Annotated in this window: 56 protein-coding genes and 1 pseudogene (1 of these 57 cut by a window edge); 26 read left to right on the forward strand and 31 right to left on the reverse strand. The window is 72.0% G+C overall.

The genetic code is table 11. From position 1 onward, the window contains the following. Positions 1-162: 162 nt before the first annotated feature. Positions 163-3300, reverse strand: coding sequence for a BTAD domain-containing putative transcriptional regulator (locus tag ACIPWY_RS12975; RefSeq protein ID WP_393699545.1), 3138 nt, complete (start codon positions 3298-3300; stop codon positions 163-165). Between the two features lie 282 nt (positions 3301-3582). On the opposite strand from ACIPWY_RS12975, the gene ACIPWY_RS12980 reads away from it, so the two are divergent. Then, positions 3583-4479, forward strand: coding sequence for a LysR family transcriptional regulator (locus ACIPWY_RS12980; RefSeq protein ID WP_362901101.1), 897 nt, complete (start codon positions 3583-3585; stop codon positions 4477-4479). Between the two features lie 137 nt (positions 4480-4616). Here ACIPWY_RS12980 and ACIPWY_RS12985 read toward each other — a convergent pair whose 3' ends face one another. Further along, on the reverse strand, positions 4617-5405 hold the full coding sequence (locus tag ACIPWY_RS12985; protein ID WP_393699542.1) for an SDR family oxidoreductase: 789 nt from the start codon (positions 5403-5405) through the stop codon (positions 4617-4619). A gap of 408 nt (positions 5406-5813) precedes the next feature. Here ACIPWY_RS12985 and ACIPWY_RS12990 point away from each other — a divergent pair, with 408 nt between their 5' ends. From ACIPWY_RS12990 to ACIPWY_RS13005, 4 genes are all read left to right on the forward strand, one after another. Continuing rightward, positions 5814-6146 (forward strand): hypothetical protein, encoded by a 333-nt coding sequence (locus tag ACIPWY_RS12990; protein ID WP_362901104.1) that lies wholly within the window; start codon positions 5814-5816, stop codon positions 6144-6146. A gap of 158 nt (positions 6147-6304) precedes the next feature. Further along, positions 6305-6772: an ArsR/SmtB family transcription factor gene (locus ACIPWY_RS12995; RefSeq protein WP_393699539.1), complete on the forward strand. Its 468-nt coding sequence runs from the start codon at positions 6305-6307 to the stop codon at positions 6770-6772. Beyond that, positions 6769-7920: an ACR3 family arsenite efflux transporter gene (gene arsB, locus ACIPWY_RS13000; protein ID WP_393699537.1), complete on the forward strand. Its 1152-nt coding sequence runs from the start codon at positions 6769-6771 to the stop codon at positions 7918-7920. The genes ACIPWY_RS12995 and arsB overlap by 4 nt, the downstream gene beginning before the upstream one ends. Beyond that, positions 7913-8320: an arsenate reductase ArsC gene (locus tag ACIPWY_RS13005; protein WP_362901110.1), complete on the forward strand. Its 408-nt coding sequence runs from the start codon at positions 7913-7915 to the stop codon at positions 8318-8320. Before arsB ends, ACIPWY_RS13005 begins: the two co-directional genes overlap by 8 nt. 23 nt (positions 8321-8343) lie before the next feature. Here the strand turns inward: ACIPWY_RS13005 and ACIPWY_RS13010 are convergent, their stop codons facing one another. Next, complete coding sequence (locus ACIPWY_RS13010; protein WP_362901470.1) at positions 8344-8760, reverse strand: hypothetical protein; 417 nt, start codon at positions 8758-8760, stop codon at positions 8344-8346. 271 nt (positions 8761-9031) lie between these two features. On the opposite strand from ACIPWY_RS13010, the gene ACIPWY_RS13015 reads away from it, so the two are divergent. Next, positions 9032-9307: a hypothetical protein gene (locus ACIPWY_RS13015; protein WP_362901112.1), complete on the forward strand. Its 276-nt coding sequence runs from the start codon at positions 9032-9034 to the stop codon at positions 9305-9307. 102 nt (positions 9308-9409) lie between these two features. Here ACIPWY_RS13015 and ACIPWY_RS13020 read toward each other — a convergent pair whose 3' ends face one another. Beyond that, a complete protein-coding gene (locus tag ACIPWY_RS13020; protein WP_362901113.1) occupies positions 9410-9817 on the reverse strand; it encodes a rodlin in 408 nt (135 codons plus the stop codon). A 109-nt stretch (positions 9818-9926) separates the two neighbouring features. After that, positions 9927-10868, reverse strand: coding sequence for an LCP family protein (locus ACIPWY_RS13025; protein WP_362901115.1), 942 nt, complete (start codon positions 10866-10868; stop codon positions 9927-9929). A 336-nt stretch (positions 10869-11204) separates the two neighbouring features. Between ACIPWY_RS13025 and ACIPWY_RS13030 the strand changes: the two genes are divergently transcribed. Then, on the forward strand, positions 11205-11444 hold the full coding sequence (locus ACIPWY_RS13030) for a hypothetical protein (RefSeq protein ID WP_362901117.1): 240 nt from the start codon (positions 11205-11207) through the stop codon (positions 11442-11444). A gap of 9 nt (positions 11445-11453) precedes the next feature. Here the strand turns inward: ACIPWY_RS13030 and ACIPWY_RS13035 are convergent, their stop codons facing one another. Then, positions 11454-11864, reverse strand: a complete 411-nt coding sequence (locus ACIPWY_RS13035; protein ID WP_362901119.1) for a rodlin — start codon at positions 11862-11864, stop codon at positions 11454-11456. Between the two features lie 235 nt (positions 11865-12099). On the opposite strand from ACIPWY_RS13035, the gene ACIPWY_RS13040 reads away from it, so the two are divergent. From ACIPWY_RS13040 to ACIPWY_RS13050, 3 genes are all read left to right on the forward strand, one after another. Then, positions 12100-12513 carry a rodlin gene (locus ACIPWY_RS13040; protein WP_362901121.1) on the forward strand — a complete coding sequence of 138 codons (414 nt, stop codon included), beginning with the start codon at positions 12100-12102 and terminating at the stop codon, positions 12511-12513. Between the two features lie 166 nt (positions 12514-12679). Continuing rightward, positions 12680-12943 carry a chaplin gene (locus tag ACIPWY_RS13045; protein WP_390017197.1) on the forward strand — a complete coding sequence of 88 codons (264 nt, stop codon included), beginning with the start codon at positions 12680-12682 and terminating at the stop codon, positions 12941-12943. A gap of 96 nt (positions 12944-13039) precedes the next feature. Then, positions 13040-13795, forward strand: coding sequence for a chaplin (locus ACIPWY_RS13050; RefSeq protein WP_393699531.1), 756 nt, complete (start codon positions 13040-13042; stop codon positions 13793-13795). Positions 13796-14062: 267 nt separating this feature from the next. On the opposite strand, the gene ACIPWY_RS13055 is transcribed toward ACIPWY_RS13050, so the two are convergent. Then, the gene (locus ACIPWY_RS13055; protein WP_393699529.1) at positions 14063-15340 is read right to left on the reverse strand and encodes an NAD(P)-binding domain-containing protein; all 1278 of its coding nucleotides are present in this window, start codon (positions 15338-15340) and stop codon (positions 14063-14065) included. Continuing rightward, the gene (locus ACIPWY_RS13060) at positions 15340-16632 is read right to left on the reverse strand and encodes an ATP-grasp domain-containing protein (protein ID WP_401533131.1); all 1293 of its coding nucleotides are present in this window, start codon (positions 16630-16632) and stop codon (positions 15340-15342) included. Before ACIPWY_RS13060 ends, ACIPWY_RS13055 begins: the two co-directional genes overlap by 1 nt. Positions 16633-16766: 134 nt before the next feature. Here ACIPWY_RS13060 and ACIPWY_RS13065 point away from each other — a divergent pair, with 134 nt between their 5' ends. After that, complete coding sequence (locus tag ACIPWY_RS13065) at positions 16767-18194, forward strand: glycoside hydrolase family 26 protein (RefSeq protein ID WP_401533133.1); 1428 nt, start codon at positions 16767-16769, stop codon at positions 18192-18194. 34 nt (positions 18195-18228) lie between these two features. On the opposite strand, the gene ACIPWY_RS13070 is transcribed toward ACIPWY_RS13065, so the two are convergent. The 9 genes from ACIPWY_RS13070 to ACIPWY_RS13110 form a co-directional block, all read right to left on the reverse strand. Beyond that, complete coding sequence (locus tag ACIPWY_RS13070) at positions 18229-19356, reverse strand: GNAT family N-acetyltransferase (RefSeq protein WP_401533135.1); 1128 nt, start codon at positions 19354-19356, stop codon at positions 18229-18231. Further along, the gene (locus ACIPWY_RS13075) at positions 19356-20018 is read right to left on the reverse strand and encodes a lipopolysaccharide biosynthesis protein (RefSeq protein ID WP_401533137.1); all 663 of its coding nucleotides are present in this window, start codon (positions 20016-20018) and stop codon (positions 19356-19358) included. Before ACIPWY_RS13075 ends, ACIPWY_RS13070 begins: the two co-directional genes overlap by 1 nt. Positions 20019-20101: 83 nt before the next feature. After that, positions 20102-21241, reverse strand: a complete 1140-nt coding sequence (locus ACIPWY_RS13080; protein WP_362901134.1) for a glycosyltransferase — start codon at positions 21239-21241, stop codon at positions 20102-20104. Beyond that, positions 21238-21939: a polysaccharide deacetylase family protein gene (locus ACIPWY_RS13085; protein WP_393699773.1), complete on the reverse strand. Its 702-nt coding sequence runs from the start codon at positions 21937-21939 to the stop codon at positions 21238-21240. The genes ACIPWY_RS13080 and ACIPWY_RS13085 overlap by 4 nt, the downstream gene beginning before the upstream one ends. 100 nt (positions 21940-22039) lie before the next feature. After that, positions 22040-23767 (reverse strand): lipid II flippase MurJ, encoded by a 1728-nt coding sequence (gene murJ, locus ACIPWY_RS13090; RefSeq protein ID WP_362901136.1) that lies wholly within the window; start codon positions 23765-23767, stop codon positions 22040-22042. Continuing rightward, on the reverse strand, positions 23764-25143 hold the full coding sequence (locus tag ACIPWY_RS13095) for an O-antigen ligase family protein (protein WP_401533139.1): 1380 nt from the start codon (positions 25141-25143) through the stop codon (positions 23764-23766). Before ACIPWY_RS13095 ends, murJ begins: the two co-directional genes overlap by 4 nt. A 4-nt stretch (positions 25144-25147) precedes the next feature. Further along, positions 25148-26752 carry a sugar transferase gene (locus tag ACIPWY_RS13100; RefSeq protein WP_401533141.1) on the reverse strand — a complete coding sequence of 535 codons (1605 nt, stop codon included), beginning with the start codon at positions 26750-26752 and terminating at the stop codon, positions 25148-25150. After that, complete coding sequence (locus ACIPWY_RS13105; RefSeq protein ID WP_362901140.1) at positions 26749-27882, reverse strand: glycosyltransferase; 1134 nt, start codon at positions 27880-27882, stop codon at positions 26749-26751. The genes ACIPWY_RS13100 and ACIPWY_RS13105 overlap by 4 nt, the downstream gene beginning before the upstream one ends. 35 nt (positions 27883-27917) lie before the next feature. Beyond that, the gene (locus ACIPWY_RS13110; RefSeq protein WP_401533144.1) at positions 27918-29060 is read right to left on the reverse strand and encodes a DUF3344 domain-containing protein; all 1143 of its coding nucleotides are present in this window, start codon (positions 29058-29060) and stop codon (positions 27918-27920) included. A 298-nt stretch (positions 29061-29358) separates the two neighbouring features. Between ACIPWY_RS13110 and ACIPWY_RS13115 the strand changes: the two genes are divergently transcribed. From ACIPWY_RS13115 to ACIPWY_RS13155, 9 genes are all read left to right on the forward strand, one after another. Further along, positions 29359-29598 (forward strand): chaplin, encoded by a 240-nt coding sequence (locus ACIPWY_RS13115; RefSeq protein ID WP_362901144.1) that lies wholly within the window; start codon positions 29359-29361, stop codon positions 29596-29598. Positions 29599-29831: 233 nt separating this feature from the next. Beyond that, positions 29832-30500, forward strand: coding sequence for a hypothetical protein (locus tag ACIPWY_RS13120; protein ID WP_362901146.1), 669 nt, complete (start codon positions 29832-29834; stop codon positions 30498-30500). 267 nt (positions 30501-30767) lie between these two features. Next, a complete protein-coding gene (locus ACIPWY_RS13125; RefSeq protein WP_362901478.1) occupies positions 30768-31052 on the forward strand; it encodes a hypothetical protein in 285 nt (94 codons plus the stop codon). Between the two features lie 102 nt (positions 31053-31154). Continuing rightward, on the forward strand, positions 31155-31403 hold the full coding sequence (locus ACIPWY_RS13130; RefSeq protein ID WP_362901148.1) for a chaplin: 249 nt from the start codon (positions 31155-31157) through the stop codon (positions 31401-31403). Positions 31404-31597: 194 nt separating this feature from the next. Beyond that, on the forward strand, positions 31598-32098 hold the full coding sequence (locus ACIPWY_RS13135; protein WP_362901150.1) for a DUF5949 family protein: 501 nt from the start codon (positions 31598-31600) through the stop codon (positions 32096-32098). 53 nt (positions 32099-32151) lie between these two features. After that, positions 32152-32790 (forward strand): vitamin K epoxide reductase family protein, encoded by a 639-nt coding sequence (locus tag ACIPWY_RS13140; RefSeq protein WP_401533476.1) that lies wholly within the window; start codon positions 32152-32154, stop codon positions 32788-32790. Positions 32791-32906: 116 nt separating this feature from the next. Next, positions 32907-33413, forward strand: coding sequence for a hypothetical protein (locus ACIPWY_RS13145; protein WP_362901152.1), 507 nt, complete (start codon positions 32907-32909; stop codon positions 33411-33413). Positions 33414-33494: 81 nt separating this feature from the next. Continuing rightward, positions 33495-33905: a tyrosinase family oxidase copper chaperone gene (locus tag ACIPWY_RS13150; protein WP_401533148.1), complete on the forward strand. Its 411-nt coding sequence runs from the start codon at positions 33495-33497 to the stop codon at positions 33903-33905. Positions 33906-33944: 39 nt separating this feature from the next. Beyond that, a complete protein-coding gene (locus ACIPWY_RS13155; protein WP_362901156.1) occupies positions 33945-34802 on the forward strand; it encodes a tyrosinase family protein in 858 nt (285 codons plus the stop codon). 89 nt (positions 34803-34891) lie between these two features. On the opposite strand, the gene ACIPWY_RS13160 is transcribed toward ACIPWY_RS13155, so the two are convergent. From ACIPWY_RS13160 to ACIPWY_RS13175, 4 genes and pseudogenes are all read right to left on the reverse strand, one after another. Beyond that, the gene (locus ACIPWY_RS13160; RefSeq protein WP_362901158.1) at positions 34892-35170 is read right to left on the reverse strand and encodes a chaplin; all 279 of its coding nucleotides are present in this window, start codon (positions 35168-35170) and stop codon (positions 34892-34894) included. Between the two features lie 344 nt (positions 35171-35514). Next, positions 35515-35739 (reverse strand): annotated as a pseudogene (locus ACIPWY_RS13165) (SpoIIE family protein phosphatase); the annotation flags it as partial. Between the two features lie 102 nt (positions 35740-35841). Then, complete coding sequence (locus ACIPWY_RS13170) at positions 35842-36450, reverse strand: phosphatase PAP2 family protein (RefSeq protein WP_362901160.1); 609 nt, start codon at positions 36448-36450, stop codon at positions 35842-35844. Further along, on the reverse strand, positions 36447-37124 hold the full coding sequence (locus ACIPWY_RS13175) for a DedA family protein (protein ID WP_362901162.1): 678 nt from the start codon (positions 37122-37124) through the stop codon (positions 36447-36449). The genes ACIPWY_RS13170 and ACIPWY_RS13175 overlap by 4 nt, the downstream gene beginning before the upstream one ends. Before the next feature lie 155 nt (positions 37125-37279). On the opposite strand from ACIPWY_RS13175, the gene ACIPWY_RS13180 reads away from it, so the two are divergent. Continuing rightward, positions 37280-37747: a BlaI/MecI/CopY family transcriptional regulator gene (locus ACIPWY_RS13180; RefSeq protein ID WP_362901164.1), complete on the forward strand. Its 468-nt coding sequence runs from the start codon at positions 37280-37282 to the stop codon at positions 37745-37747. Continuing rightward, positions 37744-38682 (forward strand): M56 family metallopeptidase, encoded by a 939-nt coding sequence (locus ACIPWY_RS13185; RefSeq protein WP_401533152.1) that lies wholly within the window; start codon positions 37744-37746, stop codon positions 38680-38682. Before ACIPWY_RS13180 ends, ACIPWY_RS13185 begins: the two co-directional genes overlap by 4 nt. 40 nt (positions 38683-38722) lie before the next feature. On the opposite strand, the gene ACIPWY_RS13190 is transcribed toward ACIPWY_RS13185, so the two are convergent. After that, complete coding sequence (locus ACIPWY_RS13190; RefSeq protein ID WP_401533154.1) at positions 38723-40078, reverse strand: M64 family metallopeptidase; 1356 nt, start codon at positions 40076-40078, stop codon at positions 38723-38725. Positions 40079-40256: 178 nt separating this feature from the next. On the opposite strand from ACIPWY_RS13190, the gene ACIPWY_RS13195 reads away from it, so the two are divergent. The 3 genes from ACIPWY_RS13195 (at position 40257) to ACIPWY_RS13205 (ending at position 44621) form a co-directional block, all read left to right on the forward strand. Continuing rightward, positions 40257-41705, forward strand: coding sequence for a helix-turn-helix domain-containing protein (locus ACIPWY_RS13195; RefSeq protein ID WP_401533156.1), 1449 nt, complete (start codon positions 40257-40259; stop codon positions 41703-41705). A 120-nt stretch (positions 41706-41825) separates the two neighbouring features. After that, on the forward strand, positions 41826-43640 hold the full coding sequence (locus ACIPWY_RS13200; protein ID WP_393699504.1) for a prolyl oligopeptidase family serine peptidase: 1815 nt from the start codon (positions 41826-41828) through the stop codon (positions 43638-43640). A gap of 108 nt (positions 43641-43748) precedes the next feature. Beyond that, positions 43749-44621, forward strand: a complete 873-nt coding sequence (locus ACIPWY_RS13205) for an SURF1 family protein (protein WP_393699502.1) — start codon at positions 43749-43751, stop codon at positions 44619-44621. A gap of 97 nt (positions 44622-44718) precedes the next feature. Here ACIPWY_RS13205 and ACIPWY_RS13210 read toward each other — a convergent pair whose 3' ends face one another. The 7 genes from ACIPWY_RS13210 to ACIPWY_RS13240 all read right to left on the reverse strand — a co-directional run bounded on the left by ACIPWY_RS13210 (position 44719) and on the right by ACIPWY_RS13240 (position 51173). Next, positions 44719-45834 (reverse strand): hypothetical protein, encoded by a 1116-nt coding sequence (locus tag ACIPWY_RS13210; RefSeq protein ID WP_393699500.1) that lies wholly within the window; start codon positions 45832-45834, stop codon positions 44719-44721. Positions 45835-45899: 65 nt separating this feature from the next. Further along, positions 45900-46568 carry a SigE family RNA polymerase sigma factor gene (locus tag ACIPWY_RS13215; protein ID WP_362901178.1) on the reverse strand — a complete coding sequence of 223 codons (669 nt, stop codon included), beginning with the start codon at positions 46566-46568 and terminating at the stop codon, positions 45900-45902. A gap of 357 nt (positions 46569-46925) precedes the next feature. Further along, positions 46926-47993, reverse strand: coding sequence for an aspartate-semialdehyde dehydrogenase (locus ACIPWY_RS13220; RefSeq protein WP_393699497.1), 1068 nt, complete (start codon positions 47991-47993; stop codon positions 46926-46928). Continuing rightward, on the reverse strand, positions 47993-49273 hold the full coding sequence (locus ACIPWY_RS13225; RefSeq protein ID WP_362901182.1) for an aspartate kinase: 1281 nt from the start codon (positions 49271-49273) through the stop codon (positions 47993-47995). The genes ACIPWY_RS13220 and ACIPWY_RS13225 overlap by 1 nt, the downstream gene beginning before the upstream one ends. A 216-nt stretch (positions 49274-49489) precedes the next feature. Next, positions 49490-50149: a DUF5063 domain-containing protein gene (locus tag ACIPWY_RS13230; RefSeq protein WP_362901184.1), complete on the reverse strand. Its 660-nt coding sequence runs from the start codon at positions 50147-50149 to the stop codon at positions 49490-49492. Further along, the gene (gene recR, locus ACIPWY_RS13235; RefSeq protein WP_116511760.1) at positions 50142-50741 is read right to left on the reverse strand and encodes a recombination mediator RecR; all 600 of its coding nucleotides are present in this window, start codon (positions 50739-50741) and stop codon (positions 50142-50144) included. Before recR ends, ACIPWY_RS13230 begins: the two co-directional genes overlap by 8 nt. Positions 50742-50831: 90 nt before the next feature. Beyond that, positions 50832-51173, reverse strand: a complete 342-nt coding sequence (locus tag ACIPWY_RS13240) for a YbaB/EbfC family nucleoid-associated protein (RefSeq protein WP_362901186.1) — start codon at positions 51171-51173, stop codon at positions 50832-50834. Positions 51174-51601: 428 nt separating this feature from the next. On the opposite strand from ACIPWY_RS13240, the gene ACIPWY_RS13245 reads away from it, so the two are divergent. Beyond that, positions 51602-52363 carry an SLATT domain-containing protein gene (locus ACIPWY_RS13245; RefSeq protein WP_362901188.1) on the forward strand — a complete coding sequence of 254 codons (762 nt, stop codon included), beginning with the start codon at positions 51602-51604 and terminating at the stop codon, positions 52361-52363. Between the two features lie 50 nt (positions 52364-52413). On the opposite strand, the gene ACIPWY_RS13250 is transcribed toward ACIPWY_RS13245, so the two are convergent. Then, positions 52414-53064, reverse strand: coding sequence for a hypothetical protein (locus ACIPWY_RS13250; RefSeq protein ID WP_362901190.1), 651 nt, complete (start codon positions 53062-53064; stop codon positions 52414-52416). 68 nt (positions 53065-53132) lie between these two features. Then, positions 53133-55000, reverse strand: partial view of a dolichyl-phosphate beta-glucosyltransferase gene (locus ACIPWY_RS13255; RefSeq protein WP_401533161.1) — the 3' portion only. It continues 634 nt past the right edge of the window; only the last 1868 of its 2502 coding nucleotides appear in the window; the start codon falls outside the window, past its right edge; its stop codon occupies positions 53133-53135.

Consider the following 55000-nt stretch of genomic DNA (forward strand, 5'->3'; position numbering starts at 1 on the left):
GGGCCCCGGCCCCCCCCCCCCGCGCGGCGCGGTTGTTGTTGGGGCGACCCCCCCCCCAACCCCCCCCCCCCCCCCCGGGGGGGGCCCCCCCCCCCCGCGCCCCCCCCCCCGCCCGGCTTCCCAGTCGTCCGCGCCCGCCCTCAGGCCCGCGCCCGCACCCCCTCAGGCCCGCTCCACCGCCCGCAAGGTCTCCGTCTCCAGCCGGCGCAGCGCGTCCTCACGGGAGCACGCGGCCCCTTCCTCGTACGCCTGCTTGAAGCCCTCCTCGCCCAGCGTCGCCACGATGCGGTCGATCACCTCGCGCCACTCCGGCTCGCCCCGGTCGAAGGCGCCGCGCATCACCTGGCTCATTCCGAACGATCTGGCGCCGTCCTCGGGATCGCCCTCCAACAGCCTTAGTCCGCCGAGCAGTTCGGCGACCCAGGCGAGCGCGGCGCCCGCCCCTTGGCCGAGCAGGGCGCCGGCCGCCTCCGGCAGCAGGGCCCTGGCCGCCTCGGCGTCCCCCTCGGCGAGACGGTTCTCGATGCGGGTGCTGACGATCAGGTCGCGGGCCAGTCCCGCGAGGGAGGGGCGCCGGGCGCTCAGCGCCTCCAGGCGGTCCAGGGTCGCGTCGGACTGCGCCAGGTCACCGGCCCTGCGGTGGACATTGGCCAGGCCCACGAGGATGTTGGCCTCCAGGCGCAGATGTCCGCGTTCGCGGGCCTGCCGGTGCGCGGCGCGCAGATCACGGAAGGCGCCTTCCAGGTCGCCGCTGCGCCGGCGTTCGCGGGCGAGTCTGGCCTTGCTGAGGTAGAGGTAGTCCTCGGTGCCGAGTTCGGAGCTGAGGACCACGGTCCGTTCGAACGTGGCGATGGCCTGGGCGTACTCGCCGCGCAGGGAGTGGTCGCGGCCGATCGGGAGCAGGCTCATCACCAGACCCCAGCGGTCGCCGACCTGCTCGAAGCCGCGCAGGGCCGCCAGGCGGGACTCGGCGCCGGTGACCAGGTCGCCCTGTTCGGTGAGGGCGAAGTCCCGTGCCAGGTGGGCGGTGGCCCGGACCCAGGGGTCGGGCGAGTCGAGGGGGTCCTGGTCCGTGGCCGCGCCGGGTCCGGACGCGCTCGCGGGGGACGCGGAAGCGACACGGGACATCCGCAGGAGCAGCGCGGCCGGGTGGAACTCCCGCGCCGTCGCCGACTCGCCCTCGGCGGGCGGACGTTGACCGCTCCCGGCGTGTACGGAGTCAAGGCCGGCGGCCTCCGCCAGGTACGTGTCGAGCTGGGTGCTCATCCCCCTGATCCCCCAGTACCAGGACAGGGCTCCGGCGAAGCGTGCGGCCAGGTTCCCGTCCCCGCCGTCGACGGTCGAGCGCAGGGCGAGGACGAGGTTGTCGTGCTCGGCGTCGAAGACCTCGATCGCGCGCAGCTGTTCGTGGGTGCGGAGGCGGGGTTCGTGTTCTTCCGCGAGGGCCAGGAAGTACGTGGCATAGCGCTGGGTGACGGCGTTCCCGGGCTCAGCTTCGGCGAGCTGCCTCGCCGCGTACGCGCGTACCGTTTCGAGCATCCGGTAGCGCGGCTCGCCCACCCCGTCGTCGACCGTGTGGACCAGCGACTTCTCGACCAGGACGTCCAGGACGTACGGGATGTCGGCGGACGGTAGCGACGGGTCCGCGCAGACCGCTTCGAGCGCGGGGACCGTCGCGCCGCCCGGGAACACCGAGAGTCTGCGGGCGAGGATCCGCTCGGGCTCGTCGAGCAGGTCCCAGCTCCACTCGACGAGCGCGAGCAGGGTGCGCTGGCGTGGGAGCGCGGTGCGGCTGCCCGAGACGAGGAGGCGGAAGCGGTCGTCGAGGCGGCGCGCGATCTGCTCGACGCTCATCGAGCGGAGCTTGGCCGCGGCCAGTTCGAGGGCGAGCGGCATCCCGTCGAGCCGTCGGCAGATCTCGACCACGGCGTCGAGGGTCGAGGCGTCGAGCGTGAAGTCCGGCCGGACTCCGGCGGCCCGGTCGACGAAGAGGCGGACGGCGGGCGACTGCGCGGCCTCGTCGGGCTCCGGTGATCCCGTCGGTACGTCGAGCGGGCCGAGGTGGCACAGGGACTCGCCGGTGATGGCGAGGGCCTCGCGGCTGGTGGTGAGTATGCGCAGCTCCGGGAGCTGGTCGAGGAGTTCCGCGGCGAGTCCGGCGGCCGCGTCGACGAGGTGCTCGCAGTTGTCGAGCAGGAGCAGGGCGTCGCCGCTGCCGAGGAGCCCGGCCATGCGCTCGACCGGCGTGGCCCGCCGGCCCTGGCCGGCTTCGTAGAGGCGGCCGTCGGTGGAGCTGAGGGCTCCGAGCACCGCGTCGGCCAGCTGGTCCGGTGCGCTCACGCCGGCGAGCGGTACGAACCAGACCCGGCCACGTGCGTGGGCGCGGTCCCGGGTGGCCGCTTCGAGGGAAAGCCGGGTCTTGCCCGCGCCACCGGGGCCGACGATGGTGACGAGTCGGCCGCGGTCCAACTGCCCGCCGACCCGGCTCAGCTCATCGCCACGGCCGACGAAGCTGGTCAGCCTGGCCGGAAGGCGGCTCGGGGCGGCCTCGGCGCGCTCGGCCGGCGCCTCCAACTCGCCGCGCAGCAGGGCCAGATGGGTCTCCCGCAGCTCGGCCGACGGAACGACGCCGAGTTCGTCGTCGAGGCGCACCCGTATCGCCTCGTACACCGCGAGGGCGTCGGACTGCCGGCCGGCCGCGGCCAGCGCCCGCATCCGCAGCCCGGCGACCCGCTCGCTCAACGGCCGCTCGGCGCCGGCCGCTTCGAGGTCGGCCAGCACCTCCGAGTACCGCCCGAGCCGCAGCTCGGCGTCGCAGCGGTCCTCGGCCGCCGCGGTCCGCAGATCGTCGAGCCGGGTCGCCACGGGCCCGGCGAACGGGGCGTCGAGGACGTCGGCGAGCGCCGCGCCCTGCCACAGCCCGAGCGCCGCGGCGAGCAGCGAGGCCGCCTCACCGGCCCGCCCGCCCGCGAGTTCCCGTCTGCCCCGGGCGGCCAGATCCTCGAAGCGATGGACGTCCACGTCCTCGGCCCGCACGGCGAGCCGGTAGCCGTACTTCTCGGTCTCCACCGCAGCGGACCCGCGCAGCGCCCGGCGCAGCCGGGACACCAGCGCCTGCAGCGCGTTGGCCGCGTCGGCGGGCGGCTGCTCATCTCCCCACAGGCCGTCGACGAGCGAGTCGACGGACACCGTCCGGCCCTCTTCCAGGGCCAGCCTGGCGAGGAGCATCCGCAGCCGGACGCCACCCACCTCGACCGGCGTCACATCATCGGCGTACACCTGAACCGGTCCAAGCAGCACTACGCGCACCACCGCGGCCTCCCCCTCCGTACCGACCGGCCCCTACCGTGTCGGCCATCCCTCCAACGCCGGGTCAGCATCACCCACTTGACGCCCCTGGTAAAGGGCCTTCTGCAGCGGACGCACTTCGGTGTGCGGCGGGTCGCGCAGGCACGCCAGTCCTGCGGGAATCTCCACCGGCCGCGCTGGGTTACTTGCGATGACGTCGAGGCATCGATGGCGGCGGCGTGGACCGTGGCCGTGACCGTGGCCGTGATCACCGCAGGGAGGAGACGGGAGCCGATGAGCCTTCGTCAGTTCGAGTACGCCCTGGCCGTTGCCGAGGAGGGCTCGGTGACCGCGGCGGCGGAGCTGCTGCGCGTCGCTCAACCGTCGGTGTCCCAGCAGATCCGCGGCCTGGAGCGGGAACTCGGCGTGGAACTGTTCGCCCGCACGCCGACCGGACTGGTGCCCACCGTGGTCGGCCGCGCGTTCCTGCGGGAGGCGGAGGTCGCGGTGAGCGCGGCACGGCGGGCGAGGGCGACGGCGCGGGGCGGTGCCGCTGACCTGGTGGGCGAGCTGGTCGTCGCCGTGCAGATGGGTTTCGGCACGCGGCAGCTGCCGGGCGCCCTCGCCGCGCTGCGCCGCCGCTTCCCGCGGCTTGAGGTCACCGTCTTCGAGGAGCCCAGCTCCGCCGAGCTGGAGCGGCTGTGCCGCCGGGGCGTGCTGAACCTCGCCCTGATGGCGGCGTGCGAGCGGAGCCCCGCCGACGCCCACCACCTCGGCGACGAGGAGTTCGTCGTGGTCCTTGGCACCGGGCACCGGCTGCTCTCCGCGGACCGGGTCGAGCTGCGCGAGCTGGCGGGAGAGCCCTGGGTGAGGTTCGACCGCGACAGCGCGCTCGACGGCGTACTGCTGAACGTGCTGCGGGGCAACGCGCCGGTCCCGACCACGGCCGCCCGCGTGTCCCAGGCGGCGACGGCCGTGCGCTGGGCCGCCCACGGCCTCGGGGTGACGCTCGTCCCGGCCTCCGCGGTGCCTCACGGTTACGAGCACCTCGTACGCCCGGTGTTCCCGGTCGTGTCCCAGCCCGTCATCGCCGTGGTCCGGCCCGGCGCGGGCCCGGCCGAGACGGCCCTGCTCGAATGCCTGCGTCAGGAGACCTGGTCCGACTCCGCCTTCTTCTCGGCGGTTTCCTGACGGGTCACCTAATTCCGGTAGGTCCCAGGTCACCGGTTTCCTGACGGCGGAGAAGATAGCCGGCGCCGCTGAATTCCATTGCCGGAAATGGCGTTCCACTCAGTTCCGTTCCGGGCCGTTCCGGAATCCCGTCGGCGTCAGCCCCTGGGGAATTCGCCGCCGTCCACGACGAGTTTGCTCCCGGTGAGCCAGCTCGCGCGGTCGGACAAGAGGAACAGCACCGCGTCGGCGATGTCGTCGGGCTGACCGTCGCGCCCCAGTGGCGCGGTGTCGTCGGCGTTGGTCTGGCCCGGCGCCGCGTCCATGCGCGCGGACACCTCCGCCCACTGCTCCCGCGTCGCCTCGCCGCCGGGGGTGGCGGTTCTGCCAGGAGACACGGTGTTGACCCGGATTCCGAACGGGGCCAGCTCCGAGGCGAGTCCCCTGCTGTAGTTCTCCAGCGCCGCCTTCGCCGCCGTGTAGTGCAGGAACGGTGGTGCCACGGTGGGGACCGCGGCCGAGGAGACGTGCACGATCGCCCCCGAACGCCGGTCCCGCATCCCCGGCACCAGCAGCGAGTCCAGCCGCACCGACGCCAGGAAGTTCAGGTCCAGCGCGTCCTGCCACTCCTCGTCGGGGATGGCCGAGGCGCCCTCGTACGGTCGTGCCCCACCCGCGTTGTGGACCAAAACGTCCACCCCGCCGAGCACCTCCTGCGCCGCCGCGGCGAGCGCCTCCGCGCCGGCCCGCGTCCGCACGTCGGCCACCACGAAGGCGGCCCCCTCCGGCACCGTGGCCGTCGCCGACCTGGCGGTCGTGAGCACTTCGGCGCCCGCGTCCAGGAGCTGGCGGACGACGGCCGCCCCGATGCCGCGAGAACCACCCGTGACCAGGGCCCGCTTTCCCTCGAGTTCTCGCGTTCCCGTTCCGTTCTCGATCGCGGTCATGCCACCGGCCCTCTCGATTCGCGTAATGGTCCGCTCGACAGAAGAAGGATCGAGGTGCGCAGAGCGCGAAATTCCGGAGAAATGGCGGTGAGCACCTCGTCGAGCTGTTTCACGGTACGTACGGAAAAGAGCGAGAGGCAAAGACGAAATACCAGCAGGCGCCATAGGGATTTCCTATGGCGCGGGGAACCTGCCCGGCCGGAGCCGGCCGACCGGAGCCGGCCGACCGCTGGTTACAGTGCGGGCCCCGACAACCGCTGGGAAGGCGGGCAGATGGCCGGTGCCGAGTGCATGGCGTGCAGTTTCATCCACGGGGACGAGCCGCTTGCGGGTGGAACGCTTCTCCGGACGGCGAGTTGGGTCGTCCAGCATTCGAAGGGGCCGCTGGGGCTGGGCACCCTGGCGGTCATGCCTGTCAGGCACGTGCTGCATGTGTCCGACCTGACCGGAAGCGAATCCGCGGAGCTCGGCCCCTTGCTGCAGCGGACGAGCGCGGCGGTGACCGCCGTCATGAACCCGGACCAGGTCTATGTCTGTCTGTGGTCCCACGCCGACGCCGTCCCCGGCCACCTTCACTTCGTCGTACAGCCCGTGGGCCGTTCCGACATGACCAGATACAACGCCTATGGTCCGGTGCTCCAGTTGGCCATGTTCGAGGCGAATAGCGTGCCGGGCGAGGCAGCCGTCGAAGAGGTGTGTACGCGTATACGAGCCGAGCTCGGCCGGGGCGGTTCGTGCTAGCCGGTTGCCCAAGTCGCACGACCGGTTATGGCTCCGGCGGCGGGCTTGGCGGCTCGGACGATGGCCGCGTACATGCCGTCGGCGACCGCATGGGTCGGGGTGATGCAGTCCTTCGCCACCACCTTGCGCTCTAAATCGAAGCCCGTCAATATAGAGGGATGTCGAAACAAGAGCTGGTGGTGCTCGACCAGGCGAACGGCGACGCGGACAACGCGTGCGACCAGGACAACGCGTGCGACGCGGACGACGGATGCTGCCCCGGGCTGCTGGCCGCTCCGCTGGACGACGAGCAGGCCGTTGAACTGGCCAGAGTTTTCAAGGCTCTTGGCGACCCCGTCCGGCTGCGGCTGCTGTCGATGATCGCGACACGCGAGGGCGGCGAGATCTGCGTCTGTGATCTGACCCCGGCGTTCGACCTCTCCCAGCCGACGATCTCCCACCACCTCAAGCTGCTGCGGCAGGCCGGCCTCATCGACTGCGAGCGGCGCGGGACGTGGGTCTACTACTGGCTCCTGCCGGAGATGACGGACAAGCTCGCCGGCATCCTCACCCGGCCCGAACGGCCCGAACGGCCCGAACGGCCTGGACAGCACGCGGCCTCGGGCGCCGCCGAGGCATCCTCGTGAGTGACAGCACCACCACGGCACCGGCGGCAGGACGGCTGTCCTTCGTGGACCGCTACCTCGCGGTGTGGATCCTCGCCGCGATGGCCGCAGGCCTCGGCATGGGCCGCCTCGTTCCCGGCCTCGGCGACGCCCTCGCCAGGGTCACCGTCACCGGCGTCTCGTTGCCGATCGCGCTGGGCCTGCTCGTGATGATGTATCCGGTGCTCGCGAAAGTCCGTTACGACCGTCTCGGCACCGTCACGCGCGACCGCCGCCTGCTCATTCCGTCCCTGGTCCTGAACTGGGTGCTCGGCCCCGCGCTGATGTTCGCGCTCGCCTGGACCTTCCTGCCGGACCTGCCCGCGTACCGCACCGGCCTGATCGTCGTCGGCCTCGCGCGCTGCATCGCCATGGTCGTCATCTGGAACGACCTCGCCTGCGGCGACCGCGAGGCCGCCGCCGTCCTGGTCGCCCTCAACTCCCTTTTCCAGGTAGTGGCGTTCAGCCTGCTCGGCTGGTTCTACCTCTCCGTGCTCCCCGGCCTGCTCGGCCTGGAACAGACCGCGCTCGACGTGTCCGTGTGGGAGATCGCCCGCAGCGTCCTGATCTTCCTCGGCATCCCGCTGCTCGCCGGATTCCTGACCCGTCGGTTGGGCGAGAAGGCCAAGGGCCGCGCTTGGTACGAGGCGAAGCTGATCCCGCGTATCGGACCGTTCGCCCTGTACGGGCTGCTGTTCACCATCGTGGTGCTGTTCGCTCTCCAGGGCGACGCGATCGTTTCCCAGCCGCTGGACGTCGCCCGCATCGCGCTGCCGCTGCTGGTGTACTTCGCCGTCATGTGGACCGGAGCCATGGCCCTCGGCAAGGCAGTCGGCCTCGATCACGCGCGCGCCACCACACTCGCCTTCACCGCCGCCGGGAACAACTTCGAGCTCGCCATCGCCGTCGCCATCGCCACCTTCGGCGCCACCAGCGGCCAGGCACTCGCCGGCGTCGTCGGTCCGCTGATCGAGGTGCCCGTCCTCATCGGCCTCGTCCACGTAGCCCTGGCCGCCCGCCGCCACTTCCCCCGGCCCGGCCCCGCGACCGCCGAGCCGGACACCACGGCGGCCGGACCGGACACCACACCCGAACCCGTCGCGGCCCAGGAAGGCCCCTCCCGTGTCTGAACCCAAGCCCTCCGTGCTCTTCGTCTGCGTCCACAACGCCGGGCGTTCCCAGATGGCGGCCGCCTGGCTCACCCACCTCGCCGGTGACCGCGTCGAGGTCCGCTCCGCGGGATCCGCGCCCGCCGACACAGTCAACCCCGCTGTTGTGGAAGCCATGCGCGAGGCCGGCGTCGACATCTCCGCCGAGGCACCCAAGATTCTCACCGTCGAAGCCGTCCGGGCCTCCGACGTCGTCATCACCATGGGCTGCGGCGACACCTGCCCCGTCTTCCCCGGGAAGCGCTACCTCGACTGGAAGCTCCACGACCCCGCCGGTCAGGGCGTCGCCGCCGTACGACCCATCCGCGACGAGATCGAGTCCCTGATCCGGAAACTGATCACGGAGATCGCCCCCGAGTAGCACTCCCCTCGACGTTCAGCACGCTACCCAGCGGCGACTGCCCGGCCGTTCGGGCCGCGTCCCGTCAGGGAAGTGATCACCGCGGTGAGCGCCGCGGTCACGGCGAGGCTCCCCACCATGACAAGTCCCACGCCGATCACGAAGAGGCCGCTGGCGTCGTCGGACCAGTCGACGTAGGCGGCCACCGTGAGGCCGGCCGTGGGGCCGAGCACCGCGGCCACGCCGTAGCGCCGGGACGCCGCCCAGTACACCGGCGCCAGCAGGGTCAGTACGAGGCCGATCACCTGCCACGCCTCGTACGGTCCGGTCACCGAGCCGTCGGGGTGCACGTCACGTTGTTGGTCCCAGCCCAGCCAGCCGGCCCACGCCGCGACCGCGACCCCGGCCAGCGCGATGGTCGCCGGCAGGTGGAACGTTCGCTTCGGCAGTCGCTCATTCATGTCCATGGGCCAAGCGTTCCGGCTCACACGATGACCGACCAGAGTGCTGGTACTCAGTTCCGACCGAGTACCGGGTGCAACCGGCACACGGCCGACCCCGTTCCTGCGAGAGGCTCCCTGCGAGAGGCGAGGTCATACGCCAGACGTCATACGCCCCCGGCCGAAGGGCTCGTCAAGCCGACGGGCGATTGCGTACGACTTGGGTACGCCTCTCGGGTGGGCGGGCCGTCACGCCCGTTTCCCCCGGCGCTCGTCGGCCGTTGCTGAAGGCATGATCTCCACACGACGTGTTCTCGCCGCGGTCGCTCTGGCCGCCGGCGCCTCCGCTCTCGCCATGCCCGCGGCCGAGGCCGCTCCGGTCGGTCCCCTCGGCGGCATGAAGCCGATCAGCCTCGACGACATCACCACCAGCGCCGTCCCGGCCGAGCACAAGGCCGAGATCCCCTCGGTGAACGAGCAGCTCGGCGGCCTGAACCGGCTGAACGAGCTGCACCAGGTCACCGACCTCGTCGCCCCGGTGACGGGTCTTCTGCCGTCGATCAGCTAGGGCAGCCGGCCGGCATCCGGACTGCGAAGTCCGGGCACAGAAAAGAACGGGCACAGAAAAGCGGGGGCAACCGGATACCGGTTGCCCCCGCTTTCACGGCTGCTAGTCGTTGCCGACGCCGTTGCCGGACAGGACCGGGATGTCGTCCAGGATGTGCGACAGCGGCTCGTCACCCTTGGCCTGGGTGGAGTTCTCGACACACTGCTGGTTCTGCGGCGCCGACAGGATCGGGACGTCCTGCACGGCGATCGGCACGGCGCCGACCAGCGAACCGACGTTGGCCTTGGCCGGCAGACCGATGCAGGGCTTGTTGAGCGAGCCCTGGACGAGCCCGAGCTGCGGGCTCATGTCGCCGTGCGTCGAGGAGTTGCCGAACGCCTGCTGGGCGCCGTTGCCGCTCGCGGACGTCGTGCCCGAGTCGTCCCCGATGGCGAGGGCCTGGGGGGCGGCGACTGCCGACATACCAGCGACGGAGGCAGCGATGGCCGCGGTTGCCCACAGCTTCTTCATGATGAATCCCTTCAATCGGCGGGCTCCGGTCACGGAGCCGCATGGTCATCAACTGAGCCGGGCTGATGCGGTTTCGCGGTGCAACCCGATTGGCCCAGCGCACTTGCCTTCAGGAACAGGCCAGCGTGTTCCCGCGCACCGCCGTCTCGTCCCCGATGCGCGGGGGGTCGGAAGGCTTCACGGTGGAGTTGTGCGGGGTGAGGGACCCGTCCTTGTTGAGCGTGGCGAACATCTTCTTCGCCGCCGCCTTGTCCCACTCCAGCGTCGAACCGACGCCTTCGATGACCGGGTTGAACCCGGCGATGGGCACGGAGGTGAACTCGGACTGCGCAGGGGACAGCCGGCTCAGGTCGGTGGCGAGGGAGACGAGTTCCTCCGGCGTGAACCCCTGGTCGACCTTCGTGGCACCGAGCACCGTTTGCGCCAGGCCGATCGCCCTGGCCGGATCAGCGAGGATCCCGCGGGTGGCGAGTCTGTGCATGACACTGATCAGGAAACGGTGCTGGCGCTGGATCCGCCCCAGGTCGGCGCTTGCGTCCACATGGCGCGAGCGGACGTACTGCAAGGCCTGACCGCCCCCGAGGCGGTGCCGGCCGGGGCGGAGGTCGAGCTTGGTGGCCGAGTCGGACAGCCGCCTGGAGGTGCAGACGTCCACCCCCTCGACCGCGTTCACGCTGTCGATGAACCGTCTGAAGTCGATCTGCAGATAGTGGTCGACCCTGACGTCCGTCACGGCCTCCACCGTGCGGACCGCGAGCGCGGGGCCGCCCTGCTGGAAGGCCGCGTTGATCTTCGCGGGGTGCGCGGGGTACTCCTCCCCGGTGCCCGGGTCCCGGTCTGCGGGGATCTGCGCCAACGAGTCCCTGGGGAGGCTGACCACGCTGACCCGGTCACGCCGCTGCGAGACATGGATCAGCATCAGCGAGTCGGTGCAGTTGCAGGCGACTCCACCCGCGTGGAACTTCTTCTTCTCCTGGCTCGTGATGGTGTCCCGGCCGTCCGTCCCCATGAGCAGAATATTGGTGCCGGGGCCCTCGGCAGGGCGGTTCACAGCGCCGTTGAACGCATCGACCCGCTGAATCCTGTAGGGCAGCGCGGAAACGGAATTACCCGCCACGGAAGCAGCCGTCGCGAGGAGCACTCCCAGGGCTGCCGCACTCAGACGAATATTTCTCCGACGGCTGGTTCGTGAAGGGCGTTTCGTCACCGTATTCGCTCCACAGCAGAGGGACAGATCTGACGGCACCGTATGCCAGCGAAATAACTTGAACGGTGACCGCCCCGCGCGCCGCCGGGAAGTAACTCTTTCGCCCTAAAGGGAACCGTTTCGGCTTCCGGGGAAGATGGAACAGAAAGCCAGAGATCGCCCAGAGGAAGGCGAAGTGCTGTGCCTCAGAACAAGAACCGCCGACCGCTCGAAGGCTTTATTCCACAGAGCCGGGAGTCGCCCGAATGCAGAATCGACGAACCCCTTTACGGGGCGCTGCTCGACAGCTGGAGGCGGCGGGGCAGAACGCTTCCCGGGCTGCCCGACCGGGAATGGGACGAGATCGCCGCCCGGGACATCTGGCCCCGCGACGGCCAGGGCCGTTGGGTCGCCGGTCAGGTGGACGACCCAACGGAATGACGCCGCGGCTCAGTTGTTGGCCGCGCCGTTGCCCGACAGAACCGGGATGTTGTCGAGGATGTGCGAGAGCGGCTCGTCACCCTTGGCCTGGGTGGAGTTCTCGACACACTGCTGGTTCTGCGGCGCCGACAGGATCGGGACGTCCTGCACGGCGATCGGCACGAGGCCGACCAGCGAACCGACGTTGGCCTTGGCCGGCAGACCGATGCAGGGCTTGTTGAGCGAGCCCTGGATGAGCGCCATCTGCGGGCTCATGCTGCCGTACGTGGCGGAGTTGCCGTAGGCCTGCTCGGCACCGTTGCCGCTGAAGGACGTGGTGCCACCGTCGTTGCCGATCGCCATGGCCTGGGGGGCTGCGACCGCCGAGATACCGGCGACCGAGGCGGCGACTGCGGCAGCCGCCATGACCTTCTTCATCATGATGAATTCCCTTCTCGTTGCCCCCGACCCGGGAGCTCCCTGCCCAACTCAGATTTACGCACATGGTTGTTCCGGTTCACTCTGACGGGTTCACCCGAACATTGTCGAATAAATGACTATCGGCCGATCATTCTCCGCACGCGCAGCCCGACCGAGTGAAGTGCCGCAACTATTTCGACCGGGGCCCTGTTGTCCGGGCAGCGTTAACTGGCGTCTGTGCGAAAAGGAACTGGAAATGCTTAAGAAGGCAATGGCAGCGGCCGCGGTCGCCGTTTCGGTCGTCGGCGTCTCGGCTGCGGCCGCCCCCCAGGCGCTGGCCATCGGCGACGACAGCGGCACGACGTCCGCGAGCGGCAACGGCGCCCAGCAGGCGTACGGCAACTCCAAGACCGACGGTGACCAGAGCCCGCAGCTCGGCGCGGTCCAGGGCTCGCTGAACAAGCCCTGCATCGGTCTGCCGGTCAAGGGCAACGTGGGTCCGCTGTTCGGTCTGCTCGTGCCGGTCGCCGTCCAGGACGTCTCCGTCCTGTCGGCCCCGCAGAACCAGCAGTGCGCGGAGAACTCGACGCAGGCCAAGGGCGACGAGCCGCTGTCGCACATCGTGGACGACATCCCGGTCCTGTCCGGGAACGGCGCCAACAACGGCTGATCCACCCGTCCCGGGAACCCGGGCCGCCCGCCTTCTCAGGCGCGGCGGCCCGGTTTTCTTTGCCTCAGGGGCGATTCCGAGGGCTTCCGGGCGCTTCTTTAACGCGGACGGCTCAGTTCCCTTCCGCCTCACGGCTCGTTTTCACACCGAGGTAATGACCTCATCCATGAACGACGAGAGAAGGGTAAAGAGAGTGATTCTCAAGAAGAGCGCAACGATCCTCGCCGGCGCTGTGCTGGCCCTGGGCATGGCCGCTCCGGCGTTCGCCGACGCCGGTACCGAGGGCGCCGCGGTCGGTTCGCCGGGTGTCCTCTCCGGCAACTTGGTGCAGGTCCCGGTCCACATCCCGGTCAACCTGTGCGGCAACACCGTCGACGTGATCGGCGCGCTGAACCCGGCGCTCGGCAACGGCTGCGCCAACGACGACTGATTCAGCGCCCCGGCCGTCAGGCCGCGGCTCCGCCGGCCTTGGATGCGTCTCGTACACCAAGGCCGGCTTTCATCTGCGAGCAGGAAGACAATCTAGATGCGACAGGCCCTGAACTTGGGAATGGTCGCGGCTGCGGCCGCGACGAGCATTCTGTCCCTGCCGGGCTCCAGCGCGTTCGCCGCGTCGGGCGCGGACGGGCAGGCGGCGGGCTCCCCCGGCATTCTTTCGGGCAATACGGTCCAGGCCCCGCTGGACGTCCCGGTGAACGCGTGCGGCAACACGGTCGACGTCGTCGCCGTGCTCAATCCGGCGTTCGGCAACTCCTGTGAGAACAAGGGGAGTTCACGGCCGGACAGCACCGGCGGTTCCGACCGGGCCGCCGGCGGCGCTGTCCACGGTACGGAGAGCGACGAGTACGGCAGCGGTGACGACATGTCCGGGGGCGGTGCGCACGCCGAGAGCGATGTGCGGCAGTCGCCCGGCATCCTCTCGGGCAACTCCGTGCAGGCCCCCGTGCACGCTCCCGTGAACGCGTGCGGGAACTCCGGGAACGTGATCGGCGCGGCCAACCCGGCGATGGGCAACCACTGTTCCTCAGGCGTGGCCACCCCCGAGGAGATCTCCCAGGTGCCTCCGCCCACGGTGCGTACCGTCGAGCCCCCGGCCCCGGTGCAGCGTCTGACCCCGCCGGACGCGCAGCCTCCCGTGCAGCGCACCCATGTCACCGGCGGGCGAACGCAGTTGGCGCACACGGGGGCGGATCAGGATCTGCTGGCCGCAGCGGCGGCGAGTGCGGGGCTGCTGATCGGCGGCGGGGTCCTCTACCGGCGGGGACGTGCCTCGACCCGGTAACACCGTCGCCGTACGCCAGGCCGGGAAGAACCGACCTTCATGTTCTTCCCGGCCGGCGGAGAGGGCCGTTCAACCGCTTGCTGCCAACCCACGGCGTAGTCGCCGACGGCTGACGGGGGAGGCAGCCGACCGTCTCACAACCGGGCCAGTCCACCACCGGGCGGCCCCCGCTGCGGAACTGATTCACCCGTTCGCCCGCACCCTCACTCCAAAGGACGCCGCGGGCGCGAACGCACCCGCGGCAACTCCGGTCACCTGTCCGACCGTTCAGCGTTCGGCCGCTGTCAGCGGGTCGTGCGCCGACCTGCTGCCCGGCAGGGTGAGGCCGCCGGAGGGGCGCCCGCCGCGCAGCCGTCGTCGGACCCCGTCCACGAGATGCGGCGCGGTGAACGACGCTCCGTGCACGAAACGCATCGACGGGCCGAAGTCCGCCGCGGTCATCAGTCCCGCGAGGAAGAGCCCCGGCCTGCGCGACTCGAAGCCCGACCCGACGCGGGGTGTCGCGTGCGGGTCCGCGCCGAGGCCGGCCCGCAGCGCGGGGGCGAGCATCCCCATGCGGCCGTAGGTGGCCCGGAACCCGGTGGCCGCGATGACGTGGTCCGTCTCGAACGGCGGGAGATCCGCCCAGGAGCCCGCGCTGGTTTCCGAGGTCGTGATCCGCAGCCTGCCGCCCCACGGCTTCGCGTGCCGGATCTCCTGGCCGAGGTGGATGTCGAAGCGGTCGGTCACCCGGTCCCGTACCCACCAGGCGCCCGCGGGCCCGAGCGCGGTCGCGCAGACGCGGGCGCGGGTCCGGTGGGGGAGCCGGCGGAAGGCGCCCGGCAGTTCCGAGTAGAACCAGTTGCGCCAGCCGCAGCCGAGGCCGCTGTGCGGGGCGCGCAGGCTCTGCCACCAGGGGCGCTCCCACGGGGGCGGGAGCGTGTTCCAGGCCAGGTCGTGCGAGCGGGCCACGATCCTTACGCGCGTGCCCTGTTCGGACAGGAGCGCCGCCGTCTCCAGGGCCGCCTGCCCGGCTCCGACGACGGTGACGTCCTGGTCGCGGAAGCGCGTCAGGTCGCTGTGGTGGCTGCTGTGGGTCACGTACGCGGGGTCGAGGCCGCGCAGGGCCATGGGGATCTCCGCGAAGGGCAGTACGCCGACGGCGAGGGCCACCGTGCGGGTGCGGAAGAGTTCCCCGTCCTGGGTGCGCAGGTCGAATCCGCCGGGGCAGGAGTCCACGGACTCCACCATCCGCTCGTCCACGGGCGGCACGGCCCGCCGCGCGAACCAGAGGCCGTACGCGGAGAACGTCTCGACCGGGAGAGGCTCGCCGTGCCGGGCCGTGGTGCCCTGGAGCGCGCAGTACGCGTCGAGACCGAACCGGCCGTCCGGCGCGGAGAGGTTGGACGCCCAGGGCTCCGACTTCAGGAACATGCCCCGCGGCATGTGGTCGCGCCACGATGCCATCGGGTCGCCGAAGACCCGCACGTCGAGGCCGGCTGCCGCCGCGTGGGCGGCGATGGACAGACCGTAGGGGCCCGCTCCGACAATCAGCAGGTCGTGCATCAGCAGCTCGCTTTCTCTTCGTCCATCACGGGTGTCGCGTCGAGGGCGGTGACGGCGGGCGGGGCCTCGGCGCGGGCGGGCGGCACGGGCGCCGGGCGCAGGAGCCGGCCCGCCACGTGCCGGCACCACAGGCCCGTCATGGCGATGCCCGGCATGGGGTCGTCGCCGCTGTACCAGGCGAGTTCGCCGCGCGCCCGTACGCCGCGCTGCGAGGGCAGCGCCGGAAGTGCCCCTCGGGCGAGGCTGCGCAGGGCGCTCACCGGCGCATAGTTCTCGACCACGAACGTCCGCCCGGGAGCGGCCCGTGCCACGGGCGGCCGCCGGTACGTCAGGTCGAGGTGCAGGGCCCGTACGACGTCCAGGCCCGAGCCGTCGGCGAACGGCCGGAACTGGGCGCCCGGGCGCGGGTTGAAGTCGAGAAGGCAGTACCGGCCGGTCCGCGCGTCCACGCGGAAGTCGACGTCGAGGATGCCGCGGTAGCCCAGTGCCGTGACGAGCCGGTCGACCAGGGCTTCCAGCTCGGGGTTGGCGGTCCAGCGGCCGACCGCGGTGAGGCCCGCGCCCCGCGGCCAGGACCGGTGCTTGCAGCCCGCGCCGCCGCCGCGCACGACGCCCCTGCGGTCGACGTGCCCGTGGAAGAACCAGTCGCGGCCTTCCCCGGCGGGCAGATAGGCCTGGAGCAGCAGCCGGCTGCCGGCCTCCTCGGCCCTCTTGTACAGGGCTGCCGCCTCCTGCTCGCTGTGCACCACGAGCGTGCTGCGCAGCCCGCTGCCCGGCTGGATGAGCCAGGGGCGGCTCCATTTGGCGACGACGGGCGCACCGAGGTCCCGTACGGCGCGGCGGGCGCCTTGTGCGCCGTCCGGGATGACTGTGGCCGGGTGCGCGATGCCCGCGGCCTCGCACAGCGCGGGCAGCTGCGCCTTGTCGGCGACCTGTTCGGTGAGGCCGTCGGGCTGGTCCGGCAGGAGGTAGCGGGTGAGGAGTTCCTCGCGCAGGCGGCTCACCGCAATGGCTCCCGCGTCGTCCAGGGGAATGAGGACGGCGGGTCCTGCGACGCTCGCCGAGACCCGGCGGAGCGTGGCGCCGATCTCCTCCAGGGAGGCGTCGGGGCCCGGCGGCGGATGCTCCCCGCTCAGGAATCTGGACCGCCGTACGGGGCTTCCCGCAGAAGCGGCCACCACATGGACGTCCACTCCCGTGCGGCCGAGTGACCGGACGGCGCCGAGCGTTCCGTGGTGGAAGGGGTTGGGGTCGATCCGCAGCAGCACAGCGGGAACGCTGGTGTCGAGCACGCGGGGGGATTCCTTTCCTGGTGATAGCCCGAACGGGCGACTAAAGAGGCGTGCGGGCCGGTCCCCGGTTCGCGCGTTACCCATTCGTGTGACTGAGTGTCAGCAAGGAAAGAAGTGCGGCACGAGGAGTAGGCATGTCCCCACAACGCCGAAGGACCATGAGCCGACGCATCCCCTTGATGACCGCCGGGATCTTCGCGTCAGCAGTGATCGCGTCCGGTTCCGTCTCCGCCGGAACGGCCGGGGCCGCCGTGCCCACCCCGCCCACCGCACCCACCCCGCCCACGGCACCCACCCCGCCCAAGCCCCCCACGGCTCCCACCCCTCCCAAGCCACCCACTCCACCCACTCCACCCACGGCACCCACCCCTCCCAAGCCACCCACCCCGCCCACGGCCCCCACGCCACCTGCGGCACCCACGCCGACGCCCACCCCCACTGGCGGCGTGACGGACACTCAGGCAGGCACCGGAGGCACCTCGGACACCGCAGGGACTTCGACCACTTCGACGTGGCCGGCGTTCGGTGCCTACCTCGACTACGGGCCGAGCGGCGTGCAGCGCATGGGACGGCTCAGCAAGTGGCTCGGCGGCTCCGAGCTGCGCGTCGGGCACACCTACCTGCCGGGCGACCGGTGGAGCAACATCGAGGGCGCTCCCGGATTCCTGGAGGACTGGGCCAGATGGCGGCTCGGGCGGGACGACCGGCTGTTCGTGCTCAACGTGCCGATGCTGGAGCGCAACGAGGAGCACGTCGGTGACGAGGAGGTCCGCTCGCTCCTGCGGCAGGGCGCGGCCGGTGACTTCGACGAGCACTTCCGCCGCCTCGCCCAGCGCCTCGTCGGCCTGAAGGTCCCGGACACGGTGATCGTGCCCGGCTGGGAGATGAACGGGACGACGTACACGCACCGGTGCGGGCCCGACCCGGAGGCCTGGAAGGCGTACTGGAAGCGGATCGTCACGACGATGCGGTCGGTGCCCGGGCAGAAGTTCCGCTTCGACTTCACGCCCAGCCGCGGCCTCGACGCCGTGCCCTGGACCAAGTGCTATCCGGGCGACGACGTCGTCGACGTCATCGGCATGGACGCGTACGACCAGCCCGAGGGCAAGCCGTTCTCCGAGCAGATCTCCGAGCCGTACGGGCTCCAGGATCACGTCGACTTCGCCAAGGCGCACAACAAGCCCATCTCGTACCCGGAATGGGGTCTGTTCCGTAACGGGGACAACCCGGAGTACATGCGGCGCATGATCGGGTGGATCGACCGGTACAAACCCCTCTACAACACGATCACGGACTACTGCCCGCACGGTGTGTGGCAGTGCCACGAAAACCCCCAGTCGGCGCAGGTCTACCGCTCGATGCTCTCCGGCCGCCTGGAGCCGTCGACGCCGACGCAGCCCACGACGCCCGAGACACCGCCGGTCACTCCTCCCGTGACACCGCCCGTGACTCCCCCGGCCACCCCGCCCAGCTGCGCGCCGCTCGACCTCGGCGACTGGGTGGAGTTCTGGCTCGGCGGGAAGCTGTGCCTGCGGTTCGACTGGTGGTCGCGGCGCTCCTGACGCGCCGGAGTCCCGGCCGGTGGCGGCGGGGTCGTCACGACGAGTCGCCACCCCGGGCCTTCCACTCGCGCAGCGCCTTCTTGCCCAGGCGGCGCGCCGTCACGTCGCCGACGGCGAGGGCGAGCCCGGCCGACGAGCCGGTACGGGCCAGCACGAAACGCTGGTTGACGACGCTGTGGGGGCGCCAGTGGTGCTTGTACGGCTCGTTGCCGCGCAGCAGGCTCAGGGAGTCGGACGAGCGGTCCTGGGCGTGCTCGCTGCACGAGCGCAGCAGCATCGTGGCGAGGTCGGCCTTGCGTTCGCGCAGGGCCGGATGGGCGCCGTACAGATATCCGCCGGTCAGGCACGGGGACACGAAGGTCAGGTCGGCGGCGAGGACCGTCTCGTCGATACGGAACTCGGTCACGACCGCGTCGCCCGACCTGGCCATGACGGAGACCGAACGGGTGAGGTGCTCGGAGAAGCGCGGCCTGAGGTGTTCCGTGGTCACCTTGCGGCCCTCCCACTGGAGTTGGTGCAGCGCGACCAGGCGGCGCACCGAACCGTCGACCTCGACCTGCGGCACCACGCGGCGCTCGATCCCCAGGGCGTCCAGCTTGCGGACCTTGGCACGGGCGCGCTGCGCGCGGGACCCCGGCAGCCGGCCCACGATGTCCTCCATCGGGACGGGCGGCAGCTCCAGGCAGACGGAGTCGTCGAGGCGGCGCCTGGGCCCCGGCCACCGGTCGTAGAGGCGCTCGACGGCGCTTCCCGGGCGGGCCTCACGGAAGTCGATCACGTGGGTGCGGGCGAGCCGCCACAGCACGTCGCCGAGCGCGCGGACCACGGCGCCCTCGTCATCGCCCTCGCCGTCACCGTCGTCGATGAGGACGTCGCAGAAGTCGGAGATGCTCCCGCCGAGCGGCACCAGCACCGGCAGCGGCCGCCACCGCCGCATCAGCGGGGCCGCGGCGACGAGCCGGCCGCCGGCGCGGACCAGGATCACGCACAGGCCGCGGCCCGTCCCGTACGAGAGCCACCACGAGTGCAGCCAGGCGTGGCTCTGGAACGGGGTGGCGGTGCGGGACCTGCGGTACAGCGCCTCCCACTCCCGGCCGACCCCGCCGAACCGGACGCTGTCGGTGCAGACCTCGACCGACAGCTCCCCGCCCCCGGGCCGCATCAGATACTCCCGGGCAGGTCCACGGCCACCGCGGGCCCGGGGACGGACGCCGTCGCCTCCGCCCGCGCGCGGCGGGGACGGACCAGCATCACGAGCCCGCCGAGGAGGCCGCCCGCGCTGACGCCCACGAGCGCGGTCACCCCGGGGGACGCCGACGACGGCGACGTGGGCTTCACCGCGCGCGAGAACTGGAGGAGCTTCACCTTGGTGCCGGCCTTCGTGCGGTTGGCGTCGGCGGTCAGCGCCCGCGCCACCGCGTTGGCCATGTCCGCGGCCTTGCGCGGCTTCACGGACGTCGCCGACACCGCGACCATCGGCGCGTCCGGCGAGGTCTCGGCCCGCACGCTGTCCTGGAGCACCTTCACGGGTACGCCCGCCCGCTCCTGGGCGTCGCCGAGGACCGCGATCTGGGTGGCGACACGGCCGTAGGCCTGGGCGAAGCCGAGCGCGGTCGACGGGTCGGAGTTCTTGTCCGGCACCGCGATCACATAGCTCGTGGCGGAGAACTGCGGCGTCTTCAGGACGCCGTACAGGCCGCCCGCGAGACCGCCCAGGACGACCCCGGCCACGATCAGCGACCACAGCGGGAGGCGCTTCACGCGGGCGCCCGCCCGGGCGAAAGGACCGGCCGGGCTGACCCGCCGGTGAGGAGCATCGGTCATCACTTACTCACTCTCGGAACTCTTGGAACTCTTGGAACTCTTGGAGCTCTCGGAACTCTTGGAGCCCTCGGAACTCTCGGAAGTCACGGAACCCTCGGATCCGGACCGCCCAGGGCCGCCTCGTACAGCCGCAGGTGCTGTTCGGCGCTTCGGGTGATGCTGTAGTGGCGCGCTGCCGGGGACGGGACGCGGCCGGAGGGCCGGGCCGCCACGATCCGCAGCGCCTCCTGTGCGAACGACTCCGGGTCGCCGGGGAAGCGGACGGCCGCGGCCTCCAGCTGCGGCGGCAGGTCCTCGACCGCGGGGCAGCTGACGTAGAGGACGGGCAGTCCGGAGGCGAGTGCCTCCACGACGGCGAGGCCGAACGCCTCGTCGGCCGACGGGGAGGCGAGCAGATCCATCGCACTCATGAGGGCCGGCAGATCGGGGTCGCCGGCGCGGCCCGACGGCGACGTGTACGGGCGCTCCCCGGCGAACACGACGCGTCGCGCGATCCCCAGATCCTGGGTGAACCTGCGCAGCCGGTCCTCCTCGGGGCCGCCGCCGACGAGGAGCAGCCTTACGTAGTCCGGCAGTTCGGCCAGCGCCCGGATGACGACGTCGAAGCGCTTGCCGGGGACGAGGCGGCCGACTCCCCCGATGACGAAGTCGTCCCGGTGCAGGCCGAGCACGTGGCGGGTGGCGTCGCGCAGCGCCGGGTCGTGGGCGAAGCGGTCGACGTCGATGCCGTTGGGCACGACGTGGATACGGTGCCGGGGCACCCCCCACCGCGCCAGGCGCTCGGCCACCGAAGGGGAGACCGCCAGGGTGGCCCGGCCCACCCGCTCGCCCGCGAGATAGAGCGCGCGGACACCGGCGGACAGCGGGCGCCCCTCCATCCCGTTCTCCCCCAGCGAGTGCTCGGTGGCGACCACGGCGCGGACCCCGGCGAGGCGTGCGGCGAACCGGCCGTAGACGCAGGCGCGGTACAGGTGGGTGTGCACGAGGTCGTAGCGGCCCTCGCGCACGAACCTGGTGAGCCGGGGCAGGGCGCCCAGGTCGCGGTTCCCTGTCATGCCGAGGTGCACGACGCGGACCCCGTCGGAGGTCAGGCCGCGGGCCACGGTGCCCGGGTTGGTCAGGGTCACCACGTCGCTGTGGACGGGCAGATGGCGCAGCAGGAGCCGCAGCTGCTGTTCGGCTCCCCCGGTCCCGAGGCCGGTGATGACGTGCAGGGTCCTCATGTTCGGGCCTCCGGTGCGGTGGAGCTGCGGCGGCGCAGGCGGTGCAGGCGCAGTTTCAGTTCGAGGCGCCAGGCCGCGTCCTCCTGGCCGACGTGGACGCGCGGCAGGGCGAAGTCGCCGGTGAGGTCGCCCGGCGAGATGGCGCAGGCGTAGCGGTATCCGGCGCTGCGGACGGCGTCCACGACGCGGCGGTCGACGGTGCCGTAGGGGTAGCAGAAGCCGGTGACCTCGCGTCCGGTGAGTTCCGTCAGGCGTCTTCGGCTGTCCTCGGTCTCCGCGCGCAGTTCGCTGTCGTCGACGCGGGTGAGGTCGACGTGGGTCAGGCCGTGCGAGCCGATCTCGATGCCCGCGGCCGCCGCGGTCCGGATGCCGCGGTCCGACAGGAGCGGCTTGCGCGGGCCCAGCGGGTCCCACTCGTTGACGCCGTCGAGGCGGCCGGGCAGGACGAACAGGGTGGCGCCGCAGCCGTAGTGGCGCAGCAGCGGCAGCGCGTTGTCGACGAAGTCGCTGTAGCCGTCGTCGAAGGTGAGCCCCACCAGGCCGCGGGCCGTGCCGAGCGCGCGGGCCTCCAGGAGCGCCGCCACGCCCACTCCGCGCAGCCCGCGCCTGCGCAGCCACCGGAGCTGTTCCTGGAGGCGTTCGGGGGAGACGGTGACGCGGTACGGGTCGTCGCGGCAGTCGTCCACGGAGTGGTACATCGCGACCCACATCGGCGGGTCGGGGAGCAGCCACCGCCGGGGGCGGGGGCGCGGAACGGCTCGTGTCCCGGTGCGTCCTGCGTCATCGGTGCGTCCTGTATCAACGGGCATGCCGGAGCTTTCTGGTCGCGGAGCGGACAACGGGAACGAGGGGCGCGAGGGACTCGGCCCTCAGCGCCCACAGGAGGACGACGAACACGGCCGTCACGGCGAGACACCCGGCCCCGCCCGCCGCGAGCGGGGACGCGAAGGAGGACGCGGCCATCAGTCCCGCCACGGTCGCGCCCGCGGCGGCGAGCAGCGGCTTGCCCAGCTCGGCCAGGACCTTGGAGATGTCGACCGGCACGCTGCGCCGGTCCATCGCGGCGAGGAGGAGTACGGCGGTGAGGGTGATCCCGAAGGCGTTGGCGCCCGCGATGCCGCGTACGCCCCACAGGTCGACCGTCCAGGAGCCCACGCCCGCGGTGGCGGCCATACCCACGGCCATCGCGCCCACCGGGTACCAGGTGGGGCGGCCCGACGAGAAGTACGAGCGGACCAGGGCGCCCACCATGGAGTGGCCGAGGAGGCCGAGGGCGTACACGCGCATGACGGAGGCCGTGGCGGCGGTGTCGGCGGCGGTGAACGCGCCGCGCTGGAACAGGACGTGGATGATCTGCGGGGCGCAGGCGAAGATCGCGGCGGCGCCGACGAGGACCACGCAGGCGGCGAGGCCGAGGTCGCGCTCGATGCGGGCGCGGGCCGCCGCGACGTCGCCGCGCGCCATGGCCTGCGCCACCACCGGGAACGTGACGGTGCACAGCATCAGGGAGAACGACATCGGCAGTTGGGCGACCTTCTGCGCGTAGTTCAGGTGCGAGATGGAGCCCGCGGCGAGCGACGAGGCGAGGAAGCGCTCGATGAACACCTGCGACTGCTTGCACAGGGCGAAGGCCAGGACGGCGGCGATGAGCCCGAGGTGCATGGACCGCCGCCCCTTGGCCGCGACCTCGCCTCCGGGCCTGTCACCGGGCTCGTCACCGGGCTTGTCCCCGGGTTCGTCCCCAGCCTCATCCCTGGCCTCGCCCCCGAGCTTCTCGGCGGCTTTCGCTGCTCGCAACTGCCTTTGAAACGCAGGCAGTTGGACCGCCACCATCAGGCAGCCGCCCACGGCCACACCCATCGCGGCCGACCGCACACCCCAGCGCGTCCCGCCCACGAGCATCGTCGCGATGATGCCGGTGTTGTACGCGACGTAGATCGCGGCCGGCGGCAGATAGCAGCCGTGGGCCCGCAGCGCCGCGCTGCAGTACCCGGTCAGGCCGAAGGTCAGGACGCAGGTGGCCGTCAACCGGGTGCAGTCGACGGCGAGTCGGGGGTCGGGAAGGCCGGGCGCCAGGACGTGGACCAGGAAGGGCGCGCCCGCGATGAGCAGCGCGGCCGCGGCCAGGAACGCGAGACCGAAGCGGGGCAGCGACGACGAGACGAGGGACCGTACGGGGTCCCTTCCCCTGGCCTGTGCGCGGCGGGCGAGGGCCGCGCTGAACGCGGGCACGAGCACGAACGCGAGCCCGTCCTCGATGAGGAGCGTGGCGGCGAACTCCGGGACCGTCCACGCGACCAGGAACGCGTCGGTCTCGCTGCCCGCGCCGAAGAGGCGGGCGAGGGACTGGTCGCGGCCGAGACCGAGGATCGACCCGACGGCCGAAAGGACGGCCGTGAGCAGGGCGGCGCGCGCGAGGCGGCGGTCGGACGCTCCGGGGGATTCGGTGGCGCCCGGCCCGGCCCGGAGCTGGGCGGGCAGGCTCGCGGCCGTACGGGTGTCGCCGTCCGCGGTGGGGATGGTCACGGCGTCGCCGCCTCCTTCAGGAGCGCCTGCGGCGCCAGGCCCCACCACGCGACGAGGCCGATGACGAGGGCGGTCAGCACGGTCGACGGGCCGCCGATGTCGGCGTACACGAAGTCCACGAGCTGCCAGCCGAGCAGCCCGCACGCGACGAGGCCGCAGTCCAGGCCGGGCCGGTCGCCCGCGCCGCGGCCGAGGCGGCGCAGGCCGAGCAGCAGCAGCGCGGCCCAGCCGCCCGCGAGGGTGACCAGGCCGATCAGGCCCTGCTCACTGAGGACGAGCAGGTACATGTTGTGCGGGGACAGCAGTGGCTGCCGCTTGAACGCGGCGCCCGCGCCCGCCGTGTCACTGCCCGAGGAGAGCGCGAGCGAGGCGTGGCTGTCGCGGTGGACGGGGAACTCCTTGAGGCCGACGCCCGCCGCCGGGTGCTCGCTCCACATGTCGACCGCCGCGGCCCACATCGTGTACCGGTCGGTGACGGACTGGTCGGGGGCGTCGGCGACCTGCGTGATGCTGCTCATGCGCTCCTGGAGCAGCTGCGTCCCGACGCCGAAGCCGCCCACCAGGACGACGGCTGCCGCGGCGGCCACGGCGAACAGGCGGACGGCACGCCGCACCCCGGCGAGCAGCACCTGCGCGACGCACGCCACGACGGTCGCGATCCACGCGCCCCGGCTGAAGGAGAGGGCGAGCGGCAGGAGCAGCGCGAGCGCGCACAGCAGGGCGGGCGTGCGCCGGGCCGCGGTGCGGGCGCCGAGGGCCAGGCCGACGGCGGCCACGAGCCCGTACGACACCACCGTCGCCATTCCCATGACGTCCGTGGGGCCGAAGGTGCCGACGGCGCGGATGTCCTCGCCCATGTACGAGGCGCCGGTCCCGGTCAGGTACTGGTGGATGCCGATGCCGCCCTGCCACAGCGCCAGCACCACGAACGACCGGGCGATGAGCCGGAAGTCGCGGCGGTCGCGGACCAGGACCAGGACGGACACGGGGACGAGGACGAAGATCTGGCAGTAGCGGACCATGCCGACGAGCGCGTCCGTCGGCGAGCCGGCACCCGTCGCGGCGACGGCGATCCCGACGACGGGCATCCCGAGGAGGATCGCGGCGGTACGCGTCAGGGGGCGCTCGGCGCGCCTCACGGTGACGGCCACGCACACGGCGACGACCAGGCCGGAGACCGCGTCGGCGAGGCTGCCGCCCCCCGATCCCGCCGAGCCGGGCGTCAGGGGCAGGCCGAGCACAGCGACCGTCAGGACGACGGGGAGCACCGGCGCGTACCGGCCGAGGGCGGCGACGAGCGCGGCGGCCGGAGCGGGCCGCGCTCCGGCGGGCCCTGGCGTCGTGCGCGGACCGGCGTCCGCGGGACAGACAGTCACCGGGTCAACTCCCCGTGGGGCGTACGAGCGCGGCCGCGGTGCGCACCAGGATGCTGATGTCCTGCCACAGCGACCAGCTGTCGATGTACGCGTTGTCGAAGCGGGCGCGGTCCTCGATGGAGGTGTCGCCGCGCAGGCCATGGATCTGGGCGAGGCCGGTGATGCCGGTCGGCATGCGGTGCCGCTCGGCGTATCCGGGGTAGGCCTGGCTGAACTGCATGACGAAATAGGGGCGTTCGGGTCGCGGGCCGACGAGGCTCATGTCGCCGCGGAACACGTTCCACAACTGGAGCAGCTCGTCCAGCGAGGTACGCCGCAGAAACCGGCAGAACCACGCCATCCGCTTCTCGTCCGCGACACTCCACCGGGTGGCCGACTCCATCGCGTCGCTCGGGCGGTGCGTGCGGAACTTCAGCAGCGTGAAGGGCTTCCCGTCCTTCCCGACGCGCTCCTGCCGGAAGACGACGCCGGGCCCTTCCGCGAGGCGCAGCCACACGGCGCACACCAGCAGGACCGGGCTGGTCAGGACGAGAAGCGTGCCGGAGACGACGAGGTCGAGGGCACGCTTGCCGGCACTGCCGCGGCGGAGGGCGGGCTGCCGTGGCCGGTAGCGGAACCCGGCGAGGTGCCGGGCCGCGTCACCGGACCGGGCGGGGTACGCGGCCGGGGACGGGGACGGGTCGAACTCCCAGACCCGGCAGCCGTATTCGCCCAGCACCGCCAGCGAGGCCGCCCGGTCGGACGCCGGGCCCGCCGAGTTCGCCGAACCGTCGAGCAGCAGTGCCCGCCGCACCCCGTTCTGGATGATCGCGCGACGCACGTCGTCGGCCGCACCGAGGACGGGGAGGACGGGAAGAGCGGGAACAGCGGGAACAGCCGGAAGAACCGGAAGGTCCGTCCCGGCGTGGTCGGGCGGGTGCTCGGGCTCGTTGTCCGACAGATCCGTCCGGTCGGTCCGGTCGGTCCAGTCGGTCCGGTCGGTCCGGTCCGTCACGTCCGCCAGGATGCCGACCGGGCGGATGCCCGACCGGGGGTGGCGCAGCAGGGCGGCGGCGACCTGCCGGGCGACGGTCTCGGGGCCGATGAGGAGCGTCGGGCAGGGGCGGCGCGCGGCGGCCTCGCGGCGCCGCCAGTAGACGAGGCCGCGGCCCGCGCCCGCGAGGAGGCAGTGCAGGCCGGTGCCCGCCACGAGCAGGGCGGCCGGCACCGGGTCGAGCTGCGGGAACCCGGCGAGACCGGCCGCCAGGACGCACCAGGTCACCACGATGCGGCAGCCGATCGCGGGCCAGTCGTCGAGCAGGAGACGGGGCGCGTCACCGCGGTAGAGGCCCGCGCGCGCGTTCGCCGCCGCGACCCCGACGGCCAGCGCGATCACGAGCAGGGGGTGGCGCTGGACCGGCGCGATCATGAGGGTGCTCAGCACGGCGGCCGTACCGTCCGCCGCCAGGAGCGACGCACGGGAGGGGTGCCGCTCGGCCGGGCGCGCGCCGGCCGGGGACCGGCGGCCGCCCACCTCGGCGCGTGGCGGGATGACCGAGGGGGTGAGGGTGCTCGGCGCAGTGGCGCGTGGCTGCCCCGCGGGGGAGGCAACGGTACGTTCCGCGGTCACGTGTTGATGGGCTCCCTGCACTCGGTGGGCTCCGCGCCCAGTAGTTCGCGGTACACGTCTGCGACCGCGTCGGCGGTGCGCCGCACGTCGTGGTGGGTGCGCGCGTGCCGGAGGGCGAGACCGCCGAGCGCGCCGAGCCGGTGCGGGTCACGCAGCAGAGCGGTCAGGGCGCGGGCGAGCGCGCCGGGGTCGTCCGGCGGGACGAGGCAGTCGGACGGGATGCCGGCGGGCAGGCTCTCGCGGGCGCCGTCCACGTCGGTGACGACGACGGGCCGCCCGCAGGCCATCGCCTCCAGCGGCGCGAGCGCCATGCCCTCCCAGCGGGACGGCAGCACCACGAGGTCGGCCTGCCGGTACCAGGGCAGGGGGTCGTCGGCCCCCACGAACCGCACGGAGGCGGTGGCCTGCCGGCGCAGCGCCGCCGCGTCGGGCCCGTCCCCGACCAGCACGAGCCGCGCCCGCGGGAACCTCTCCTGTACGAGGGGCCAGGCGCGCACCAGGACGTCCTGGCCCTTCTGGCGGCAGATGCGCCCGACGCAGACCACCAGTGGATCGGCGGTGGCCTCGCGCGGTTCGGGGGCGGGCACGAAGCGGGTGAGGTCCACGCCGTTGGGGATGACGTCCCAGCGCGCGGTGATCCCGGCACGCTCGCCCGTCGCGCGCTCCGCCTCGCTGACGCACACGACCCGCGAGGCCCAGCGCGCGCCCCGGCGCTCCCACTCGAGGGCGAGCCGGGCGGTGGCGCCGTCGACCGCCTCGAAGGACCAGGCGTGCGGCTGGAACACGGTGGGGACCCGGCCGCGGACGGCGAGGCGGGCGACGAGCCCGGCCTTGGCGCTGTGCGCGTGGACGAGGGCCGGCCGCACCTGGGCCACGAGCCGTGCCAGGCCGCGTACTTCGCGTGCGATGCCGGGTCCGGGGGAGCGGGTCGCCTCCCAGGGCAGGACGTCGCAGCCGATGCGGCGCAGCGACCCGGCGAGGGGCCCGTCGGGCGGACAGGCCACGCTGATCCGCATACCGGCCGTGAGCTGAGCCTCCGTCAGATCACGGACGACGCGGGCCACTCCGCCGTCGACGGGCTGGGTGACGTGCAGGACACGCGGTCGAGGGGGTGTCGCTGTCAGTTGCATGCGCGTTTCCCTAGGTCATGGAGGAGGGAAACGCGCTACGGCTTGGCGTCGACCGCTGCGAAGAGCACGCCGATCCAGGCCGTGTCCCGCCGCGATGTCATCCGCAGGTCGAGCCCCGGCCCCCGCTGCCCGGTGCCTCGGCCGAGCGCGAAGACGTCCGAGTCGTAGCCGAGGGTGTTGGCGTACGCGGGGACTCTTCGCGGCTGCGCGCGTCCCGGTTCACTGATGCTCGAATTGAGCACGTCGTCGGCCGGGTTGGCCGCGTTCCCGAGCGGGACGGGCCGGACCCGGAGCGCCGAGGAGACACTCAGCGCGTCGCCCGTGACGCCCCGGTCGCCGTTGTACGCGACCATGCCGACGCGTCCGGCGGCCCCGGCGGCGACGCGCAGCCCGGCCAGGTGGACGGTGTGGGCGCGGTGCCGCGCGTCGAAGGAGTCGAACCCGTCCCACAGCGCGATCCGCCGCAGCGGCTCCGACGCCTTCTCGTACGCGACGACCAGCGTCCAGCCGCCCCAGGCCCCCGCCGCCGAACGCCCCTTCGCCACATTGAGCTGCCCGACGGTGTACGACCCGCGGCCGGAGGCACGCACGAGCCGGGTGACATCGGCGGACGCCTGGTAGGCATCGACGCCGCCCCCGACACGGTGCCCGACCAGGGTGTCCGCGAGCACCGCCTTGTACTTCCCACCGGATTCGCGCAACAGGACACGGTCGCTGCCCTTGGCCGACTTCCGCTCCCCCACTCGGAGGTTGCCGCCCCAGTAGAGCCGCGCGTACGTGACCCTCGCGCCGGCGGGCAGCCGCACCTCCGCGCTGCTGGAGTTGTATGTGTTCGGGTCGCGGTCGACGTCCGTGTAGATCATGTCGAAGTCACCGTTGGCCGCCGCCTTGCCCGAACGGGCCGCGAGGCACGACACCTTGGCCGCGGTGGCCGCCGGCCGGCAGCTGATCGCCGCGTTGGCCGCCCGGACCACTCCCCCGTGCTGAAGCGCCCGGTAGCGCTGGGTGAAAGCGATGGTCCCCGCCTCACGGGCCTCACGGGCGTGCGGCGCGGCGGCGGCGCCACCGGTCGCGGAAACAGCGGAAACAGCGGAAACAGCGGAAAGCACCGAAACAGCGGAAAGGGAAATGACGCCCACCGCCGTGCGGCGCATGAGCGAGCCCAGGTGATGACGCATGACCGATTCCCTTTCAGGGACAAAGAGCTTCTGAATCACGGAATGAGGATGCGAAAGTCACATTGGATGGGAAACACTTCTGCGCCCCGCCTCGCCGGGCTGGGAGGTGAGTCACTGTAGCGACAGATGAGCATTTATCGGTGAAACCCGGCATGTGTGTCGGAATGGTGAAAGAGGTGAAGTCTGCGCCACGCAGTCACCCGATCGGGGGCGCAACCCCGCACGGGTGGCGCGCGTTGATCCACGAGCCGGGCGACTGCCCCGGAGACGCATCAACCGACCGAGGAGCACTTCCCCCATGTCGCGTACCGCGAAGGCCTTTGTCTTTTCCACCGTTGCCGCCGCCGCTCTGGCCGGCACCGCCGGCGTCGCCGCCGCCGACAGTGGCGCGCAGGGTGCCGCCGCCCACTCCCCCGGCGTGATCTCGGGCAACGCCGTCCAGGTCCCTGTCCACGTCCCCGTGAACCTCTGCGGCAACACGGTCGACGTGATCGGTCTGCTGAACCCGGCGTTCGGCAACCACTGCGCCAACAACTGATCCGGTCCCCCGGACACTTCCGCGGCCGCCCCTTTCGGGGCGGCCGTTCCTGCGTTCGTTGCGCCGTATGGGGGGAGGGGCCCACAGACCCCCCGAACGGCCGCCTCACCTGGCACGACACGCCGAGAGGCAAGGGTGATCGCGCGCGACGTGTCGCCGCTCGGTTGCGCAGCGCGACCAGCCATCCCACGGTGGTCACAAGATCGGACACACACCACCGAAAGGGAACAAACATGCCCCATCAGCCCGTACGGCGCATTGCTACCACCGCTCTTTGCGCGACGATCATCCTCGGCACAGCAGCCCCCGCGATAGCCGCCGAAAGCGACCCGGGAAGCTCCAGCAGCGTCGAGGCACTGCGCGCACCGGTTCCCGGAGCGGATGCGCTGCTGGGCCAGGTCAGCTCGCTCGGCGGCATGAGTTCCGTCATCACGCCGGTCACGGACCTGCTCACCGAGGTCCTCAAGGCCGATGACGGAAAGCTGTCCGCCGAGGCGGCACAGAAGCACGCGGACGCGATCAAGGCGGCCATCGACGCCGCCAAGGCCACCGCCCCCGCAACCACCACGACGCCGAAGTCGGCCACCCCCGACGACGCGAAGGCGAAGAAGGACGTGAAGGGCGACGCCCTGACCGCGCTCCAGACCGCCGTCGACGCGCTGCTCAAGGCGTCCACGGCCGGTGACGTCGCGGGCGTGGCCACGGCGGCCACGGGCGTGATCACCGCCCTGGTGAACCTGCTCGCGGCCACGCTGCTCGGCACCGGCCTTCCCGCGCCGACACTGCCCGGCCTGCCCACACTCCCCTCGCTCCCCGCCCTCCCGTCGGCGGCGACACTCCCGTCCACCTCCACGCTCCCGCAGACGCCGGCGCTCCCCAAGGCTCCCGCCCTGCGCAGCTGACGGGGCGCGCCCATGGCGAAACGGGCGCCCCCGCCCACCCGCCGCGCCGGTCTTCCACCGGCGCGGCGGGCTTTTCATGTCCCGGCCGTGCCTGATCGGGCGCCCTGCGCCGACAATTCACCTCTTCCCAAATCTCATATGAGAACTTCACGGCCCTTCATTCGAGTGGGTTCGGCAAATCCCCTGACCTCAGAGTTTCTGTTGCCTGGGACGCTCGTTGGATATTCCGTCGCTGGTGACAGATCGTCACCCCGAGGAAGGAACATGATGAAGCCCCTGAAGGCCGCCGCCGTCGTCGCCGGATCCATGGTCATCGCCGGTGCGGCCGCACCCGCGTTCGCCTCCGACCTCACGCCGACGAGCCTCAACGGCGCGATCGAGACCCTGAGCCACCAGTCGGTGCTCGACGCCCAGCCGCTGCACACCAACATGCTGGACACGGAGCAGGGCGGTTCGGTCCTCAACACGGTGCAGGACACGGCGGACAACGTGAACGACGCCGGTGCCGGCGCCCCGGCCGGACTCCTCGGCGGCCTTCCCCTCGGCAAGTAGCCGGCCGCGCGGGTGTGTTCCTGCCACCCGCCGCACAAACAGGTTCATAAGCTGCGTAAACCTGCGAAAACCTGTATCCACCCCCGTTGGGAAGGTTTATCAATGAACACTGCCAAGAAGGCTGCTCTGGTCATGGCCGTCGCCGGTCTCGCTGCGGGCGCCGCTTCGGGCAGCGCCTTCGCCCACGGCGGCGGCGCCGACGCGCACGGTGCGGCGGTCGGCTCCCCCGGCGTCGGTTCGGGCAACGTCGTCCAGGTACCCATCGACGTTCCGGTCAACGTCGTGGGCAACACCGTCAACGGCATCGCCGGTCTCAACCCGGCCTTCGGCAACGCCGGCCAGAACGGCTGACGAACCGCTTCGCGTACCCCTTCACGCGAAGCGGCCCACAGCCCGACAAGAGGCTGGTCCCACCGCCCCGAGCGGCCCCGGACCGGCCTCTCGGTCTGTCCGGCGCTGCCCCGGTTCTCGTTCGGGTGGGGGCCGTTCCCCCAAGCGGGTGAAAGGTCGAGGGGGCGCCCGGCGAGCGTGGCTACGCTGCCGTGGTGACTTCAACGCCGACTGAGAACCGCGCCTTCCGCCCCATCGACCTGGGCACTCTCGCCGTCATCGCGTGGAGCGGCGAACACCCGGACGAAGCAGGGGACATGGCCTTCCTGCTGGCCTACTCCCTGGGGGACGGCGCCGGCGGGCAGGAGGGATCGACCGCGGCGGTACGGGCCCTGCTGGAGGACAACCGCCTGCCGGTCGGCAAGGTGGTGGACGCCACGGGCAATCCCAGCTTCCCCGTCTCGCTGCTCGTCGAGGCCGGCCAGGCCGTCGTCAACATGCCGTACCTCAACGCCCAGTGCGTCGCACCCCCCGAGTGGCTCACCGCAGCGGCCGAACGCGGTTACGCGTACTTCGTGTTCACCACCCGCCCCTGGACCACGGCGGTGCCCGGCAGCCCGGTCGACGAGGAGGATCTCGCCTCCTTCGCGGGCGACGAGGCAACGCTGACCGGCGCGGCCCACTGCCTGCTCCCCGTACGCAAGCTGCGCGTCTGACGAGAGGGAAGTGGCCCATGGGAACCACGAACACCGAGGGACGCCCGGCCCGGATGCCGCGGCAGCCCGGCCCAACTCGTCAAAGCAGCCTGTCTGTTGAGGAGGCGCGCACCGCTCCGGAGTCCCGTTCCCTGGGTTTCGCGCTGCTTCTGGTGATCACCGGTGCGGCGGGGCTGCTCGCGGCCTGGGTCATCACGATCGACAAGTTCAAGCTGCTGGAGGACCCGAACTTCACTCCGGGCTGCAGCCTCAACCCGGTGGTGTCCTGCGGGAACATCATGAAGAGCGAGCAGGCGTCGGCGTTCGGGTTCCCGAACCCGATGCTCGGGCTCGCGGCGTACGCCGTGGTGATCTGCGCCGGGATGAGTCTGCTGGGGCGGGCGAGGTTCCCGCGCTGGTACTGGCTGACGTTCGACGCCGGCACGCTGTTCGGGGTCGGGTTCTGCACGTGGCTGCAGTTCCAGTCGCTGTACCGGATCAACTCGCTGTGCCTGTGGTGCTGTCTGGCGTGGGTCGCCACGATCGTCATGTTCTGGTACGTGACCTCGTTCAACGTGCGTAACGGGTTCCTTCCCGCGCCGCCTTGGCTGCGGTCGTTCTTCGGCGAGTTCACCTGGGTCCTGCCCGTGCTGCACGTCGGGATCATCGGGATGCTGATCCTGACCCGCTGGTGGGACTTCTGGACCAGCTGATACGCCCATCGGCCGATTGCGCCGAGTGGGGGAAGTTTGCGCTGATGCCTCCAGCCGGGTCGTTACTGCTTTCGCGGTGACAGGTACCGCGAAGCCCGAAAGGATCCGTGTCCGATATGAAGTCAACTGCCCGAGGGACGCTCGCTGTACTGGCCGGCTGCCTCGCCGCCGCGGGCGCGGGCGCCGCTCCCGCCGCCGCGGGCGAGCAGGTCCCCGTAGCCGTTCCGCTGACCGGTGTGGAGAACGCTCTGCACGTGAAGGCGCCCGAGCTGTCGACCGGAGTGCCGATCCCGGTGCCGGGCGGGCCCGACGCCCCGCGGTTCGTCGCCGGGCGGATGCTTCCCGAGCCGCTGCTGCCGGCGGTTCCGCTCAGCAGCGAGCTGCCGGACTCGCGCATCGAGGCGCCGCTGTCCCAGGCGACGGGGGACCACAAAGTCGATCACCTGACCGTGGCCACCGAGGGCTCCGACGTACGGACGGCCACCCCGGGGGCGTCCGTGAACCCGCCGCTCACCGGCCCGCTGGCCGATCGGTTCGGGCTCCCGGACGTGGCGCTGCCCGAGGCCGCGCTCGTCACGCCGCTCCTGACGACGGCCCCGGGAGCGGCGCTCGACCTCGCGTGACCCGCACGCAGTCCGGAAGAGGAGACGCCAGTGGAAGCCGGTACCCCGCCTGTCGGCCACGGTCCCGCCCGCCGAGGGCTCATGACGCGCCGGACCGCGGTGCGGCGGCTGATCGGGGTCGCGCTCGCCGCCGCCGTGGTGCCGGCCGCCGCCCTCGTCGGCCGGGCCTTCCGCGAGCCGCACGACGATATGCGGGACGCGTCCGGCGAGGACTTCGAGGAGACCTACCGTGGCCGCCACATCCGCGGAACGCGCGGACAGGTCTCGATGATGAGCGCCCACCTCGGGCGGAAGTCGGGGCGGAAGTCGGGGCAGCGGTCCGGGCGCTGGGACGTCACGGTCGACGGCCGGCCGCTGCATCTGATGCGCCGCGCCGACGGCAGTTTTCTGAGCATGGTCGACCACTACCAGTCGTATCCCACCCCCTTGGCCGCGACCAGGGGGGCCGTGGACGAGCTCGGTGACCAGATGTTGCGCCGGCCCGCGCGCTGAACGCCGCGGCACAGCCAAAGACGAAGGAGAGGGCCGGCGTTGGTCTACACGCGACAGAACCAGAGGGCGCTCACGGCGGCGCAGAAGAAGCGGTTCGTGTCCGCGCTGCTCGCGGTCAAACGCAGCGGACAGTACGACGAATTCGTGCGCACGCACGTGGAGTTCTACGTCGGTGACGGGGACGGCGGGCAGCGGGTCGCGCACATGGCGCCGACCTTTCTGCCCTGGCACCGCCAGTTCCTGCTCGAATTCGAGCGGGCGCTGCAGCGGGTGGACCCCGGGGTCTCCGTCCCCTACTGGGACTGGACGGTTGACCGCTCCCCGACGTCGTCGCTGTGGGGCGAGGGGTTCCTCGGCGGGAACGGCCGCCGCTCCGACCGGCGCGTGATGACGGGGCCGTTCGCCTACGGGAGCGGGCACTGGCACATCAAGGAAGGCGTGACGGAGGGCGAGTACCTGACGCGGGACTTCGGCCGCCCCCGAGATCCGGTCGAGCTGCCCACCAAGGACGAACTGGCCTGGGCGATGGACGATCCGCTGTACGACTCCGCGCCGTGGAACTCGACGACGTCGCGCGGGTTCCGCAACAAGGTCGAGGGCTGGACGTCGGGGGTGGGAAACGGCAAGTTCCGTAACCACAACCGGGTGCACCGGTGGGTCGGCGGGCACATGCTCGGCGCGGACGCCGTGAACGATCCGGTTTTCTGGCTCAACCACGCGTTCGTCGATCTGCTCTGGTCGCGCTGGCACCGGAAATACCCTGACTCGGCTCCCTATTTGCCGGCCGGAGGGACGATGGGGGCGGGGCCTGTCGTGACTCTTGACGAGCCGATGCCGCCCTGGAAAGTGAAGCCGAGTTCGATGATCGAGCACGGGCATTTGTATCGGTACGCATAATCCGCGTCACCACATCCGCGTCACCACATCCGCGTCACTCATGAGAAAAGGCCCCCCGCGCATCCGCGCCGGGGGCCATTGCCGGGGTGTCAGCCGCCGTAGCCGCCGGTGTCGCCCCCACCGTTGCCGTCGCCGTTGGCGCAGGCGTTGCCGAAGGTCGGGTTCAGCAGAGCGATGACGTTCACGGTGTTGCCGCAGACGTTGACCGGGACGTGGACCGGGACCTGGACGGCGTTGCCCGAGACGACGCCGGGCGAGCCGGCAGCCTCACCCTGGGCGCCGGCGTCGGCCATGGCCAGGCCGGCACCGCTGATCACCACGGCGCCGGTGCCGAGCGCGACAGCGGCGGCCTTCGCGATGCGAGACATCACGTTCTCCCTTTTGCTGGACGGATACGGCCGCAAGATCGCGTCCGCATACCCGGTTCAACGGACTCACCCCGCCCAGGTAACGGCCTTAACGGCATCCATCCGACGGACCCCGATTTATGGGGATTCAGACGGAATAAGGCAGCCGAGTTCTGTTGCGCACGACTGCCTGCGCCGAAAATCATCGGTAATTCGTGGCGCGAATTACCAGGGGGCGGAGGGCACGAATGGTGGCGCGGCGCCGGACGGCTCTTCGTGGCGGTGGCGCAGGCCTCAAGGACCCCGACCCTGAAGCCGCCCTCAAGACGCTGCGCGCCGACCTGGTCCACCATGCGGCGGGCCCCGACCGTGTACGGCTCGGGCCCCTCCACGCCGTGCACGCCGAGGCCGAGCGGCAGCGCGTACTGCGGCGGGCGCGGGAAGTGGGCCGAGCCGTCGGGGCGTACGAGCATGGGGGCCGGGTGCCCGAAGTTCAGGAACGTCACCTCCCGGCCGCCGCCCCTGACCTCGGCGAGCAGCGCGGCAACGAACTTCTCGCCGTGCAGGTCGCGGTCGACGGCGCGCTTCAGGTCGCCGGGGAGTAATTTCCCAGGCAGCGGCATCAGCGGGGCGGCGTCCACCGGTCCACGGGCATGGGGCGCCGCCCTGTCGTCGTCACCGGCGCCGCCCCGTCAGTGCGTCGACACCAGGGGCCGGAGGCGGGTCGTTCTCAGGCGGTCCACCAGCGGGGTGGCCCGGGTCGCGAGCGGGGTGAGCAGGAGGGCCAGGGTGGCGCCGACGGCCAGGCCGACCGCCACGTCGTGCGGGTAGTGCGCGCCGATCCACACCCGCGAGGTCCCCATGAGGACCGCCGCCGGGACCGCGATCAGGCCGATGCGGCGGTCGGCGAGCAGCAGGGTGACGGCCGCCGCGGCGGCGATCACCGCGTGGTTGCTGGGGAACGACCAGTCCCCGAGCGCCGGGCAGGCCTCCACCGTGACCGTGTGGAGCGTGCGGCACGGGCGCTGTTCGTCGACGACCGACTTGAGTACCGAGTTCAAGGCGTAGGCGACCACGACGACGACCGGGGACGCGAGGACCCGGGCCATCCGGACGCCGCCCTCGCCTCTCGCACGCCACCAGGCCGCGATCATCAGTACGGCGAAGAGCGCGAGCCCGTAGTCCGACCAGGCGGACACGATGGCGTTCACCGTGTGCGGAGTGCTGTGCGCCAGGCCGGTCACCCAGGTGTAGAGACCGCCGTCCACGGACGCGCCGCTGAACGCGAGAGGTGCGGTCATGGCGTGCCCTCCTCCGCTGCGCGGCGCTCACGTGACCGGGAGCGGGAGCGCAGCACCTCCAGGGCCAGCGGGACCAGGGAGACGATGACGACGAGGGCGACGATCGGCAGGAGGTACCGGTCGACGTTCGGCACGGAGGAGCCGAGTGCGTAGCCCGCGAGGACCAGGCCGACCGTCCAGACGAGGCCGCCGGCGACCTGCCACACCGTGAAGACCCGCGCCGGCACCCCGAGCGCTCCGGCCAGCGGGTTGAGGACCGTACGGACGACGGGGACGAAGCGGGCCAGGACGATCGCCTTCGCGTGTCCGTACCGCTCCAGGAGCTCCTCCGCGCGGGCCGCCCCCTCGTGCAGCCGCTTGGCTCTGCTGCGGGCGAGGAGCGCGCGGCCGCCGCGCCGGCCGATCCAGTACCCCGCCTGCGCCCCGGTCAGCGCGCCCACGACGGCGGCGGCCAGGATCTGCGGCAGGGAGAGGTGGACGGGCCCGTGCGAGCCTCCCGCGCAGAGCAGGCCGGCCGTGAAGAGCAGCGAGTCGCCCGGCAGGAAGAACCCGACGAGCAGTCCGGTCTCCGCGAACAGGACGACGGCCACTCCGAGGGCGCCGAAGGCGGACAGGAGCGAACCGGCGTCCAGCACGTTCACCGCTTGCGCGGCGGCCAGGGGGTCTACGGCCATGGGGGGCCGCTCCTCTCAGTCGTCTCATAATGGGCTGAGCCAGTCGTCGCACAATGGGCTGGGCGGCGCCCGCAGGTGGGCGCGCCGAGCATGCGACTACAGTCGTGTAGACGGTCTACGCAACTGTAGACGAAGAAGAGCGGAGGATCGTTCCCATGCACGAGGAGCAGGAACGGCGTCCCGCGGGCGAGCTCGAGGCGAGCGTCCTCGCCGCGCTCTGGGCCGCCGAGACGCCGCTCACCCCCGGCGAGGTGCAGCGGGCGCTCGCCGACGGCCTGGCCCGCACCACCGTGACCACGATCCTGACCCGCCTCCACGCCAAGGGGACGGTCACCCGCGACCGGGCGGGTCGCGGCTACGCGTACCGGCCCGCACAGGACTCGCACGGGCTCACGGCCCGCCGTATGCACGCCGAGCTCGACAAGGACGAGGACCGCGGCACGGTCCTGGCCCGCTTCGTCTCCGAGCTGAGCTCCGAGGACGAGCAGATGCTGCGCACGCTGCTCGACGGCGGCGGCGAGGGCGCTGCCGACGCCGGTACGGAAGACGGCGGAGGCACGGGAGACAGCGGGGCCACCGGAGACCGCGAAGGCACCGGAGACCGCGGGGGTACCGGCCGATGATCTTCGCCGTCTGGATCCCGCTTCTCATGCCGCTGCTCGCCGTGCCCGCGGCGCGGCGCGCCGCCGAGTGGCTGCCGCCCCGCGCGGCGGCCTGGGCGCTGGCGGGCTTCTCCGTCGTCCTCGCCGGGTCCAGTACGGCCGCGCTCGGCCTGCTCGCGTCGGCCGGGGCGCTGCGGCTGCCTCTCGTGGCCGCCTTCGCGCATCTCTCGCCACCGCTCCTCGGCGACGGCTCCCCGGTGCTCGTGCCCGCGTCGGTCCTCGCCGTGCTCGCGCTCGCGGCGGGCGCGTTCGCGCTGGTCCGTACGGGGCTGCGGCAGCGGCGCGAGATGCGGGCGGCCCGCGCCGGGTCCGCCACCGCCGGCGAACTCTCCGTCCGGCCGGACGAACTCCCTTACGCCTACGCCCTTCCGGGGCGCCCCGGCCGGATCGTCGTGACGACGGGGATGCTGCGGTCCCTCGACGCGCGCGAGCGCGAGGTGCTCTTCGCGCACGAGCGCGCGCACCTGGCGGGCCGCCACCATCTGTTCCTCGCGGCGGCCGAACTGGCCGTCACCCTGCACCCGATGCTGCGCGGTCTGCGCGAACCGCTCGCCTACGCGCTGGAGCGCTGGGCCGACGAGTCCGCCGCCGCCGCGACGGGCGACCGGGCACTCACCGCGCGCGCGATCGGCCGGGCCGCCCTCGCCGCGGCCCGCGTCCCGGGGGCCGGGTCACGGCCCCGTACGGCGCTCGCCGTCACAGCGGGTCCGGTGCCGCGCCGCGTCTCGGCCCTGCTGACCACGAGCCCCGCGGCGGCCCGGCCGCGCAGGGCGCTGCGCCGCGCGCTGGCCGGCGCGCTGCTGGTGTGCGCGGCGCTCTCGGCCGGCGCGGTGGCCGACGCGGCCCACGACCTGCACGCGGGCGTGGAGGTCGCCCAGGGAGAGACCGGCCGCTGACTGGACCCGGTCCCCGCGCGCGGGGACCGTCACTTGCCCGTCACTTGCCCGTCTTCACCGTCCAGCTGACGCTGTTGGACGCCGCCCGGATCGCCGCCGGGTCCCGCAGCGACGCGCTGTTGTCGACGGCGGTCGCGGTGACGGTGTGCGTGCCCCTGCCCGCGCCCAGCGCCTTGCCGGTGACGGACCGCTCGGCGGCGGCGCGGCGTACCTCGACCCCGTCCACGGACCAGTGCACGCGCACGTCGGACAGGCCCTTGGCGAGCGGCGCCAGGTCCACGCGGATGTGGTCCTGGGGGCGCAGGGTGCGCGTGGTGGGGGTGCGGGCCGTGAGCACGTCGGCGTCGCGGTAGAAGCCGGCGATCATCGCCTCGCGGCCGACGAGGTTGAACTGTTCGGTGTCCAGGGCCCGCATGATCGAGTTCTCGGTGGGGCGGTAGATCCCGTACTCGTAGTAGCCGCCGCCCTCGTACGTGCCCACGGTCCCGCCCGCCGGGTCGCTCTCGCCGAGCCAGCGGTACCACTTGGTCTTGGCGCCGGACATGCCGTCCGCCGTCAGGATGCTGGTGTTGGGCTCGACGGGCTCGGCGCCGGGGTACCTGCCGTAGCCGTCGTACTGGTACTCGTCGGCCAGCAGGCCTATGGAGTGGCCCAGTTCATGGGCGCCGATCAGGTACGAGCGGTCGTTGTCGGAGGACATCGTGGCGATGCCGGTGTGCCCGGCCGTCGACTGGACGCCGCTGTAACCGGCGCCGCCGTACTTCGTGGCGTTCGAGACGACGAAGACGATGTCGGAGTCCGGGGCCTGCTGCGCGTACGAGTCGACCTTCTTCTCGTCGATGCACAGCAGCCGCTCGACGTCGTCGCAGAAGAAGTAACTACTGAGCGCGGTGTCCTTGACGACGTCCTGGGTGGGGTCTCCGGAGACACCCGATTCGTTCGAGACCGCGTTGACGAGCCAGAAGTTGAAGAGGCCCTTGTAGCTCTTGTACGGCTCGATCGCGAAGATCGAGGCGAGCTTGGACTCGGCGTCCTGCTTGAAGTCCTCCTGCTGGTCCGCCGTGTAGCCGTCGCCCATGATCACGAGGTCGAGGCGGCCCTCGGAGGGGCCCGTCTTCTGCAGCGGGGTGACCTCGCCGTCCTGCGCGGACGTCGCGGGCGCGCCCTTCTCCTTGCGGATCTTCGCCGGTACGGCGGCGGGGACACGGACGTGCCGGCCCTCTCCGTGGGAGTCGGCGAAGTACTCGACCGTACGTGTCCCGGCGTCGGGCCCGCCGGCGGGCTCGGCGGCGTCGGCGTGACCGGCGAGGCCCGCGCCACCGAGGGCGGCGGCCGCGAGTACGCCGGCGAGGAGCGCGGCGGGCAGGGGACGGCGCGGGGACTTGGGTATCGGCACGAGGACCTCGGGTACTCAAGTAGGAGACATAAGTGCTGGGTTAATCAGACTTAATTGGTCGATCAACCTAGGGGGTGGCGTGACGGCTGACAAGGGGTGAGACTCAAGTGCCCCGCGAAGAGCGACAGTTGCGGGCGCGGAACCACGGAGCGGGACAGGAAGGGCGGCGCGCCGCACGATGACGCACGACAGCACCCCGGAAGCGGGCGGCCCCGTACCGGACGGGGAACCCGGCCTCGTACCGGACGTCGATCCGGCCGGCGAGCCCATCGGCCGCCGCGTCCTCCGCCTGCGCACGGAACGCGGCCTGACACAGCGTCAAGTCGCCGAACCCGCCTACACGCCCGCCTACATCTCCACCCTGGAAGCGGGCCGCGTCCGCCCGTCCGAGTCCGCCCTGCGGCACGTCGCGGAGCGGCTCGGCGTGACCTACGAGGAGCTCGCGACGGGGCAGCCCGCCCACCTCGCCACCCGGCTGCGCCTGCGCCTCACCGAGGCCCAGCGCGGGCTCACCACGGGCGCCGCCGAGGAGGCCGCCGTCCTCTACGAGGAGCTGCGGGCCGAGGCCGAGCGGCACGGCCTCGGAGCCGAACAGGCCGCCGCCGAACTCGGCCTCGGCGAGTGTTCCCTGGAGACCGGTGAACTCCCCGACGCCCACCGGCACTTCGAAGCCGCCGAGGCGCTGCTCGTCGCGGCCGGCGCGCCGCTGCCCCAGCGCGCCCCCGCCGTACGCGCGCGTGCCGTCGCGCACTACCTCTCCGGAGAGCTGCGGTACGCCTGCTACCTCCTGGAGTCCGCGCTCGACGAGCTGAACACCAGTGGCCTGCACGACCCGGACGCCCTGCTGCTGCTCTACACGGCGACCATCGCCCCGTACATGGACATGGGGGCCCACGCGCGCGCGGCGCAGGCCGCCGAGCTCGCGCTGTCCCTCGCCCCGCAGGCCGGGGACCCCGTGCTCGTCGCCAAGATGCACCGCTCGGTGGCCCGTACGCTCCTCGCCGAGGGCCGCGCCGCGGAGGCCGACGCCTCCCTGAGCAAGGCCGCCGAGCTGTACCAGCGGCTCCAGATCCGCACCGAACTCGCGCACTGCCACTGGATGCGCGGCTATGTGCACGCCCAGGACGGCCGGCTTGCCGACGCGGAGCGGGAGTTGAGGACCGCGCGCGACATGCTGTCGGCCAAGCGGGCGGCGCTCTACACCACGCAGGTCGAGGTCGAGCTCGCCGACGTGCTGCGCCGCAGGGGCAGCAGCGACGAGGCGGCCGCGCTGCTGCGGGCCCTGCTCGGCGACCTGAATCCGGAGCGCGGCGCCGTCCACGCGGCGGGCGCGCACCGGCTGCTCGGCATCATCGCGGAGGAGTCGGTGGCCGAGGGCGCGTCCGACGACACGGCCGCCACGGCGGCGGCCGAGGCCGCGGAGGAGCACTACGTCACCGCGCTGAGCCTGCTCGAACGGGCGGGCGCGGCGGGCGACCTGGCCGACCTGTGCCGCCTCCTCGGCGACCTCTACCGCCGTACGGGCCGTATCGACGCCGCCCTCGACACGTACCGCACGGGCCTCGGGCACCGCGCCGCACCCGGCACCACCACCCTCGGCCCGGCCCCCGCCGAGCCGCCCGTGTGACCGGGAAGGCACCCACAGGCAGGAGTCACCCACAGGCCGGAGTTGTCCACAAACTGGGGTTATCCACAGGCTGGGGAGCCTCGTCGGCGGATTGTCGGCCGGTGGAGGCACTATGGGGCCATGACTGAGAGCAACGGGGCCCCTCGGGGGGCGGGCGGCGGATCCATGCCGGACTGGGAGAAGCGCTTCCGCGCGCCGCGGGTGTCCCTGCCCGACTGGGCCGAGGACGCGCCGGACCGATCCCTGTTCGTGTCGAACGCGACGGGGACGTACGAGCTGTACGCGTGGGACCGGGCGACGGGCGAGCAGCGCAGAGCGACGGACCGGCCGAACGGGACGACGGACGGCGTCCTGTCCCCCGACGGCGAGTGGATCTGGTGGTTCAGCGACAAGGACGGGGACGAGTTCGGGGTGTGGCTGCGCCAGCCCTTCGGCGGGGGCGACGACGTCCCCGCGGTGGACGGGCTCGAAGCCTCGTATCCGGCGGGACTGGCCATCGGGAGAGACGGCTCGACGGCGGTCGTGGGCCGCTCCACGGACGAGGACGGCACGACGATCCATGTCGTCCGCGGCGGCGGCGCGCCCGAGGAGATCTACCGGCACCGCGAGTCGGCCGGCGTCGGCGACCTCTCGCACGACGGCACCCTCATCGCCATCGAGCACACGGAGCACGGGGACGCCATGCACTCGGCGCTGCGTGTGGTGCGGCCCGACGGGACGACGGTCGCCGAGCTCGACGACACCAAGGGCGGCACGCTGGAGCTGGGCCTGGAGGTCCTCGGCTTCGCTCCGGTCGACGGGGACACCCGGCTCCTCGTCGGGCACCAGCGGCGCGGACGCTGGGAGCCGATGGTGTGGGACGTGGCGTCGGGCGAGGAGACCGACCTCTCGCTCGGCCTGCCCGGTGACGTCTCGGCCGAGTGGTATCCGGACGGCTCCGCCCTCCTGGTCGCGCACAGCTTCGAGGCCCGCAGCGACCTGTGGCGTTACGAGTTCGGCTCGGGCGCGCCGACCCGCGTCGAGACCCCGCCTGGCACGGTGTCGGGGGCGACGGCGCGGCCCGACGGCAGCGTGGAGTACCTGTGGTCCTCGGCGGCCGAGCCGTCGGTCGTCCGGTCCACGTCGGGCGGCGTGGTCCTCGATCCGCCCGGCCTCAAGGCGCCGGTTTCCGTGCCGGTGGAGGACGTGTGGGTCGAGGGGCCCGGCGGCCGCATCCACGCCCTCGTACAGAAGCCGGCGGGGACGACGGGGCCGCTGCCCACGGTGTTCGAGGTGCACGGGGGGCCGACCTGGCACGACAGCGACTCGTTCGCGGCCGGCCCCGCGGCCTGGGTGGACCACGGGTACGCGGTGGTCCGGGTCAACTACCGGGGCTCGACCGGATACGGGCGCGAGTGGACGGACGCGCTCAAGCACCGCGTCGGCCTCATCGAGCTGGAGGACGTCTCGGCGGTCCGCGAGTGGGCCGTGTCGTCCGGGCTCGCCGACCCGGACCGGCTCGTCCTCGCGGGCGGCTCGTGGGGCGGATACCTCACGCTCCTCGGCGTCGGCACCCAGCCGGACGTCTGGGCGGTGGGCCTCGCCGCCGTGCCCGTCGCGGACTACGTCACGGCGTACCACGACGAGATGGAGGCCCTCAAGGCGCTGGACCGCACGCTGTTCGGCGGCACCCCGGAAGAGGTCCCCGACCGCTTCACCGCGTCGTCCCCGCTGACGTACGTGGACGAGGTGAAGGCCCCGGTCTACGTCTCGGCGGGGGTCAACGACCCGCGGTGCCCGATCCGCCAGATCGACAACTATGTGGACCGGCTCGCGGCCCGCGGCGCGACGCACGAGGTGTACCGGTACGACGCGGGGCACGGTTCGCTCGTCGTGGAGGAGCGGATCAAGCAGGTGCGGCTGGAGCTGGACTTCGCGGCGCGGCATCTGAGCTGACGGACGGCGACGTCCCGCACGGGGAGCCCGGCCGCGGGCAGCCCGGCCGCGGGGACCCGGGCCACCCCGCGACCCGGGTCCCCGCGCGGGAGCCGTACCGTGGGGAGGGTGTACCGGTTCCTCCTGACCCCCCGGTGGTGGGGGATCAACGTGTTCGTCGCGCTCGCCATCCCCTTCTGCGTCTTCATGGGCTCCTGGCAGCTCGGCCGCTTCGAGGACCGGGTGCAGGGCCACAAGGACGCCTCGGCGCAGTCGACGGCGAACGAGAAGGCCACGCCCCGGCCGCTCGGCTCCCTGCTGCCCGTGGACCAGAAGACGTCCGGCAAGCGGGCCACCGCGACCGGGCACTACGGCAAGCAGCTTCTCGTCCCCGACCGTGAACTCGACGGCAGGACCGGCTTCTACGTGGTGACGCTGCTGCGCACGGACGGGGGCGACGGCAGGGCGCTGCCCGTCGTACGTGGCTGGGTGCCCGGCGCGGCGAGCGCCGCGAAGGCTCCCGCCGCTCCCCAGGGTGAGGTCACCGTCACCGGTGCGCTCCAGGCCTCCGAGAGCCCCGGCTCGGGCGGGGCGTCCGCCGCGGGGGGCCTGCCGGCCGGGCAGCTCGGCGCGATCAGCGCGGCGTCCCTGGTGAACCTCGTCCCGTACGACGTCTACGACGCGTGGGTCACGCTCGACAAGGCGGACTCCGGGATGACGGCGGTGCCGGCCACGGCTCCGCAGGGCAGCGGACTCGACCTGAAGGCGTTCCAGAACCTGGGCTACACCGGCGAGTGGTTCGTCTTCGCGGGCTTCGTGGTCTTCATGTGGTTCCGCCTGCTGCGCCGCGAGGCGGAGTTCGCGCGGGACGCGTCGCTGGGACTCACGGAGTCGGACGCACCCGGCGCTGCGCCCGACGCCGAGAGCGCGCCGGACACGTCGGCCGCAGCGAGCACACAGGACTCGCCCGAGTCTGCGAGCGCCGAGGCGGCCCGCGGCTAGGGGGTGTCCGTCACCCCGATCACCCCTGTCGCCCAACCCCGTCCCTGGACGTCGCCCCGCCCCAGGACGTCACGTCGCCCCAGGACGTCACGTCGCCCTAGGACGCCGGCAAGATCCCCGTGCGATACACCGTTCCCGCGCACGCGTTGGGGATGGTCGTGCTGGAGGACGGTGTGCCCGGTTCCGCTGTGTGGGAGACCGCGACGCTGCCGTCGGCCGTGGGGCCCTCCGCCACCAGCTGCGTGGACAGGCCGCTGTCTTCCGGGTTCGAGCCCGTGGCGTCACCCGTGGTGCCACCGGACGGGGTCGGGCTGGGCGACGGGTCGCCACCGCCTCCCGTGGTCGGGCAGCTCGCGGCCGGGACCCAGGCGAAGCGGACCTCGTAGGACATCCCCGGTTCGAGGATCAGCTGGCTGGGCTCCGTCGACGGGTCGGGCAGTCCGGTCGCGGCGTCGCCCGCCGTGTGGTCGACGACGTTGACCTTGGCCGGGTCGGCCGCGCCCTGGGCGGCGACGGAGACGGCACCGGGGGCGTCGACCGAGCAGTTCGCCTGGGAGACGTTCGTGACGCGGAAGGAGCCGTAGACCTTGCCGCCCGCGTCGGCCGCGCCGACGTTCGCCGAGGCGCCGCCGAGGTCGGTCGCCGCGCAGACCGGCGAGCTCGCGGCCGCCGTGCTCGCGGGATCAGGGCCGCCGGTGGCACCACCCCCCGCACCCTTGCCCTTGTCGCCGGGCTTGTCCTTCTTGCCACCCTTGTCCTTGGACTTGGACTGGCCCGAAGGGCTCCCCGTGCCGCTCTCACCACCGGCGGGGCCCTTCCCGGAGCCCGTGCCGCCGTGCGTCGCCTCGCTGTTTCCGGCGATGGACGGCCGGTCGCTCGACCCGCTCTGGCCCGTCACATGGACGAGCGCGGGGATCGCCGTGCCGATGAACAGGGCCGCGGCCGCCATGCCGACGACCGCCTGCCGCTTGCGGGCCCGCCGGGCGGGCACGGCGCGGCGCAGATGCTCCAGCGTCCCGCTCTTCGGCTCGATCTCCTCCACGGCCTCGTGCAACAGGCGCCGCAGCGCCAGCTCGTCACCGCCGAGGGAGTCCAGCGGGTCGGGAGAGTCCGGGCCGCCGAAGGGGTCCGGGCCGCCCGCGGAGTCCGGGCGGCCGAAGGGGTCCTCGGGACCGCGGGAAAGGCCGTCGTCCTGGCCGGGGCCGTGATTCACAGTTCCATCCCCGGATCCCACACGCCTGTTCTGCTCATCACGTTCGTTGCGGTGCTTGTCGCTGCTCATGCGGGGGCCTCCATGGCGACGCGGAGCGCCGCTATGCCCCGGGATCCGTACGCCTTCACGGAACCGAGGGAGATGCCGAGCGCCTCCGCCACCTGCGCCTCGGTCATGTCCGCGAAGTAGCGCAGGACGAGGACCTCGCGCTGGCGGCGCTGCAGTCCGCGCAGCGCCTTCTTCAGTTCGTCACGCTCGAGGAGGTCGTACGCGCCCTCCTCCGCGCTCGCCATGTCGGGCATCGGCTTCGTCAGAAGCTTCAGGCCGAGGATGCGGCGGCGCAGGGCGGAGCGCGAGAGGTTCACGACCGTCTGCCGCAGATACGCGAGCGTCTTCTCGGGTTCGCGCACTCTCTTGCGCGCGGAGTGGACCCTGATGAACGCCTCCTGCACGACGTCCTCACAGGAGGCCGTGTCGTCCAGGAGCAGGGCCGCGAGACCGAGGAGCGACCGGTAGTGGGCGCGGTAGGTCTCGGTGAGATGGTCGACCGTGGTGCCTGCTGCCATCGTCTCCTCAGCGCCTTCGCGCTGAGCGGGTATGCGGGCAGGCCGCGCTGCTGGCATGGGGGCGATCACCGGCATGCCGCCGGACGAACCGGACATCCGGGGACGCCGGGGCGGGCGAAGGGCTGCGCCCCGCGCCTGAACCGCTGTGAAATCGAGTACCTCTGCCACGCCTGTTGGACACGCTTCCCCCCGTCAGGGTTGTACGCGACAGGCGTCCTGTTTTCGGCAGGCATCATCCATGACGCTGCGTCAAGTGCCCTCATGCGTACCTGCTCTTCCCCTATGCCCCAGTTTTCGCTGGCGCCCCTAGGCCCTGCGCCCCCGAAAGGCGATCGCAAAGACGCTCCCCGTCCCGTGCGCGGTTGCACGGGACGGGGAGGGTTCTCTGACGAATCTTCGGGTGCGCGGACCGTCGCGTTCAAGTGGTAAAGACCACCGATCGCCCACAGGTCCTTCACAGATCCTATAAAGCGCGCCGGCTAAAAGGAGCCCTAGTCCGGTTTCCGGACGGTGAAGAGGCCGAACTCACGTGGCGGGCGGGAACTCCTGGGCCACCAGCTCGGCGATCTGCGCGGTGTTCAGGGCCGCGCCCTTGCGCAGATTGTCCCCGCACACGAAGAGTTCGAGCCCGGCCGGATCGTCGAGGGAGCGCCGGACGCGGCCCACCCAGGTCGGGTCGGTGCCCACCACGTCGGCGGGCGTGGGGAACTCACCGGCGGCCGGGTTGTCGAAGAGCACGACACCGGGCGCGGTCGCGAGGATCTCGCGTGCCTTGTCGACCGTGACCTCGCTCTGGAAGCGGGCGTGGACGGTGAGGGAGTGCGTGGTGACGACGGGGACGCGTACGCACGTCACCGCGACCTTGAGGTTTGGCAGGCCGAGGATCTTGCGGGTCTCGTCCCGCACCTTCATCTCCTCGGAGGACCAGCCGTCCTCGCGCAGGGACCCCGCCCACGGCACGACATTGAGCGCCACGGGCTCGGGGAAGGGGCCGGTGTTGTCGCCGACCGCACGGCGTACGTCGCCGGGGTTGGTGCCGAGCTCCGTGCCGGCCACGAGCGACATCTGCTGGCGCAGGGTGTCGATGCCGGCGCGGCCGGCCCCGCTGACGGCCTGGTAGCTGGAGACGACCATGTCGTGCAGGCCGAACTCGGCGTGCAGGGCGCCGATGGCGACGATCATCGACAGGGTCGTGCAGTTGGGGTTCGCGACGATGCCGCGCGGCCGCACGCGCGCGGCGTGCGGGTTGACCTCGGGCACGACGAGCGGCACGTCCGGGTCCATACGGAAGGCGGCCGAGTTGTCCACGACGACCGCCCCCTTGGAGGCGGCGACGGGCGCCCACTGCGCGGAGACCTCGTCGGGTACGTCGAACATCGCGACGTCGACGCCGTCGAAGGCCTCTTCGCACAGGGCCACGACCTCGACCTCCTCCCCGCGCACGGCCAGCTTGCGGCCGGCCGAGCGGGGGGAGGCGATCAGGCGGATCTCGCCCCAGATGTCCGCGTGCTGCGAAAGGATCTGGAGCATGACCGTGCCGACGGCCCCGGTCGCTCCCACGACCGCGAGCGTCGGCCTGCCGGTCTGAGCCATCAGCGGCCAGTGCCTCCGTAGACCACGGCCTCGTCGGAGTCCGAGTCGAGACCGAAGGCGGTGTGCACGGCGCGCACGGCCTCGTTGACATCGTCGGCGCGCGTGACGACCGAGATGCGGATCTCGGAGGTCGAGATGAGCTCGATGTTCACGCCCGCGTCGCTGAGCGCCTCGAAGAACCCGGCCGTGACACCCGGGTTCGTCTTCATGCCGGCGCCCACGAGGGAGATCTTGGCGATCTGGTCGTCGTAGCGCAGGGACTCGAAGCCGACCGCGCTCTTCGTCTTCTCCAGGGCGTCGATGGCCTTGCGGCCCTCGGTCTTCGGGAGGGTGAACGAGATGTCGGTGAGGCCCGTCGAGGCCGCCGACACGTTCTGCACGATCATGTCGATGTTGACCTGGGAGTCCGCGATGGCCCGGAAAATGCTCGCGGCCTCCCCGGGCTTGTCCGGGACGCCGACGACGGTGATCTTCGCCTCGGAGGTGTCGTGAGCGACACCCGAGATGATGGCCTGCTCCACCTTCTGGTCCCCTTGATCAAAGTGCGGTTCGTTGCTGACCCAGGTGCCCTGCAGTCCCGAGAAGGACGAGCGGACGTGGATCGGGATGTTGTAGCGGCGCGCGTACTCCACACAGCGGTGGAGAAGCACCTTGGACCCGGAGCTGGCGAGCTCCAGCATGTCCTCGAAGGAGATCCAGTCGATCTTCCGCGCCTTCTTCACGACGCGCGGGTCGGCGGTGAACACACCGTCGACGTCCGTGTAGATCTCGCACACCTCGGCGTCGAGGGCCGCGGCGAGGGCGACGGCGGTCGTGTCGGACCCGCCACGGCCGAGCGTGGTGATGTCCTTCTTGTCCTGGCTGACGCCCTGGAATCCGGCGACGATGGCGATGTTGCCCTCGTCGAGCGCCGTCCTGATCCGTCCCGGGGTCACATCGATGATCCGGGCTTTGTTGTGCACCGAGTCGGTGATGACGCCGGCCTGACTGCCCGTGAACGACTGGGCCTCGTGGCCCAGGTTTTTGATCGCCATGGCCAGCAGGGCCATGGAGATCCGCTCTCCGGCGGTCAGCAGCATGTCGAATTCGCGCCCGGCAGGGATCGGGGATACCTGCCCGGCGAGATCGATCAACTCATCCGTCGTGTCGCCCATCGCGGACACCACGACAACCACCTGGTTGCCGTTCTTCTTGGCGTCGACGATTCGCTTGGCGACCCGCTTGATGCCTTCGGCATCGGCTACGGAGGAGCCTCCGTACTTCTGCACGACAAGGCCCACGTGCGCTCCTCGCTCAGTTTGTCTCGGTCGGCTCAGTCTAACGAGCGGCCGAAATCAGCCCATGGAATACCACATCCTGAGATGTCCCGCCCAGGAAGTGATCACCGGGCGTAGGAACCCGGTGAGGGCTTCACGCTCCGGCCGCTCGGACAGGCGCATGCCCCCGCCCCGGCCCGGCAACCGGAAAAGTGGGGTGGGTCACTTTCGCCGGCCAGGTCATTTCACCGTACGGAGCCCCAGCGGACCGGCGATCTCCTCCGCCATGACCTTGCCCGCGGCCTCGGCGAGGGCGTCCTCGGCGAGGTCCTCGTCGGTGTCGAGGCCGTCCAGGTCGTCCAGCGGCTGGTTGAGCCGGACGTGCGCGACCAGGGACTGCAGCGCGCGCAGGGCGCCGGAGGCCGTGGAGCCCCAGTTCGAGAAGTAGGAGAACTGCCACCACCACAGGGCCTCGGTGGTGCGGCCCGCGCGGTAGTGGGCCATGCCGTGGCGCAGGTCGGCCATGACGTCGGCCAGGTCGTCCGAGATCCGGCAGGCGACCGGGGCCTTGCGGGGCTCGTACGGGTCGAAGACCTCGGAGTAGACGTCGATCGGCTCCAGGAGCGCGGCGAGCTTCTGGCGCAGGTCGTCGACGTCCGGCTCGGGGCCCAGATCGGGCTCGTAGCGCTCGTCGGGGACGATGTCCTCGTGCGCGCCGAGCCGGCCGCCCGCGAGGAGCAGCTGGGAGACCTCGAGGAGCAGGAAGGGCACGGCCGAGTCCGGCTCGTCGCCCTTCCCTACCTCGGCGACCGCGACGAGGAAGGACTCGATCTGGTCCGAGATCTGGACCGCGAAGTCGTCGGGATGGTCCTTGACGGCGTTCAGTGTGGCGTCAGACATCTAGGAGTCGTCTCCCCTCGAAGGCGCGGCCGAGCGTGACCTCGTCCGCGTATTCCAGGTCGCCCCCGACCGGGAGCCCGCTGGCCAGGCGGGTGACCTTGAGGCCCATCGGCTTGATCATGCGGGCGAGGTACGTCGCCGTGGCCTCGCCCTCCAGGTTCGGGTCCGTGGCCAGGATCAGCTCGGTGACCGTGCCGTCGGCGAGACGGGCGAGGAGTTCCCTTATCCGCAGGTCGTCCGGGCCGACCCCCTCGATGGGGCTGATCGCCCCACCGAGCACGTGGTACTTGCCGCGGAACTCGCGGGTCCGCTCGATGGCGACGACGTCCTTGGGCTCCTCGACGACGCAGATCACCGTCAGGTCGCGGCGCGGGTCGCGGCAGATGTTGCACAGCTCCTCCTGCGCCACGTTCCCGCAGGTCGCGCAGAAGCGGACCTTCGCCTTGACCTCCATCAGGGCCTGCGCGAGACGCCGTACGTCCGTCGGCTCCGCCTGGAGGATGTGGAAGGCGATCCGCTGCGCGCTCTTGGGACCGACGCCCGGCAGCCTGCCGAGCTCGTCGATGAGGTCCTGGACCACGCCTTCGTACACGGAGTGCCTTCCGACTTCTGCTTGGTGGTGCTGTGCCGCTGAGCATGCCAGCCGCTGAGTAGTACGTACGTTAGTTGCGCTGCGGCTTCCTTAGAAGGGAAGCCCCGGGATGCCTCCGCCGCCCAGGCCCTGGGCCAGCGGGCCGAGCTTCTGCTGCTGGAGCGTCTGCGCGTTCTCGTTCGCCGCCTGGACCGCCGCGACCACCAGGTCGGCGAGGGTCTCGGTGTCTTCGGGGTCGACGGCCTTCGGGTCGATCACCAGGCCGCGCAGCTCGCCGGAGCCGGTCACCGTCGCCTTGACCAGACCACCGCCGGCCTGGCCCTCGACCTCGGTCCGCCCCAGCTCTTCCTGGGCCTTGGCGAGGTCCTGCTGCATCTTCTGGGCCTGCTGCAGCAGCTGCTGCATGTTGGGCTGGCCACCACCGGGAATCACGATCAGCTCCTGTTGCGTCCTGTTTCGACCTGCGACCACAGGCGGGTTCTCCGCCTTGGAACGAGCCTACGTGGTCGGGGTGTCGCCCGCTCCGGCACCTTTCGCTGCACTCTTTCGAGTGAGTCGGACTCACTGCCTATACCTGATCAAGACCTACTTCCGGGCGGAAATCCTGCGAAAACGGGTCCTCGGCCACCCATTGGGCGGTAGGAAGATGCTCTGCACATGAGACCGATCGGCAAATGGGGGGTGGGTGCAGGAGCGGGCTGGGTGCGTGCAGCTGCAAGGCGGAGGATCGAGGCATGGCGGAGCCATGGTGATTGACGACAACGCCGCAGATGTGCGCGCCCGGCCCCGCGACGCCGCGCCCCGTTTGCCGGTCGGTCCACGCCCCATCCGTGACCAGGACCAGTCGTAGGGAGTGCCGGGTGAGCCAGCCGGAGATGCAGCCCGAAGGACCGCCGCAGGAGGAGCGGGGCGCGCGGGGCGAGCGCGGTGACGGCACGGGTGAAGCGGTGCGGCCGGGTGACCTGACCGGGCGGACCTTCCCCGTCGGTGACTGGGGCGAGCCCGCCGAGCGGCTCGACGAGCTCTACCGGTGGGTGGAGCGCGGTGCGCTCGACACGGCGTACTGGTATCTCGCCGACCGGGTGTGGAAGCGGCGCGGGGCGCGCGCGCTGCGCGGCGGTGCGGTCGTCGGCGCCCTGTCGGGGGCGGCGCTGCCGCTGCTCGATCTGACCGGGGCTCTCGGCGGTGTCGCGCCCTGGGGGTATCTGGCGCTGCTGCTCGCGGTGGCGTGCGTGGCCTGCGACCGGCACTTCGGGCTCACTTCGGGCTGGATAAGGGACGTGGCCACGGCCCAGGCGGTGCAGCGGCGGCTCCAGGCGCTCCAGTTCGACTGGGCGTCGGAGAGCGTGCGGGAGGTGCTCGGCCCGACGGAGGGCACGGCCAGTGAGGCCGCCGAGCGGTGCCTGTCGGTGCTGCGGCGCTTCACGGACGACGTGACGGAGCTGGTGCGGGCGGAGACGGCGGACTGGATGGTGGAGTTCCGCTCGGGTCCCGCGCCGCTGGTGATGCAGTCCTCCGTCACCCCGGGCACCCGCCCCGTGGAACCCCCGCCGGGCCGTTTCCCGCTCCCCCCGGGCGCCCGCCCGAACATGCCCCGCCAGCGCCCGCCCGAGCCGCGCTGAGCGCTCCGCGCGGCTCGGGGCCGGACGACCGAGGGGCCGGCTGCCCGGGTTCAGCTGAAGATGATCATGGAGCCTTGGGCCAGGCTCCGGGTCGCGGCCGCGTGCAGGCCGAGCCAGACGTGGCGTTCGCGGGCGAAGGGGCTGTGGTCGAGAGGGGCCGGGGCCGCCGGTTCCTCCAGGGCCGTGGGGCCCTCCGGCGGGACCGGGGTCGCCGGCGGGTTGGCCGGGTCTATGCCGATCGACCTGGCCACGTACTCCAGTTCCCGCAGGAGCGCGTGGGAGGAGCCGAGGGGGCCGCCGCCGGCGAGGAGTTCGTCGTTGGACAGCGGGCTCGGGAAGTCCACGGGGACGTACGCGCCCGCGTGGTCGTAGTGCCAGACCAGGTGCGACTGCTGGGCCGTCGTCTCGAACATCTCCAGGAGCTGCTCGTAGTCGCCGCCCAGGTCGTCGACCGGCGTGACGGCGAGGCCGCACATCTGGAGGAGGTACGCGCGGCGCAGGAAGTGCAGCGCGTCGTAGTCGAAGCCGGCGACGGGGGCCACGTCACCGGAGAGTCCCGGCATGTACGAGTAGACCGGCACCGGTGGCAGTCCTGCCTCGTGCAACGCCTTGTCGTAGAGCGCGAGTTCCTCGGCGAAGGGGTTGTCGGGGCTGTGGCACAGCACGTCGACGAGCGGGACCAGCCACAGGTCACAGGCCAAGGCGACTCCTCCGGTGGTGAAGGCCGTAATGAAAGGCGGAAAGGCAGCGTAATGCGCGGGGAGCCGGTTCAGCTCCCCCTGTGCACATTGCTCAGATCCCAGATCCATACGCCTCCGGTCCACGTTCCGGCCCTGCCGACCAGCTGGTCGACCGTCGCCCGCAGCACCCCGTCGTTCTGCTGCGGCACGAGCACGAGGACGCCGGCGTGCCAGTACGCGAGGTCGCGGCGGGCCTGGGCACGCCACGCCTCGGTGATCTCGGGGGCGCGGCCCGAGTAGCGGATGTCGCGCAGCAGGTTGGAGGTCCAGCGGGGCGAGGCGCCGTAGATGCCGACGTGGTCGGGGCCGTACGGGCCGTTGAAGTAGCCGCCGGGGAGGCGGAAACCGAGGCCGGCCTCGGTCTGCCAGTGCAGGGCCTCCGCGTTGCCCGGGTCGGGCAGCGGCACCGGCACGAGGCTCTCGCCGGGTCCGACGTACCGCTTCCAGGTGCCGTCGGCGACGAACGCCGGGACGTCGACCCGGTCGACCGCCCTGAGCGGCGCCGGGACGATCGGCACGAGCGCCGCGGCGACCGCCGCGAGCCCGAGCAGCCGGTACGGCACCCGCACCGCGGCGAGGCGGTCCAGCGCGAGGGCGAGCAGCATCCCGAGCGCGGGCGCGCACACCATGGCGACCCGCGACTCGATGACCGACTCGAACAGGGGCCGGTGGGCGAGGAGCGCCCAGGGGCCCGGCAGCACGACATCGGTCAGCGGGATGCGGAACTTCGGGCCGAGGGAGAGGAAGGCCGCCGCGACCGCCGTGAACGCGAGCGCCTTGACGGCCGCGCCGCGCCACAGCCGTACGACGATCGCGAAGGCGAGCGCGACGAGCGGCCAGCCGTAGAAGGCGTTCTGCTCGGTCGGGTTGAGGGCGAGCGTGGCGGCGCGCTCGCGGGAGCCGGCGAGGGAGCGCTCGGCGAAGGAGAGGAGGGCGAGGGGGCTGTTGCCCGCGTTGTCGCCGTGCAGCACGCTCTTGTAGCTCTGCGGGCCGAAGAACTGCCAGTACAGGGGGAAGGCGACGAGCGGCAGCGCGACCGCGGCGGCGACCCCGAGCCCGCGCAGGAGCGGGCGCCAGGCCGCCTTCGCCACGTCCCTGCGCGCCAGGGCGTAGGCGAGCGCGAACAGCAGCATGCCGATGACGGCGAGCAGGAGCGGTTCCTCGCCCAGGAAGACCTGGTACGTCGCGAAGAGGCCGAGGACGACGCCGTCGTGCACCACGCGCTTGCCCTCGCACAGCCGCAGCGCCCGCTCGATGATCAGCGGGGTCATGAAGAGGACGACGAAGTTCGGGTGCGCGTGCGCGTGGCTGATCATCGGGGGCGCGAACGCGGCGAGGAGCGCGCCGGTCGCGGCGGCCCAGCGGGTCCGCACGAGCCGTTTCAGGATCAGCCGGTACCAGGCGAACGCGGTGGCGGCCAGGCCGCCCGTCATCGCCACGTTCAGGGCGACGGCGGGACCGAAGAGCCAGGTCACGGGGGCGAGCGGGACGGACAGGCCCAGCATCGCGGTGTTGGCCATCAGGTTCACGCCGTCGGGGAAACCCTGGAGCGTCGTGAAGAGGGGGTTGTGGAGGTGGCGGACGCTGTCCGCCGTCACCGCGAAGAACCACTCCCACTGGTTCTGGTCCTGGAGGGAGTCGGGGAGGTAGCGGTGGGCGGGCGCCGCCCAGCGGCCCGAGTACAGGGCGACGGACAGGACGAGGAAGAGGGCCGCCACGAGGAGGTGGCCCTTCGGCACCGCCCGCGCCCTGAGCTTCACCAGCTCGGCGAGGACCCGTATGTAGTCGAAGGGGCGGACCTTCGAGCCCGCCTGGTGCGACCACCGCACGGGCACCTCGGCGACCGGCCAGCCGGCGCGGCGGAAGTACATCAGTATCTCGACGTCGATGCCCCAGC

Source organism: Streptomyces sp. NPDC090032, from assembly GCF_044748025.1.
Taxonomy (GTDB): domain Bacteria; phylum Actinomycetota; class Actinomycetes; order Streptomycetales; family Streptomycetaceae; genus Streptomyces.

What these genes read in the sequence shown, in the direction of transcription:
- ACIPWY_RS12980 (WP_362901101.1), top strand. Translation starts at nt 3,583, where the DNA reads ATGAGCCTTCGTCAGTTCGAGTACGCCCTGGCCGTTGCCGAGGAGGGC.
- ACIPWY_RS12985 (WP_393699542.1), bottom strand. Translation starts at nt 5,405, where the DNA reads ATGACCGCGATCGAGAACGGAACGGGAACGCGAGAACTCGAGGGAAAG.
- ACIPWY_RS12990 (WP_362901104.1), top strand. Translation starts at nt 5,814, where the DNA reads ATGCCTGTCAGGCACGTGCTGCATGTGTCCGACCTGACCGGAAGCGAA.
- ACIPWY_RS12995 (WP_393699539.1), top strand. Translation starts at nt 6,305, where the DNA reads ATGTCGAAACAAGAGCTGGTGGTGCTCGACCAGGCGAACGGCGACGCG.
- ACIPWY_RS13010 (WP_362901470.1), bottom strand. Translation starts at nt 8,760, where the DNA reads ATGAATGAGCGACTGCCGAAGCGAACGTTCCACCTGCCGGCGACCATC.
- ACIPWY_RS13015 (WP_362901112.1), top strand. Translation starts at nt 9,032, where the DNA reads ATGATCTCCACACGACGTGTTCTCGCCGCGGTCGCTCTGGCCGCCGGC.
- ACIPWY_RS13020 (WP_362901113.1), bottom strand. Translation starts at nt 9,817, where the DNA reads ATGAAGAAGCTGTGGGCAACCGCGGCCATCGCTGCCTCCGTCGCTGGT.
- ACIPWY_RS13035 (WP_362901119.1), bottom strand. Translation starts at nt 11,864, where the DNA reads ATGATGAAGAAGGTCATGGCGGCTGCCGCAGTCGCCGCCTCGGTCGCC.
- ACIPWY_RS13040 (WP_362901121.1), top strand. Translation starts at nt 12,100, where the DNA reads ATGCTTAAGAAGGCAATGGCAGCGGCCGCGGTCGCCGTTTCGGTCGTC.
- ACIPWY_RS13045 (WP_390017197.1), top strand. Translation starts at nt 12,680, where the DNA reads ATGAACGACGAGAGAAGGGTAAAGAGAGTGATTCTCAAGAAGAGCGCA.
- ACIPWY_RS13050 (WP_393699531.1), top strand. Translation starts at nt 13,040, where the DNA reads ATGCGACAGGCCCTGAACTTGGGAATGGTCGCGGCTGCGGCCGCGACG.
- ACIPWY_RS13055 (WP_393699529.1), bottom strand. Translation starts at nt 15,340, where the DNA reads ATGCACGACCTGCTGATTGTCGGAGCGGGCCCCTACGGTCTGTCCATC.
- ACIPWY_RS13065 (WP_401533133.1), top strand. Translation starts at nt 16,767, where the DNA reads ATGTCCCCACAACGCCGAAGGACCATGAGCCGACGCATCCCCTTGATG.
- ACIPWY_RS13070 (WP_401533135.1), bottom strand. Translation starts at nt 19,356, where the DNA reads ATGCGGCCCGGGGGCGGGGAGCTGTCGGTCGAGGTCTGCACCGACAGC.
- ACIPWY_RS13075 (WP_401533137.1), bottom strand. Translation starts at nt 20,018, where the DNA reads ATGACCGATGCTCCTCACCGGCGGGTCAGCCCGGCCGGTCCTTTCGCC.
- ACIPWY_RS13080 (WP_362901134.1), bottom strand. Translation starts at nt 21,241, where the DNA reads ATGAGGACCCTGCACGTCATCACCGGCCTCGGGACCGGGGGAGCCGAA.
- ACIPWY_RS13085 (WP_393699773.1), bottom strand. Translation starts at nt 21,939, where the DNA reads ATGTACCACTCCGTGGACGACTGCCGCGACGACCCGTACCGCGTCACC.
- ACIPWY_RS13105 (WP_362901140.1), bottom strand. Translation starts at nt 27,882, where the DNA reads ATGCAACTGACAGCGACACCCCCTCGACCGCGTGTCCTGCACGTCACC.
- ACIPWY_RS13110 (WP_401533144.1), bottom strand. Translation starts at nt 29,060, where the DNA reads ATGCGTCATCACCTGGGCTCGCTCATGCGCCGCACGGCGGTGGGCGTC.
- ACIPWY_RS13115 (WP_362901144.1), top strand. Translation starts at nt 29,359, where the DNA reads ATGTCGCGTACCGCGAAGGCCTTTGTCTTTTCCACCGTTGCCGCCGCC.
- ACIPWY_RS13120 (WP_362901146.1), top strand. Translation starts at nt 29,832, where the DNA reads ATGCCCCATCAGCCCGTACGGCGCATTGCTACCACCGCTCTTTGCGCG.
- ACIPWY_RS13125 (WP_362901478.1), top strand. Translation starts at nt 30,768, where the DNA reads ATGAAGCCCCTGAAGGCCGCCGCCGTCGTCGCCGGATCCATGGTCATC.
- ACIPWY_RS13130 (WP_362901148.1), top strand. Translation starts at nt 31,155, where the DNA reads ATGAACACTGCCAAGAAGGCTGCTCTGGTCATGGCCGTCGCCGGTCTC.
- ACIPWY_RS13140 (WP_401533476.1), top strand. Translation starts at nt 32,152, where the DNA reads ATGCCGCGGCAGCCCGGCCCAACTCGTCAAAGCAGCCTGTCTGTTGAG.
- ACIPWY_RS13145 (WP_362901152.1), top strand. Translation starts at nt 32,907, where the DNA reads ATGAAGTCAACTGCCCGAGGGACGCTCGCTGTACTGGCCGGCTGCCTC.
- ACIPWY_RS13150 (WP_401533148.1), top strand. Translation starts at nt 33,495, where the DNA reads ATGACGCGCCGGACCGCGGTGCGGCGGCTGATCGGGGTCGCGCTCGCC.
- ACIPWY_RS13160 (WP_362901158.1), bottom strand. Translation starts at nt 35,170, where the DNA reads ATGTCTCGCATCGCGAAGGCCGCCGCTGTCGCGCTCGGCACCGGCGCC.
- ACIPWY_RS13170 (WP_362901160.1), bottom strand. Translation starts at nt 36,450, where the DNA reads ATGACCGCACCTCTCGCGTTCAGCGGCGCGTCCGTGGACGGCGGTCTC.
- ACIPWY_RS13175 (WP_362901162.1), bottom strand. Translation starts at nt 37,124, where the DNA reads ATGGCCGTAGACCCCCTGGCCGCCGCGCAAGCGGTGAACGTGCTGGAC.
- ACIPWY_RS13180 (WP_362901164.1), top strand. Translation starts at nt 37,280, where the DNA reads ATGCACGAGGAGCAGGAACGGCGTCCCGCGGGCGAGCTCGAGGCGAGC.
- ACIPWY_RS13185 (WP_401533152.1), top strand. Translation starts at nt 37,744, where the DNA reads ATGATCTTCGCCGTCTGGATCCCGCTTCTCATGCCGCTGCTCGCCGTG.
- ACIPWY_RS13195 (WP_401533156.1), top strand. Translation starts at nt 40,257, where the DNA reads ATGACGCACGACAGCACCCCGGAAGCGGGCGGCCCCGTACCGGACGGG.
- ACIPWY_RS13200 (WP_393699504.1), top strand. Translation starts at nt 41,826, where the DNA reads ATGACTGAGAGCAACGGGGCCCCTCGGGGGGCGGGCGGCGGATCCATG.
- ACIPWY_RS13220 (WP_393699497.1), bottom strand. Translation starts at nt 47,993, where the DNA reads ATGGCTCAGACCGGCAGGCCGACGCTCGCGGTCGTGGGAGCGACCGGG.
- ACIPWY_RS13230 (WP_362901184.1), bottom strand. Translation starts at nt 50,149, where the DNA reads ATGTCTGACGCCACACTGAACGCCGTCAAGGACCATCCCGACGACTTC.